This window comes from Actinoalloteichus caeruleus DSM 43889 (genome assembly GCF_000429185.2).
GTDB classification, from domain to species: domain Bacteria; phylum Actinomycetota; class Actinomycetes; order Mycobacteriales; family Pseudonocardiaceae; genus Actinoalloteichus_B; species Actinoalloteichus_B caeruleus.
In genome coordinates this window covers 921901-979571 of sequence record NZ_AUBJ02000001.1, presented here as the reverse complement: position 1 = coordinate 979571, position 57671 = coordinate 921901, and the positions used below count along the sequence as shown (strand labels likewise).

Genomic DNA, 57671 nt, shown 5'->3' with positions numbered 1-57671 from the left:
AGCCACACCCGCATCGACACCGGCCCCCGGTTGCCCCACTGGTGGTAGGGGACGAGCCGCACCCGGTGCGGCCGCACCGACCGGGGGGCCGGGCTGCCGCCGTAGGGCCAGGACTCCGCCGCCGGGGAGGTGCGATGGCCCGCCACCGACAGCTCCACCACCCCGCCCCGCGCGTGCTCGACCGGATCGACCGAGGTGTCCACGCTGATCTCGGCCAGGGGCGGTTCGTCGCCCGGGGACTCGGCGCAGTACACCAGCGGCCCGCGTTCGACGGCGACGCAGTCACGCACCGCGTCGATCCGCCGGTCCGGCCAGGACCAGCGGGGGGTCATCGGCAGTTCCAGGCGCAGCTCGTCGCCCGGCCGCCACCTCCGGTCCACCGTCGCCAGCCCGGGGCCGCCCGCACCACGCCCTCGGGGTGGAACACCGAGGCGCCGTCGGCCCACACCGGGACCCGCAGGGAGACCCGACAGGTCTCCCTCGGGGCGTCCACGACCCGGACCAGCACCGTTCCCGACTCCGGGTAGTCGGTCCGCACGCTCAGCCGCAGCCGGGACCCGTCGACCAGGCGGGTGTCGATCTCGGCGGAGGCGAACTGGTGCAGCTGCACTCCCCGGCGGTCCCGGGTCGCGAGGTATCCGGGGAGGGCGCCCAGCGTGCGGGCGATGTTCGGCGGGCAGCAGGAGGTGCTGAACCAGGGGGCGCGCAGGGCGCTGCCGCCCCACCAGCTGACCTCGTCGGCTCCGGCCGGCACACCCGGGGTGCGCACCTGGAGGGGGTTGACGTAGAAGAAGGACCGGCCGTCGGAGGCCAGGGAGGTCGCCACCACGTTGTACAGGGTCCGTTCGGCCAGTTCGGCGTAGCGGGGGTGGCCGGTGGCCAGCAGCAACCGCCAGCACAGCATCACCGAGGCGATGCCCGCGCAGGTCTCGGCGTAGGCCCGGTCGGGCGGCAGTTCGAAGTCCTCACCGAAGGCCTCGTCCCGGTGGCGGGAGCCCATGCCGCCGGTGAGGTAGGTGCGGCGGGCCACGGTCCGTTCCCACTGCGCCTCCACGGCCGCCAGCAGCGCGGTGTCACCGGTCTCCACGGCCACGTCGACCGCTCCGCATGCCAGGTAGAGCTGGCGGACGGCGTGGCCCCGGAAGGCGGGTGCGGTGCGGACGGGCTGGTCGTCCTGGAAGTAGGCGCGGCCGTGTTCGCTGTCGCCCAGCGCTGGGCGGCCTCGGCGTTCGACGAACCGGCGGGCCATCTCCAGGTACCGTTCCTCCCCGGTGAGGCGGCACAGTTCCACCAGGGCCATCTCGATCTCGGGGTGCCCGCACACCTGGTCGCCCTCCAGGAAGCGGGCGCACACGTGGTCGGCGGCGCGTCGGCCCACCTCCACCAGGAGGTCGTCGCCGTGGCGGCGGGCCCGGGCCACGCTCGCCTGGATCAGGTGGCCGGCGCAGTAGAGCTCGTGGCCCCACTCCAGGTTCTGGTATCGGCGACCCGACCAGCGGGTGTTGAGGTAGCCGTCGTCGTGCTGGGCCCGGGCCAGCAGGGGCGTGATCCGCTCGACCAGGGCGTCGTCGCCGTGCCAGGAGGCGGCTTCGAGGAGTTTGTGGACCTCGGAGTCGGCGAAGTCGGGGCCGCGGTGGCCTCCGTCGCGGAAGTTGTCGATCCAGCCGAGGGTGGTCATGCGTTCGGCGCAGTGCGGGAGCGTCACCTGGGCGCTGAGCGCCCTGCGGTGGGCCCAGAACCCGGAGGTGAGCTGGACCTCGTTCAGTCCGAGTGGGGTGAGCACTCCGGAGGAGGGCAGCACGGGACTGGTCATGGTCTCTCCCCGGCTCGAGTGGTCGGCAGGACTCCACCCTGGCCGGTGGCCGGTGTCGTGCCGAGTGGCTGGGCCTCGCTTGGCCTGATCCAGCCGAGGGGGTGCGGTGCCGGCTCTCCTCGGTCGGGCACCCGGTCCTGGGTGGGGGCCGAGGGGGCGCCGGCACCGCGTCGGGCCCTAGCCGAGGGTCGCCCGGATCTCGTCGAGGCCCGGGAACCGGTCGGCGATGGAGTTCGGCACGAAGTCACCGACCCAGCCCTGCTCGTCGTGGAAGAAGCGGATGGACACGTAGTCGGGGGTCGTGCCCATGTCGAACCAGTGCGTGGTGTTGGCGGGCACGCTGAGCAGGTCGCCGGCCTCGCACAGCACGGCGTGGACGCGGTGGCCGACGTGGAGGTAGAAGACCCCCGACCCGCGGGCGAAGAAGCGGTCCTCGTCGTCGTCGTGGGTGTGTTCGGACCGGAACCGGGCGCGGGCCTCCTCGGCGCGGCGTCGCCAGTCGGGGGTGTCGGTGGGGGTCATGTGCATGGCGTCGACGTGCACGTAGCCCTCGGTGGAGATGACCTCCTCGATCTGGTCGCGGTAGGCGGCCAGGACCTGCGCGGAGGTGGGTTCCTCGGGGAGGCCCGGCACCACCTCCCAGCGGTCGAAGCGGACTCCCAGTTCGGCCAGGACCCGGCGGATCTCGGTTGGGTCCTCGGTGCGCAGCAGCACCGCGTCGGGTCCCTGTTCGGGCCACACGGTCAGCAGTGTCATCGTCGTGCCCTCCTCGTCAGCGGGTCCGGTTGGTCACCGAGGTCGAGGTCGGCGGCCAGGACGAACCGCAACAGCCACTCCAGGCACTCCGCGCGGTGGCGGGCCTGGACGAGGTCCGTTCCCCACACGTACAGGCCGTGGCGGGCGACCAGCAAGGCGGGGGTGGCGGGGTCGAAGCGGTCCTCGAAGGCGTCGCCGAGCACGCGCATGTCCTGGCTGTTGGGGACGACCGGGACGGTGACCAGGTCGTCGTGTGCCTGGCGGCCGAATCCCTTGAGCATCTCCAGGTCGCGCAGTGCCACCCCGGCGGGCCAGCGTTCGGCGGCCAGGACGGCGGCCAGGACGTGGATGTGGACCACGGCGCCGGCGCCGGCGACCCGGGCGATGCGGGCGTGGAGGCCGGCTTCGGCGGAGGGGCGGGGGACCGGTTCGGGTTGGTCGGGGGTGGCGTGGCCGTATTCGTCGACGATGACGACGTCGCGGGGGGTCAGTTCGCCCTTGTCCAGGCCGCTGGCGGTGACGGCCAGCCGCAGCGGGTGGCGTCCCAGGGTGACCGAGAGGTTGCCGGAGGTGCCGCGCATCCAGCCGAGGTCGGCGTAGCGGGCGGCCTCGGCGGCCAGGGCGGTGCCCGCGGCGTCCCGGTCCTCGGTGGCCATGGGGGTGGGTGCGGGGTCAGTCATCGGCTCGCTCGATCGTCACGTCGTCGAAGGTGGTGACGACCGGGTGGGCGCCGAAGTCGGCGTCGGCGAAGGGTTCGCCGGGGCGGGCCAGTCCCACGGTGTGCCAGCCGTCCGCGGCGGCGCCGTCGAGTTCGGCGGGCACGTCGGAGAGGAACACCAGGTGCGCGGGGTCGGGGGAGCCGAGCGCGGCGCGGATGGCGGCGTAGGAGGTGGGGACGCGTTTGGGGCCGGCGTTGACGGTGTCGAAGTGGTGGTCGAACAGTTCCCGCAGGTCTCCTTCGGTGGTGTGGGAGAAGGAGGCGATCTGGCCGGCGACCGAGCCGGAGGAGAACACGGCCAGGTCCAGTCCGGCGGTCTTCCAGGCCCGGAGTTGGGGGACGACGTCGGGGAAGTAGGTGGAGATGAGTTCCCGGTGGGTGTAGCCGTGTTCCCAGATCAGGCCCTGGAGTGCCTTGAGCGGGCTGGCCTTGCGGTCGGCGTCCATCCAGGAGTGCAGGACGGAGACGACGTCCTCGGTGGAGGCGTCGGCGGCCAGTCCGGCGTCCTCCTTGATCTCGGCGACGGCGGCGGTGACCCGGTCGTCGTCGGGGTGCTCGTCGATCCAGGGGCCCAGGCGGGGGCGGGCGTAGTCGTAGAGGACCACGTGGACCTGGCTGGTGGCGGTCAGGGTTCCCTCGATGTCCACCACCACCCACCGGGCGGTCAGGGTGTCGGTCACGGGGTTGCCTCCTCGTCGGGGGCCGGCGCGGGGTCCGGCCGGGTGTCGTCGTGGTAGTCGGCCAGGTGGGCCGGGTCGAAGGGGCCCCGGTCGGTCACCACGGTGCGCACGAACCGGGGTGGGGTGATGTCGAAGGCCGGGTAGTGGCCGCGGACCCGGGAGCTGGCGGTGCGGCGGCCCAGGGTGTGCAGGACCTCGGTGCCGTCCCGGTGTTCGATGGGGACGTCGGCGGCGGTGGGGGCGGCCGGGTCGGGGCCTGGACCTGCGCGAGGAACGGCACGGCGTAGGCGTGGGCGGCGGTGGCCAGTTGCAGGGTGCCGACCTTGTTGATGACGTGGCCGTCCATGGTGACCCGGTCGGCGGCGGTGACCAGGTGGGTGACCTGGCCGGTGGCGATGACGGAGGCGCCCATCCCGTCGGTGATGAGGGTGGTGTCGACCCCCATCTCCGCGAGGGTCTCGGCGGTCAGGCGGGCGCCCTGGAGGTAGGGGCGGGTCTCGGTGCAGTAGTAGCGGACCCGTTTGCCGTGGCGGCCCAGGGCGGCGACGGTGTCCACCAGGTAGAGGTCGGCCCAGCAGTGGGTGAGGACCGAGGCTCCGTCGGGCAGCAGGGCGGCGGTGTGTTCGCCGAGGGCGCGGCTGCGGTCCCGGTAGCGGCGGTCGCCGGCCCTGGCTCCGGTGAGGGCGGCCTCGACCAGGGCCGATCCGGTGGGTGTTCCCGCCCGGTCGACCTCGGTCACCACGGCGCGGACCGCGGTGGCGAGGTGGTTGTTGGTGGCCCGGGCGGCGATGATGCGCGCCCCCGCGGCGGTCAGGTCGGCCCGGGCGGCGGCGGGGTCCCGGTGGTGGTGGGCGGCGCGGGCGGCCAGGACCATCGCCCCCAGGGCGGCGAAGTAGGGGCCGGAGGACTGGGTGACCATGTCCTCGATGGCGCGGGCGACCTCCTCGACGGTGCCGCAGCGGACCCAGCGGAGGTCGAAGGGGAAGCACCGGCGGTCCAGGATCAGCACGGTGTCGCCGTCGAGGCGGACGCTGTCTGCGAGGACGGGCAGGACCTCGGGGTCGGGGACGGTGCCCGGCGGGCGGGGTGGGGTGCCCGTGGGTTCGGGCAGGCCGGGGGGTTCCGGCGGCGGTGTGGCTGTCATCACCCGTTCCTCAGCTGTATCCGGTGACCGGCGGGTAGTGGCCGGTCAGCAGGTGCCGGCCGATCTCGGCGGCCTTGTACTTGACCGGGTCGTGCAAGGTGATGGTCCTGGCGTTGCGCCAGAACCGGTCGAGGCCGTACCGGTTGGCGGTGGCCCGCGCCCCGGTGAGCTCGAACACCTCGGTGGTGACGGCGTTGACGACCTCGGTGCTGACGACCTTGGCCTGGGAGATCCGCAGCGCGGCCCGGCCGCGCGTGGCGGCGTCCAGGGCCTGCCCGGCGGCGGCGGCCGCGTCGAAGGCCTCGGCGGCGGTGTCGACCAGGCAGGCGGCGGCCTCGACGCGGGCGGTGAGGCCGCCGTAGCCGGCGAGGACGTGCGGGTCGTCCACGGCGCGTTCCACCCCGGAGGCCGACCAGGCCCGGGTGCGTTCGGTGGTGTACCCGGCGGCCGTGGTCAGGGCGCCGTGGGCGATGCCGACGTGGAGCTGGCTGAGCAGCAGCTGGAATCCCAGGGGGCCAGGGACTGGCGGTGCGCGGCGCCGCCGTCCTCCTCCGGTTGGGCGCCGAGGACGTCGTCGGGGTGGACGAGGACGTCGCGGAACTCGACGCCGCCGCTGGCGGAGAGGCGTTGCCCGAGGTTGTCCCAGTCGCCGAGGTAGTGGATGCCAGGGTCGGCGGCGTCGGTCACGAAGGTCAGCTTGCGTCCGCTGGTGTCCTCGGTGCCGCTGACCACGAGCCGGTCGGCGACGCTGGCCCCGGTGGCGAAGGACTTGCGCCCGGTGACCCGCCACCCGCGCCCGGTGGGGGTGAGGGCCAGGGCCGCGTCGCGGGGGTTGCTGACCCCCGCCCAGAACAGCCGGTCCTCGGCGGTGTTCCGTTCCAGTCGTGCGGTGAGGTCGGGCCGGTCGAACAGCCGGGTGCGCCACAGTTGGAACCAGTGGTAGCCGAGCAGGTGACCCACCGAGGCGTCGGCGGCGGCGATCCGCCGCAGCACCTGGTGGGCCAACGGCCACTGGTGGCCGGCGCCGCCCGCCTCGGCCGGGACCAGCAGCGCCAGCAGGCCGGCGTCCCGCAGCAACGCGACCTCCCGGAGCGGGTGTTCGTTGGCCTGTTCCCGCTCCACGGCGTCGCCGGCCAAGGTGCGCGCGACCTCGTCGGCGACCGCCAGCCAGTGGGTGGCCGCGGGCTCCGCGCCCGGGTGGTCCTCGCCCGTCATGCCCGGTCCTCCTCGACGTCGAGGCTGACCAGCGCGTCCAGGGCCACCGCGACGGAGGCCCGGACGGCCTCGGTCACCACGGCCCGGTGCGGCGAGTAGCGGGTGGGGTCGGCGTTGTCCTGGGAGGCGTTGCCGTCGATGACCAGGGCGCCGCCGGCGGTGAACCCGCGCAGGGCGGCGAAGACCAGCAGGGTGGACAGCTCCATCTCGATGGCGATGACCCGGGCCGCCTGGTACTGGCGGACGGGGAGTTCGAGCACTCCCGGGGAGAACGCGGCCCGTGTCCAGACCAGCCCCCGGTGATGGCGCAGGCGGTGTTCGCGGGCCGCCGCGGTCAGGGCCAGCACCGCCTCGGGGGTGGCGAACGAGGGGTACTCGGCGGGCACCAGTTGCGGGGTGACGCCGTCGTCGCGGACCGCGGCCTCGGCCACCACCAGGTCACCGTCGCCGACGGTGTCGGTGAGCGATCCGGCGGTGCCCAGCCGCAGGTAGGTGCGCACCCCGGCGGCGGCGAGCTCGGTGAACAGGCACAGCGCGCCGGGGCCGCCGACGCCGTGGGAGGAGACGACGAGGTCGGTGCCGCGCCACCGGCCCCGGTAGCTGCGGTACTCCCGGTTCTCCCCGAGGAGTTGGGCGTCGTCGAGCTGGGCGGCGACGGCGTCGGCGCGGGCGGGGTCGCCGACGACCAGGGCCCGGGTGGGCAGGCCCTCGCGGGGGATCTTCGTGATGGGGAGGATGACCGTCATCGGTCCACCGCACCTTCCACGGGGTCGCGCCGGCGCAGCCGCCGGCTGGAGACGAACAGGGCGATCAGGGTGACGACGTAGGGGGCCGCGTCGGTGGCCTGTTGCGGCAGCCCCAGGCCCTGCAACCGGAAACCGAGGGCCTCGGCGAGCCCGAACAGCAGCGCGGCGAGGAACACCCCGACCGGTGCCGCCGCCCCCAGCATCACCGCGACCACCGCGATCCACCCCCGGCCGGCGGTCATATTCTCGGCGAAGAGCGTGACGTTGCCCAGGGCCAGTTGCGCTCCGCCCAGGCCGCACAGGCCACCGCCGGCCACGACCACCAGGTACCGCTGGCGGGTCACCCGCACGCCGAGGCTGGCCGCGGCCGCCGGGTTCTCCCCCAGGCCGCGCAGCCGCAGCCCCCACCGGCACCGGTAGAGCAGGACGGCGGTCACGGCCACCGCCAGCCAGGAGACGTAGACCAGGGGGGAGTGTCCGGAGAGGACGGGGCCGAGCAGGGGGATCTCCTCGACCAGGGGCAGCCGCACCCGGTCGAGGCCGCGCAGCTCGGGGTCGCTGAAGCTGCCCTGGGCGCCGAAGACGGTCCGCAGCAGGAACGCGGTGAGGCCGACGGCCAGCAGGTTCATCGCCACCGAGATCACGATGGCGTCGCCGCCCAACGACACCGATCCCACCGCCAACACCAGGGAGAACGCGGCCGAGGCGGCCACGGCCAGCGCCACGCCCAGCCAGGGGTTGCCGGTGAACCAGCTGCCCGCCACCCCGGCGAAGCAGCCCACGAGCATCGTCCCCTCCAGGGAGATGTTGAAGATCCCGGCCCGCTGGCACAACGCCCCGGCCAGGGCGGCGAACAGGATCGGGGTCAGCGCGCGCAGCGCCGCCGAGAACAACGCGGGGTCGATGGTCACCGGGGCCCTCCCTTGCCGCGCAGCAGGCCCGTGGAGGTGGCCAGCACGATGATGACCAGGGCCTGCACGATGGCGGTGAGTTCGCGCGGCGCCTGGGTGATCCGTTCCATCTCGAACGCGCCGCTGGTCAGCGCGGCGAAGAAGAACGCCGCGACGGCGGTGCCGACGGGGTGGGCGGCGGCCAGCAACGCGGCCATCAGCCCGATCCACGTGTACTGGGGGCTGATCAGCGCCCCGTCGATGAAGCGGAACGGGAACCCCAACACCAGGATGGCGCCCACCAGGCCGGCGATGCCCCCGGAGGCGGCCAGGACCCGCACGGTCAGGCGCGGCCGGTCGATGCCGGCGTAGGAGGCGAACCGGGCGCCGAGCCCGGTCATCCGCACCTCGTACCCGGCGGGGGTGCGGCGGTCCACCACGGTGTAGGCGGCGACCACGGCCAGGACGGCGACCAGGCCGACCGAGATCTGCCCGGCGCCGAGGGTGGGCAGGGCCACCCCGGCGGGCAGCCGTTCGCTCTGCGGGAGGCTGGAGCCGGGGTCGGCGAGGGGGAACCGGACCAGGTAGGAGGCGAAGGAGATCGCCGGGTAGGACAGCAGCAGGGAACTCACCAGCAGGGGCACCCCGAGGTGGCTGTCGCACAGCGCGGCCAGCGCCGCGTAGGACGCCCCGGCCAGCGTTCCCACCAGCAGGGCCGCGACCACGGTCAGGGGTGCTGGCAGCGGGCTGAACAGGCCGGTGACCAGGGCGCCGACGGCTCCGAGTACCAGCTGGCCCTCGCCGCCGAGGTTGACCATGCCGGCGCGCAGGGGGATCGCGAGCGCGGTGGCCATGCCCAGCACCGGCAGGACGTAGCTGAGGGTGTCGGGGAGGTTGTCCGGTCCGAACGCCCCGGTGGCCAGGGCGGCGTAGGCGGTCAGCGGGTTGGTTCCCGTGCCGGCCAGGACGAGGGTGCCCACGACGACGCCGGTCAGGACGGCCAGGGCGACCACCCCGCCTCGGGTGCGGAGCAGGCGGGACGGGCGGGCGGTGCCGGCCGGTGGTGTGGCCTCGGCGGTGCGGCTGGTCATCCGGCCTCCCCGGCCATGGCGAGTCCGATGCGGTGTTCGGTGGCCTCGTCCCTGTCCCACTCGGCCACGACGCGCCCGTCGTAGCAGACCAGGACCCGGTCGGAGAGACCGCGGATCTCGCTGAGTTCGGCCGAGACCAGCAGCACCGCGTGGCCGGCGTCCCGGTAGGCCACCAGTTCGGCGTGGATGGCCTGCACGGCCCCGATGTCCACGCCCCGGGTCGGTTGCTCGGCGACCAGCAGCGGGGCCTGGTGCGCCAGTTCGCGGCCCAGGACGGCCTTCTGCTGGTTGCCCCCGGACAGCGCGGCGATCGGGGTGCGCGTGTCGGGGGTGCGCACCCGGAACCGGTCGATGATCCGGCGGGCGTGGCGGGTCAGGGCGGTGGGGGAGAGGAACCCGAACCGGCCGAGGAGCGGGCCGCGGTGGAACCCCGCCGCCAGGTTGTCGGCGAGTGAGGCCTGCCCGGCGGCCCCCACCTCGCCCCGGTCCTCGGGCAGGTAGGCCAGGCCCCGGCGGCGCCGGTCGGCCACCGGGGCATGGGTGATCTCCTCGCCCCGCAACCGCACGACGCCCGACCGTGCGCGGCGCAGACCCACCACGGCGGCCACCAGCTCGGCCTGCCCGTTGCCGGCGACACCGGCGATACCCACGATCTCCCCGGCGCGCACGGTGAACGTCGCGGCGTCCACCGCTGGTTTGGTGCCCCGGCCGGCCACGGTGAGCTCCCGCACCTCCAGCACGGGTTCGCCGGGGGTCCCCGGGGGGTGCACCACGTCCAGGTCGAGGTCGCGGCCGGTCATGGCGGCGGCCAGGTCACCGGCGGTGGTCTCCTCGGTGCGCAGGACCGTGGTGCGTCGGCCGTCGCGCAGCACCGTCACCCGGTGGCTGACCGCGAGCACCTCGCCGAGTTTGTGGGTGACCAGCAGCACCGCGCGGCCTTCGGCGGCCAGGCCTCGCAGGACGGTGAAGAGCCGGTCGGCCTCGCCGGGGGTGAGCACCGCCGTCGGTTCGTCGAGGATGAGCACGCGGGCGCCCCGGTGGAGCAGTTTGAGGATCTCCACCCGTTGCCGCACCCCGACGGGCAGGTCGCGCACCAGGGCGTCGGGGTCGAGGTCCAGGCCGTAGCGGCGCACCAGGTCGGCCACCGCCCGGCGGGCGGCGGCGCGGTCGACCACGCCGAACCGGTGGAGGGGTTCCGCGCCGTAGACGACGTTCTCGGCCACGGTCAGGCCGGGGAAGAGCATGAAGTGCTGGTGGACCATGCCGATGCCCGCCGCGATCGCGTCGGCGGGGCTGGCCAGCCGGGTGGGGGCGCCGAACAGGTCGAGGGTGCCGGTGTCGGGGCGGCGCGCCCCGTAGAGCACGGAGGCCAGGGTGGACTTGCCGGCTCCGTTCTCCCCCATCAGCGCGTGGATCTCGCCGGCGGCGAGGTCCAGGTCGACGCCGTCGTTGGCCAGTACGCCGGGGTAGCGGACCGTGATGCCCCGCAGTCGCACGACCGGGCGCGGCGTGGTGTGGTTCGTCCCGTTGTCGGTGTTGGTCACCGGTGTTCGGCCTTTCCCGCCGTCGTGGCCGCTCAGGCGGCGGGGTCGGTGACGACGGTGTCGCCGGCGACGATCTCGTCGTGCAGCTGGCGGACCTGCTCGACGACCTCGGGGTGCTCGGCGATGACGCAGCCGGACTCGTCGACGTCGTCGAGGAGCCCGTTCAGGGACACGCCCTCCTCGGCCAGGCCGTAGGAGCGGTTCCCGCCGGTGTCGCCGGCCAGGATGGCCTCGATGCCGTCGGCGATGACCACGTCGGTGCGTTTGACGACGTTGTCGACCACCTGGCCGGGGCTGGCCGGGCACTGGTTGGAGTCGACGCCGAAGGCGTGGATGCCGTGGTCGGCGGCGGCCTCGAAGACGCCGAGGTTCCCGGCGGCCGAGGCGGCGCCCATGACGTGGTCCACTCCGGAGCCAGCGAGGGTCGCGGCGAGTTCCTTGGCGCGGGCCGGGTCGTTGAAGGGGTTCTGGCCGCCGATGAACAACTGGGTGAACTCGACGTCGGGGTTGGTGCGGGCGGCGCCGTCGGCGAAGGGGAGGGAGAACCGGTGGAACTGGGGGGAGTCCAGGACGACGACGGCGCCGACCCTGTCGGTCTGGGTGAGCAGGCCCGCCTGCGCCCCGGCGAGGTAGGCGGCCTCGTGTTCGCGGAAGGTGGCGCAGGTGACGTTGGGGAAGGGGTCCTCGGTGCAGGAGTCCACGAAGAGGAACTGCTGGTCGGGGTTCCGTTCGGCTTCCTGGGCGAGGACGTCGGCGAAGTTGAAGCCGACGGCGACGACGACGTCGGGTTGGTCGCGGACGGCGGCGGCGACGTTGTGCTGGAGGGAGGCGGGGTCGGTGCTCTCGAAGGTGCGGTGGCTGCCACGGTGCTGGTCGGCGGCCTCCTCGACGCCCCGCACCGACAGGGTGAGGAAGTCGTTGACCCCGACCGGGTTGGGGGTGACCAGGACGAAGGACGGGCCGTCCTCGGAGGAGCCCGCCGAGTCGGTGGACGCCGCGTTGCAGCCCACCGCGGTGAGCGAGGTGACGACGGCGAGCGTGGCGAGGCGCAGCGGACGAGACATCACGGTCCTTCGTGCCGTGACGGCGCCACCCCAGCGGGTTCCGACACCGTCGGTGAGCAGGTACATCACTCGAATGGGGGAAGGCTAGTCGGCTGTGCCAGGATCTGGGAAGAACTCGGCGGCGAAGGCCACGACCTTCCCAGGGAATGGGACGACGGGGGTGCGGTCGGGGTCGGCGACGCTCACCTCCCGGGCGTCGGCGCCGGGTCCACCAGGATGTCCGCGCCCTCGGCCAGGTCGTAGATGGCGATCTGGTCCCGCTCGGCGCCCGCCGCCACCGCGGCGTCCCGGTCGAGGTGGCGTTCGGAGACCTCGATGACCAGCCGCCCGGTCTCCGGGTTGACCCACCCGCCCAGGTAGGCATCCGTCCGCTCCGCGAAGAAGGACCGGTTCTCCAGCAGGTAGTCCTCCACCCGCCGCCGCAGTTCCCCGGTCCGCCCCAGCACCCACCCGGGCAGCTCCACCACGGGAGCGTCCCCGAAGGACACCATGTACCCCTCGGTCGGCACGGCACCGTCGAGCCCGATGCTGAACCCGGTGTCCTCCGCCGCCGCGGCCAGTGCCCGCCCGCGCCCCTGCCTGTTCTCCTCGGCGCAGACCGCCACCAGGAACTCGTCGGTGGGCTCCGGGCGGCTCGGGCAACCGCCCCCCGCCTCCGCCGACGGCTCCGACGCTGAGGGGACCGGGCCGGGACTCGGGGCCGCGGCCGGCTCCCGCGCACCCCGGCCTCCCCACACCAGGGCGCCGATCGTGACGGCGACGAGCACCACCGCGACGGCGGTGGCCACGCCCCACCGCCCGCGCCGCCGGCTCGGCGCGTCCTCGTGCGGGGCCCCCGCGCCGCATCGCGTGCCCCACCCTCGTCCCGCCCAGCTCCCATCGACCACGTCTCCCGATCGCGGTGGACCCGGACGTCCACACCCTGCCCGCGATCTCACCCGATCGAACCCGTTGGAGCTCACGCTGATCGTCCCCTCGTCCCAGCCAGCGAGACAGCCGGCGGAGGAGTGCCACCCGAACGGGGGGGGACCCCGCTCGGCTCGACGACCCCGGCGTGGCCACTAGAGGAGCCGGGACGGTCCCGGCACCGCCCTCGGATTCGTCCACCCCGAGCCCACCGAGCACAGTGGAGCCGGCCGGCGACGCGCCGCTCGGGGCCGGGCCCACCACCACGGGAGGAGGCGAAGGCCCCACGGCGGGGCGAACACACCCCGGGGGGCGCGGCCGCTTCGCGCACCCCCAGCGCCCGCACCGGCCAGGTCACAGCAGCACGGGCAACTCCGCCAGGCCTCCGGCGACCACGTCCCGTTCCACCCGCAACCGCGCGGGGTCCACCGCCAGGCGCATCCCCGGGAACCGGGCGAGCAGCCGGGTGAAGAGCACCCGCAGCTCCACCCGGGCCAGCGGCGCCCCCGCGCAGTAGCGGGAACCGTGCCCGAACGACAGGTGCGGCGCGTCGCGGCGACCCACATCGAACCGGTCGGGTGCCGCGTACACCGAGACGTCGTGGTTGGCCGCTCCGGTATCGAGCAGCAACAGGTCCCCGGCCCGCACCACCACCTCGCCCACCCGCAGGTCCGCCCGGGCGTACCGGGACACGCCGTCCCCGCCCTTGTCCATGCCGCGCAGCATCTCCTCGACCGCGCCGGGCATCCGGTCCGGCCGGGCCCGCAGCTCCTCCCGCTGGCCGGCGTCGGTGAGCAGCAGCACGGCCCCGATCCCGATCGCCATCACCGCGGCCTCGCCCCCGAAGAGCAGCAGCACGCAGGCCCGTGCCGCGTCCTCGTCGGTCACCCCGTCCCGGGCGAGCAGGCGGGAGACGACGTCCTCCCCCGGCGTCCGCCGTTTCACCGCCACCAGCCGCCGGCAGTACTCGAACAGCTCCGCCATCCCCCGCCGGGACCGCTCGGCGTCCCGCAGGTCGGCCATCGCCCGGGCGTGACCGCGGAATCGGTCCCGGTCGGCGTCGGGCACGCCGATCAGCGCGCAGATGACGGCCGTGGGCAGCCACGCCGCCACGAGCCGCGCGAAGTCCACCGGGCCCGGGCCCGCCGCGGCGAGCCGGTCCAGGCACTCCTCGACCAGGGCCTCGACGCGCGGGGTGAACGGTCGGAGCCGGGCGGGGGAGAGGTGGGGTTGGATCAGCGTCCGCAACCGCGCGTGGTCGGAGTCCTCGCTGGCGAACTCGCCCATCGGACCGCCCTGCAACGCCGCGTCCCCGGAGCGGGCCGCGCGGGCCGGATCGGGGTGGGACCGGCCCACCCGGGGATCGTCGAGCAGCGCGCGCACCTCGGTGTAGCCGGTCACCAACCACGCGTCGTCGCCGACGGCGGTGCGGATGCGGTGGATGGGCCCGGTGGCCTGCAACTCGCGCAGCCCGGGAGCCACGTGCAGGGGACAGCGTTGCTCGAACGACAGCTGGACAGGGGCGGCCACGGCGCCCTCCTTCGGCAGTGACGACGGACGGAAGGGACGAGAACCGGTGAGGCACCGGGACGAGACGGGCACACACCGTCGCCAACGCGGGACGATCCGGGCACACCCCGTGATCAGGATAGCGGTGCGTGACCGTGTCGGTGCGCTGGGTTCATCACCCGGTCCCTGGGGGAGGGGCGCACGGACCGTCAGGGGCGCCCCGCCCTGGCACCCGAGCGGTGTCCCGTGGTCGGATCGGGTTCCCGCCGACTCCCCGGAAAGGAGCAGCGGCCCCGGCCGCCCACCGCGATGAGCACTCCCGCCTACCCTCCCGCCGACGAGATCGCGCCACCCCGCCGTGAACCCCGAGCCCTCCCGCGGCTCGCCGAGGGCCTCGTGGGCGACGGCACCGTCCTGGTCGCCGTCGACGACGACCCCACCGGCGCCCAAACCGTCCACGACGTGCCCCTCGTCACGGCCTGGTCGGACCGCGAACTGCGCTGGGGGCTACGGCACGCCCGAACCCGCGGCCTGCTCTTCGTGCTCACCAACTCCCGTTCCCTGGACCCCGACGCGGCCCACCGGGTGGCCACCGAGGTCGCCACCACCCTCGCCAGGGCGGCGACCAGCGTCGGCGTGACCGTCCGACTGCTCAGCCGCGGCGACTCCACGCTGCGGGGCCACTACCCGGTCGAGACCGACGCGCTCGCCGCCGCCTGGCAGCGGGCCACCGGCGAAGCCACCGACGCCGTCGTCCTGTGCCCCGCCTACCACGAGGCCGGCCGGGTCACCGTCGGAGGCCAGCACCTGGTCCGCGTGGAGGGGGTGTGGACCCCGGCCGAGCGCACCGAGTTCTCCCGCGACGCCACCTTCGGCTTCACCGCCGGGGACCTGCCCGGGTGGGTGGCCGAGCGCAGCGGCGGCCGGATCAGCCCGGCGGAGGTCACCGTCGTCGACCTCGCCACCATCCGCCAGGGGGGAGTGGCCGGGGTGGTCGCGCTCCTGGACCGCCGGCTGTCCGACCGGAACCCCTCGTCCCCACCGGCCGTGGTCGCCCTCGACGCCGCCGCCGCCGAGGACATGGAGGTCACCGCGCTGGCCCTGGCCGAACTGGAACGGGCCGGGCACCGGTTCCTGTACCGCACCGGCCCGGCCTACGTCCGGGTGCGGGCCGGACTGCCCTCAGCGGCCCCCCTCCAGCCCGCCCCCGTCCCACGCGAGAGCGGGGTGCTCGTGGTCGTGGGCTCGCACACCGCGCTCACCACCGCCCAGACCGCCGCGCTGCGCGCGGCCCGTCCGCTGGTGGACGTCACGCTCCCGGTGGACACCCTGCTCACCGCCCCGGACGACGTGGTGGACGAGGCCGCCCGCCGGGTCGTGGGCGCGTTGCGGCGCGGTGACGACGTCCTCCTGGAAACCTCCCGAGCCCTGCGCCGCGGCGTCGACGCCGCCGACAGCCTGCGCATCGCCCGGGTCGTCTCCCGGGCCCTGGTCTCCGTCGTCCGCGCGGTGCGGCGGGAGTGCCCGCCCTCCTGCGTGGTCGCCAAGGGCGGCATCACCTCCCACGAGGTCGCCGTGCACGGCCTCGGGGTCCGACGCGCCCGCGTCCTGGGCTCCCTGCTGCCGGGGGCGGTCTCGCTGTGGCAACCACTCGACCTCGACGGGCGGCCCGCCGGCCCGCGCTACACCGTGTTCCCCGGCAACGTGGGGGACGAGGGTTCCCTGGTGGAGGTCCTCCACCGCGTGGCTCCACCCCCAGCCCGCGGGTAGTGGCCCCGGGCGGGACCGCCATCGACCGGCGTCCCGCCCCCGGGCGCCGCCCGCCTCGTCCGCCCGGCGGTGTCCCTCGGGTGCCGCGGTGCCGGGCCGCCGACCCGGGGTGGGCGGAGCTCCCGGCGGCCGCTCAGGCCGATTCGGGGGTGTGCTCGGCCAGCCAGGCCGCCAGGACCGCCGCCTGGCTGTGGTCGAGGTCCCGGCTGGCCGTCAGCAGCGTCACCGGAGCGGACCTGGCCAGGTCCTGGAGGTGCCCCGCGGCGTCCCGCCGCCCGGGTTCCCGCAGTTCCCGCAGGTAGCGGCGGCGGAACTCCGGGAACCGGTCGGGATCGTGGCCGTACCAGTGCCGCAACTCCGTGGAGGGAGCGACCGCCCGCAACCACTCGTCGAGGTGGGCGTCCTCGCGGCGCATTCCCCTCGGCCACACCCGGTCGACCAGCACCCGCACGCCGTCACGGAACCGGGGCTCCTCGTACACCCGCCGATAACCGATGTGTGACATTCCTCCGCTCCCGTCACCGTCGCCGGGCTCGGTCCGGGTACCACCGGACCGCGCGGGCCCGCCCCACGCGGGGCCCTCACCCGCCAGGATTGCCCGGGCCCGGCCCGGGAAACCCGTCGACGCCGCCGGGCCGCGCGGAGGCGGGCGGGGTCCTCGGCCGGGAAGGCGGAGCGAGGCCGGTCGGGGACGGACGGCCAGGCCCGCCCCGCCGCCGGTGCTGGTCGGCGCGCGCGGACGCGTGACGTCCTGGTCGTGCTCGTCGTCGGATGATCGGCCGCCTCGGCCTGCCCTGCGGGTCCGCCAGGGGACCCGGTGCTGGCGGTCAGTCCGCGTCGGCGGGGAAGACCTCCCCGGTCCACCGGGACAACCAGGCCGGCCCGGACGTCGGATCGGCGGTCACGCCCTGGTCCTGGGCCGCGCCCACCACCAGGCCCGGCTGCGGCTCCGGGTCCGGCTCGGACTCCACGACGTCGGCGACCACGCAGGTGATGTTGTCCGGTCCGCCGCCCCGGTTCGCCAGGTCGATCAGCTGCCGGATGGCCTCCTGGCGGTCCTCGACCGTGCTGAGCACCTCGTGCACCGTCTCGGCGCTCACCACGGCCGTCAGCCCGTCGGAGCACAGCAGGTAGCGGTCGCCCACCTGCGCGTCGTGGGAGGACAGGTCCGGGTCGGCCGAGCCGTGGCTCTGCAACGCCCGCATCACCACCGAGCGGCGCGGGTGGTCGGCGGCTTCCTCGGGGGTCAGCCGCCCCTCGTCCAGCAGGCTCTGGATCATGGTGTGGTCACGGGTGATCTGGTAGAGCACCCCGCCCCGCAGCAGGTAGCCCCGGGAGTCCCCCACGTGCGCCAGCGCGAGGCGGGAGCCGTCCCACATCAGCGCGGTCAGCGTGGTCCCCATCCCCGCCAGGTCCTCGTCCCGCTGGGCGAGCTCGGTCAGCCGCTCGGCGGCGGAGCTCACCCCACCGGCCAGCAGGTCCAGGGCACGGCCCCGATCCGGATCGGAGGCGGCGAGGGAACCGTCGAGCTCGACGAGGGTGGCCACCACCACCGAGCTCGCGACCTCGCCGTGCGCGTGCCCACCCATCCCGTCGGCCACCGCCAGCAGGCGAGGACTCGCGTACGCCGAGTCCTGGTTCACCGCCCGCCGTTGGCCAACATCGGAGCCCGCGGCGTACCGCAACAGCAGGGGCTTCGTGTGCATCATGGAGGCAGTAAATCACTGGTTGATCGTGTTCACAAGCGAGTAGGTTGTGGACGGTGAACGTAGTGTGAACTAGGGTGGGGGAAATGAGCCAGGACGCCACCGTGAACGCGGCGGAGATCGCTCGTCTCGTTGACGTCGGCCGGGCCGCGGTCAGCAACTGGCGGCGCCGACACGAGGACTTCCCCCAACCGATCGCCGGCACCACCTCCAGCCCCCTGTTCTCCCTGCGGGAGGTCGAGGACTGGCTCCGCCGCAACGGCAAACCCTACGAGGTGTCGCTGGCCGACCGGGTCTGGCAACGCCTCCGCCTGGGAGACGACCTGTCCCTCGGCGACCGGGTCGCCGCGACCGGCCGGTTCCTGCTCTCCCTGACCCCCCGGGCGGAGATCGACCGACCCGAACTCGACGACCCCGACACCGCCAGACTGCTCATCCGACTCGCCGAACAACGCGGACCCGCCGCCGCGTTCGAGTTCGTCTGCGCCCGCTACGCCGAAACCCACTCCCGCCGGCTCGCCCTCACCTCCCCCGACCTGGCGACCCTGATGGTCACCCTCACCGACGCCGGCAGGGGCACGGTACTCGACCCCGCCTGCGGACTGGGCACACTCCTGATGACCGCCCCCTCGGCCCGCCGCCTCGGCCAGGACATCGACCCGACCCGGGCCTCGATCACCGAGTCCCGACTGCGGCTGCACACCGTCGACGCCCGGATCGCCCCCGCCGACACCCTGCTCGACGACCACCTCGCCACCGAACTCGCCGACGCCGTCGTCTGCGACCCCCCCTTCAACGAACGGTCCTGGGGACACGCCCACCTCACCGCCGACCCCCGGTGGCAGTACGGGATCCCCCCCCGAAGCGAGTCCGAACTGGCCTGGGTCCAACACTGCCTGGCCCGGCTGCGACCCGCCGGGCACGCCGCCGTGCTCATGCCCCCCGCCGCCGCGGGCCGCCGGGCCGGCAGGAGGATCAGGGCGAACCTGCTGCGCGCCGGAGCCCTGCGCGCCGTCGTCACCCTCGCCGCGCCCGCCGTCGACCTCTGGCTGCTGCGCCGCCCCCACCCCGGGGACACCCCGCCCTCCCACCTGATGCTGATGGCCGCCGAAGGGGACGATCCCACCGACGTGCTCACCGCCTGGCGCCGCTTCGACACCGGCCGCCACGACGACCTCCCCCCGGGTGCCGCCGCCCTCCCCGTGGTCGACCTGCTCGACGAGACCGTCGACGTCGGACCCACCAGCCACCGCCTCGGCCGCCACCACCAGAACCTCGGCGCCCGCTTCCACTCCGCCCTCGACCAGCTGCGAGCACTGACCCTGGCCGCCCCCACCCTCACGCCCACCCCGACCCCCGACCACCCCCCACCCACCCCAACCACCCTGGGCGAACTCGCCAGGGCGGGCCTGGTCACCATCCGCACCGCCCCCACCCGGCTGACCACCGGAACAGGACGAGAACCCGTGCTGACCGCCACCGACCTCGCCGAGGGCGGCCCCCCCTCCGACCGCGCCGAATGGCAACCCGGCTGCGTCCGCGTCGACACTGGGGACGTGGTCGCCGGACTCGGCGCCGTCCGCGTCGTCGACACCCCCGCGATCCTCGCCCCCCCGCTCACCCGCTACCGCGTCGACCCCGACCAGATCGACCCGCACTTCCTCGCCGGGGTCCTGCTGGCCGCCACCGCCCGGCACCTGCCCGGGGCCAGCCGCGTCGACCCGCGCCGCGCCCAGGTCCCCCGCCTGCCCATCGAGGAGCAACGCGCCTACGGACGCGTGGTCCTGCGGCTGCTCCAACTCCAGGACCAGGCACGGCAGGCCGCGGAACTGGGGCGCACCCTGGTCCGGCTGGGCGTCGACGGCCTCCTCGAGGGCTCCCTGCGGCCCGGGGAGCCCGGGGAGGCAGACGGGGCGGGACCACCGGGCGAGGGCAGCTGAGACCTCCGACACCGCGCCCTCCCCGCCGTCGCGCCCGCCGGCGGGACGGCGCACCGGCCCGCGACCCCTCCCGGCCGCCCACGCACCCGTCCCACCCGCCCCCACGGTGCCCAGCCGGGCAGGATGGGAGGCACGCCGACACCGCCCCCGGCGGAGAACCCCGCACCCACGACCCACCCGGGAGGCCACCGTGATCCCACCGCGGGAACCCGCCCCCGCCCGCCCACACCGCGCCCCCGGCGCCGCCGGCCGACCCCACCCGCACCATGAACCCGCCGACCACCCGCCCCGACCACCACACCCCCACCGGACCCGAGGACACCGCCACCGTCTTCCTCGGTGAGATCCTGCACTTCCTCGACGACCCCGGCGACGAGGAGGCTCCCGGCAGCGCGGAACACCACCCCGAGGGCGCCCTGGTCGTCACCCCGACGGGCACGTCGACTGGGTCGGCCCGGCCACGGCGCTGCCCTCACGCCACCGCCACGCCCCCCACGTCGACCACCGGGGCGGCCTGATCCTGCCCGGCTTCGTCGACCCCCACGTCCACTCCAGCCAGATCGACGCCATCGCCGGCCCCGGCCAGGACTTCCAGGACTGGCTCACCACCACCGTGTACCCGAGGGAACGCGAGTTCGACGACCGCGACCACGCCCGGCGGGCAGCGGACTTCCTCCTCGACACCCTGCTGGCCGCCGGCACCACCACCGCCGGGGTCTTCCCGACCGCCCACCCCGCCTCCGTCGACGGCTTCCTCTCCGCCGCGCTCGACCGCGACCTCCGCATGATCAGCGGCAAGGTCCTCATGGACCGCGCACCCCACGCCCCCGACGGACTCCGCGACCCCGACCTCGCCACCGCCGAACACCAGACCCGGGACCTCCTCGAACGCTGGCACCGGCGAGGACGCCTGGGCTACGCGCTGTCCCCCCGCTTCGCCCCGACCTCGACCGAGGCGCTGCTCACGATGGTCGCCCGCCTCCACCGGGAGATTCCCGACCTGTGGATCCAAAGCCACGCCGCCGAGAACCAGGAGGAGGTGGCGCTGGTGAACCACCTGTTCGGCACCGATTCCCCTGTCGCGCTGTTCGACGCCCACGGACTGCTCGGCCCCCGCAGCATCCTCGGCCACTGCGTCCACATCGACCCGACCGACCGGCGGCGGCTCGCCCGCACCGGCACCGCCGTGGCGCACTGCCCCACCTCCAACCTCTTCCTGGGCAGCGGCCTGTTCGACCTGTCCTCGGCGCTGGCCGCCGGCATCCCGGTGGGCATCGGCACCGACGTCGGCGCCGGCACCAGCTACTCACCGCTGGTCACCCTCAACGCGGCCCACGCCGTCGCCGCCCTGCGCGGCCACCCGCTGTCCGCCCTCCGCGCCTTCTACCTGGCGACCCTCGGCGGCGCGCGGGCACTGCGCCTGGACGGGGCCATCGGAAACCTCCACCCCGGGCGGGAAGCCGACTTCGTCGTCCTGGACTGGGCGGCGACCCCGGTGCTGCGACGCCGAACCCGGCGGGCGACGACCCTGACCGAGCGGCTCCTCGCCCTCATGACCCTGGGCGACGACCGCGCCGTCACCGCCACCTACGTGCTGGGCCGCCCCCACCACCCGCGGACCACGGGCCCCGGCCACCCCCGGTGACCAGTCACGCCCGGGAAACCGCCGCGCCCGCGCCGCCCGGCCCGCCGACGTACCGTCGAAGCATGCCCCGCTCCAACGAGGCCGTGGCGGACATGCTCACCGAGTTCGCGGAACTCCTGGCGATCTCGGGGGCCGACCCGTTCAAGATCCGGGCCTACGAACGCGCCGCCCGATCGGTGCGGGGGCACACCGCCGACCTCACCGGCCTCGACCGACGCGGCCTGCGCGCCATCCCCGGCGTCGGCGACCAACTCGCCACCAAGATCAAGCAGTACCTCGACACGGGCACCGTCACCGAACTCGACACGCTCCGCGCCGAGGTACCCGCGGGCCTGCGGGCCCTCCTGGCCGTCCCGGGCTCGGCCCGCGCCGCGCCCACCAGGTCTTCCAGGAACGGGGCATCACCTCCACCGCCGCACTGCGCGACGCCCTCCGGCACGGACACCTGCGCGACCTGCGGGGGTGGGGGCCGCGCACCGAGGAGAACCTCACCGCCGCCCTCCGCGAGACCCAGCGAGCCGGGCACCGCATCCCCCTCGCCCTCGCCCTGGATCTCGCCGACCAGGCACTCGGCCAGCTCACCACCCTGCCCGGAGCGCAGCGGGCCGAGGTCGCCGGCTCCGTCCGCCGCCGACGCGACACCGTCGGCGACCTCGACCTGCTGGTCGCCACCACCGACCCCGACGCCGTCATGCGCGCGGTCACCACCCTGCCCGCCGTCGACCGCGTCCTGGGCAGCGGAGGCACCAAGACCTCCGTGCGCACCCGAGACGGCGTCCAGATCGACGTCCGCGCCGTCCCACCCCGAGCCTGGGGAGCCGCACTGCTGTACTTCACCGGATCCCAGGCCCACAACATCCGCATCCGCGAGATCGCCGTGCACGCCGGCCTGACCCTGTCCGAGTACGGCCTGCTCCGGGCCCGCACCCGACGCCCGGTCCGAGCCGACAGCGAGGAGGAGCTCTACGCACGGCTCGGCCTCGACTGGATACCGCCACCCCTGCGCGAGGACACCGGGGAGATCCAGGCCGCCCAACGGCACCAACTACCCCGCCTGCTGCGACGCCGCGACCTGCGCGGTGACCTCCACACCCACACCGACCTCACCGACGGCGTCGCCTCCCTGGAGGAGATGGTGCGCGCCGCCCGGGCCGCCGGCCACGAGTACTGCGCCATCACCGACCACGCCCCCCTGCTGCGCATGCAGCGCATGACCACGGAGAAGGCACTCGAGCAGCGCCGGCGGATCCGCCGGCTCGACCGCGACGCCGGCATCCACCTGCTCCACGGCACCGAACTGAACATCCAACCCGACGGCGGCCTGGACTGGGACGACGACATCCTGCGCGGTTTCGACATCCGCGTGGCCTCGGTGCACTCCCACTTCCGGCAGAGCAGGCACGACACCACCGCCCGACTGCTGGCCGCCGTCCGGCACCCACTGGTGAACGTGCTCGGCCACCCCACCACCCGGCTGATCGGACACCGCCCGGCACTCGACGCCGACTGGGACGCCGTCTTCGCCGAAGCGGCCCGCCACGACACCGCCCTGGAGATCAACTCCTTCCCCGACCGCATGGACCTCGACGGCGACCTCGCACGCCGGGCCCGGGACTTCGGCGTCCGCTTCTCCGTCGCCAGCGACGCCCACGCCGCGACCCACCTCGACCAGGTGCGGCTGGGCGTGGGCACCGCGCAACGCGGCTGGGTCGGCCCCGACGAGGTCATCAACACCTACCCCTGGCAGCGGCTGCGCCAGTTCCTCACCCCCCACCCGCGCCGCGCCCCCTGACGACCACCCGACCCCACCGGGCCGGGACCTTCCGCACTGCCCCCGACACCCCACCCCCGCCTACCGTGGACCACGACACCGGACAATCCGCCCCGCCCCCGTGCGGCCCTCACAGGCGGGCGGTTCCCCGACCACCCGTGAGGAGGCAGCGATGCCCTTCACCGACCGAACCGACGCCGGCCAGCGCCTGGCGCACCGCCTGACGCCCCTCGCCGACCAGGACGTGGTGGTCCTGGGACTGCCCCGGGGCGGGGTACCGGTGGCCCACCAGGTCGCCGCCCACCTCCACCGGCCCCTGGACGTCGTCGTCGTCCGCAAACTGGGAGTACCCGGTCAACCCGAACTGGGCATGGGCGCCGTCGGAGAGGACGGCGTCCGCGTGATCAACGACCACATCCGCCGGCGCGCGGGCGTGGACGCCACCCACCTCGCCGAGGTCGAACGCCGGGAACGCGCCCAGGTCGACAGCCGCGCCGCCCGGTTCCGCGGCGACCGCCCCCGCACCCCCCTCACCGGTCGCACCGCCATCCTCGTCGACGACGGCATCGCGACCGGTTCCACCGCCCGCGCCGCCGCCCAGGTCGTCCGAGCCCACGGCGCCCGACGGGTCATCCTCGCCGTCCCCGTCGCCCCACCCGAGGCCGTGGACGCCCTCCGGGACGAGGTCGACGACCTCATCTGCCTGGAAACCCCCTCGATGTTCCTGGCCGTCGGCCAGGCCTACGCGCACTTCGACCAGACCAGCGACGCCGAAGTCGTGGACCTGCTCTCCCGCGACCACACCGGGCCGTCCTCCGTGCCCGGCCCCCGCCGAGCAGCACCACCGCCGACCAGGACGTCACCGTGCCCGCCGGAACCGTCACCCTCCCCGGGCACCTCCACCTGCCCGCCCAACCCCTGGGCCTGGTGATCTTCGCCCACGGCAGCGGCAGCAGCCGCCGCAGCCCCCGAAACCAGCGGGTCGCCGACGCCCTCACCGCCGGGCACCTGGGCACCCTCCTGTTCGACCTGCTCACCGCCGAGGAAGAACGGGACCGGGCGCGGGTCTTCGACATCCCCCTACTCGCCAGCCGCCTCCGCGCCGCCACCACCTGGGCGCGGGAGCACCCCCGGGCCGCCGGCCTGCCCATCGGCTACTTCGGGGCCAGCACCGGTGCCGCCGCCGCGTTGTGGGCCGCGTCCGACCGGGACGCCGACATCGCCGCCGTCGTCTCCCGAGGCGGCCGCCCCGACCTCGCCGGCCCCCACCTCCCCGCCGTCCGGGCACCGACCCTGCTCATCGTCGGCGGAGCCGACGAGATCGTCCTCGAACTCAACCGGCAGGCCCACACCCGACTCGGAGGCCCCGCCGACCTGGCCGTGGTGCCCGCCGCCACCCACCTGTTCGAGGAACCCGGCGCGCTCGACCAGGTCGCCGACCTCGCCACCCGCTGGTTCACCACCCACCTGGCCGCCCTCACCCACCCCGCCTGAGACCCCACCCACCGCCGGCGGCCTCCCCGATGACCCCCGCCCACCACCCCCACCCCGGACACGACCGGGACAGCGCCGCGCGCCGCGCCCCACCGGTCACCCTGTTCCTGGCCGGCGACGTCATGACCGGACGCGGCGTCGACCAGCTGCTCCCCGGCGCCGGCGCCCCCGAGATCCGCGAGGACTGGCTCCGCGACGCCCGCGACTACCTGCGGCTGGCCGAGGCCGCGCACGGCCCCCTGCCCGCCCCCGCCCCCCACGACTGGCCCTGGGGCGACCTGCTCGCCCTGCTCACCGAACTCCGGCCCGCCGCCCGGCTGATCAACCTCGAAACCAGCGTCACCAGGGCCGACACGTTCGACCCCGCCAAGGCCCTGCACTACCGGATGTCCCCGGACAACCTCCCCGTGCTGACCGCGCTGGCCCCCGACGTGTGCACGCTGGCCAACAACCACGTCCTCGACCTCGGCCACCCCGGACTGCTCGACACCCTGCGCGCCCTCACCGACGCCGGCCTGCCCACCGTCGGGGCGGGCACCGACGCCGACCACGCAGCCCGCCCCCACCCGATCCCCCTGCCCGGCGGGAACTCGCTGGCCGTGCTGGGCTGCGCAACCCCGGACAGCGGCGTCCCCGCCACCTGGGCCGCCAACCCGGCACGCCCCGGCGTGCACCTGATCCCCGACCTCTCACCCACCGCCGCCCACACCCTCGCCGCCCGCCTCGCCCCGCCCGCCGCGCCGGCGCGACCACCGCCGTCTCGGTGCACTGGGGCGGCAACTGGGGGTACACCGTGCCCCCGTCGCAGGTGGACTTCGCCCACCACCTCATCGACGGGGGAGTGGACCTCGTCCACGGCCACTCCTCCCACCACCCGCGCGCCTGGGAGGTCTACCGAGGGCACCTCGTCCTCTACGGCTGCGGTGACCTCATCAACGACTACGAAGGCATCACCGGGCACGACCCCTACCGCCCCGACCTGCGCGCCGCCTACCTACCCGACCTCGACCCCGACAGCGGACGCCTGCTCCGCCTCCGCGTCGCCGTGCTCAGATCCGAACGACTGCGGCTGCGCCTCGCCTCCCACGCGGACCGCGACCACGTGCGACGCGCCCTCGACGACACCGGCCCCCCGGGCCGGGAACGGCTGGTCCACGACGGCGGGCTCCTCTCCGGCCCCGCCTGACAACGGCAACCCACGTTGCCGTCCCTGCCATAATCGGGTCATGAGCGGACCCGGGGACCCCGACAGCGACCCGACCTCACCCCCCGACGAACTGGAGACGGTCCTCGCCGAGGTGGGACCCCGGCTGCGGAGGGTGCGCCAACAACGCGGCGCGACGCTGTCCTCCCTGTCAGCCGCCACCGGCATCTCGGTGAGCACCCTGTCCCGCCTGGAGTCGGGACGGCGACGACCCAGCCTGGAACTCCTGCTCCCCATCGCCCGCGCCCACCAGGTACCCATCGACGAACTGGTGGGCAGCCCACCGGTCGGCGACCCCCGCATCCGGACCCGACCCCGCCAGATCCGGGGGATGACCGTCATCCCGCTGACCCGCCAACCCGGCGGACTCCAGGCCTACAAGTTCGTCATCCCCGAGACGCAGACCGAACCCGACCCCAAAACCCACGAGGGCTACGAATGGTGCTACGTCCTCAGCGGCCGGCTGCGCCTGGTGCTGGCCGAACACGACGTCGTCCTGCGCGCCGGTGAGGCCGCCGAGTTCGACACCCGACTGCCCCACTGGTTCGGCAGCACCGGCTCGGGGCCCGTCGAACTGCTGAGCCTGTTCGGCCGCCAAGGCGAGCGGGTCCACGTCCGTGCCCGCCCCCGCGCCGCCGACCCCGACTGACGCCGGCCACGCCACCGGACCCAGCCCCCTCAGGCCTCCCGCCACCCGACGTGCACGGTGGCCGCGGACAGCAGGAACAGGTCCGGCCGCCGCGCCACCCCCTCCGGATCCTCGGGATCCAACAACCGGTCCAACGCCCCCCGGTCCGGCGCGCCCAGCGCCCCGCCCGCCATCTCCCTCGCCCGGCCCAGCCGGTCCACCACGTACTCGCGGACCTCCGGGGGCGCCGGAGCGGGCACGTCCAACAGGAACGACCGACTCCGGGTACCCACCAGCCCGGCCCCGGCCAGCTCCGCCGGCCAGTCGGTCACCGGACCCGGACCGCCCGGCTCGTGATGGCCCGCCAGCGCCTCGGCCACGGCCTCCGACACCAGGGCGTCCAACCGCGAGGGGAACCCGGCCGACCCCGGCCCGGACCTCGCGGGCAGGAACCGCATCGGCAGCCCTCCCTCGACGACCGCGAGCAACCCCCCGGGCTGCAGACGCCCCGCCAGCGACCGCACCGCGCGCGGCTGGTCAGCCACGTGGTGCAGGACGCGACTCGCCCAGATCACGTCCGCCACCGGAAGACGGTCCAGGTCCGTGTTCAGATCGGCGTGGTGGACGTCGAGCCGCTCCGACAGCCCCGCCCGCCGCGCCCGCGCCTCGGCGTGGCGCAGGAGAGCCGGCGCACCGTCCACGGCGGTCACCCTGGCGGTGGGGAAGGTCAACGCCAGGGTCTCGGTGTGCACTCCCGGCCCTGACCCGACGTCGAGGACCCACTCCACCAGGTTGGGGCCCACGAGCTCGGCGATCCACCGGGTGGCGGCGGTGACCCACGGGACGGCCAGCTCCGCCTCACGTTCGAGCTCTCGGGAACGCTGCTCCCAGTCCTGCGGGCCCGGCGTCGAGGTGCCGTCGCACTCGGGCGTGGGCCGGGACGGGTGGTGGTGGCTCATGAGGCACATCCTGCCGGTCCCACACCCGCCACGACGCCCGACGTGACTTTCGTCCGTTCCTCCGCCCCACCGTGCGACACCGAGCCCCCGCCCACCCCCCGAGAGGGAGGGGCCCACCTCACGGGGCGCGTGGGGCGGGAACCAGCCGGGGCCCCCGGACCCCGACGGGAACGGGCCCCCCGCCCGGGCGGGGGAGCGGCCGCCCCATCCGCACCCCTGACTCCGGCCACCACCCGGACAGCCGAGGACCACCGGGCCCACGGGACCACCCCGCACCCCTGGCGGGCGGAGCACGAACCGGGGGGTGCGGAGGACCGGCAGGCCAGCCCACCCGCCCTCCTCGCCGAAAACCCCGGAAGGTTCCCGACGACGGCCAACAGCGGCCCCAACAGCCTCGAGAAGAACGAGCACCCAGGTCCTCCACGCCACCCGACGCACCGACGGGTCCCCTGCTACCGGGTCCCGGTCACCCCGGCGCCCGACCGGATGCACAAATCACCGCGCGACACCGACCACGCCACCGGCACCGGCACCCGAAGACCACCCAGCGCCGCCACCTCACGGGAAGCCCCAACGCCCACCGCCAGGCCGGCCTCCCGGCCCCGGGCAGCGGCCAGGACCGAAACAACCGGAAGACCTCGGCGCCCTCGTCCGCCCACACCACGCGCGGCGCGCCACGCAACACCAGGTGCGGAGCAGGGACGCCCACCCGCCGCACGGCCAGCTCCGAGGACGAGGCGACCTGGGCGCGCACCCCGCACCACCGGTGCGCGACCTCAGCAGCACCCACCTCGGCGGAAGGATCCACGAACCGCCGCCGCGACCGCCAGGCACGGACCTGACCCCCAGCGGAACCACGACACCCTCCCGGCGCCACGCCCGCCGAGTCCAGCGCACCCCCAGCGACACCCACGCCGGACACTCCACCAAAACCTGGACGTTCCCGTCGCCGACGAGCGGTACCGTCGCCCACCGTCTCCTGACACACGGGAGCGAGGAGGAACACGAACGATGAGCAAGGAACATCACTACGCGGTCACGGTGCGCTGGACCCCCCAGCCAGGACAGGACACCTCGTCCTACCGCACCTACACCCGTGACCACGACCTGGTGGTGGAGGGCAAGCCCGTCCTCCAGGGAAGCGCGGATCCCTCCTTCCGCGGTGACCAGTCCCGGTGGAACCCCGAGGAGTTCCTCGTCGGCGCGCTGTCCGAATGCCACCTCCTGACCTACCTGGCGCTGTGCGCGACCCAGGGGGTGGTGGTCACCTCCTACGAGGACGCCGCCACCGGCCTGATGCGCATGGAACGGGTCTCCAGCGGCAGGTTCGTCGAGGTCGTCCTCAACCCCGTGGTCACCGTCACCGACGCCAGCATGGTCGAGCGGGCGGAGGAACTGCACGCCGCGGCGCACCGCGACTGCTTCATCGCGAACTCGGTCAACTTCCCCGTGCGTCACCAGCCGACCATCCGCGTCGCCAGCTGAGCACCGGCCACACCACACGGACCGCACCAGCGGAACGGAGGGGCCGGGTCCACCGCGACCCGGCCCCGCACCGTCAGCCCCCTGGCCGCGACACCTCACCCACGCCAGGCCCAGCGCCCCAGCCGGCCACCCCCAGCGGCCGTTGCCACAGCGCCGTGTCCCACCACCTGCCGTGCTTGAAACCCACTCCCACCAGCCGCCCCACCTCGGTGAACCCATGCCGCCGGTGCAACTCCGTGGAGGACGCGTCACCGGAGTCCGCGATCACCGCGATCATCCGCCGCGCACCCGCACGGGCGCACTCGCCGAGCAACCGGCTCAACAACGCGCCCCCGATACCCAGACCCGTACGGTCCGGACGCACGTAGATCGAATCCTCCACCGTGTGCCGATAGGCCGGCTTGTCACGCCAACTCCCGGCATAGGCGTACCCGCGACACCCCCCTCGACCTCGGCGACGAGGAACGGCAGCCCCCGGCCGGTGACATCGGCCAGGCGCTGCCCCCACCACTCCACCGTGGGCGGCACCTCCTCGAAGGTGCTCACCGTGCCTGTCACGTAATGGGCGAAGATCGCCGCCACCTCGGCCAGGTCACCAACACGCGCGGGACGGATCAGCACGGCACCAACCCGCCCCGGACTTTCCTCTACCGCGGACACGAAAACACTGTAGTGCTGGAACCGCGTGTCCTCGCCCACCGCGTACAACGCCTCCGCCGGGACGAGGCATGACCCCGCACGACCTGGCCACCGCCGCCTTCGGTGAGCGCCAGCATGCTCCCCGCCGTCGAACGCGGCGAGAAGGCACCCACCGTGGTCGTCCTGACCCGGACCGCCGGGCGGACTCTCGTCGCCCCACCACCCCCTGATCACCGCGGCCGAACAGGACCCGGTGGTACCCGCACCCCGCCAGCGACCACGCCCACCTCCACGAGGCCGGGGGATGGCACCGGGAATCCTCACCCCCGAACCCCCGGAACCCACTTCGACCGGATCCACGGCACCCCTGCCCCCGGAGGCGACACGGGAGAACTCCCCGCCTCCCACGGCTTCGAGCTCATCGAGTCAGGAACCCGCACACTCACCACCGACGGACGAGCCCTGACACCGGAGACCGGCAACTCCGCCTACTTCCCCCTACTTCCCCTCGGGCGACGCGCACGGCTACGCCAACCAGGGGAGCAGTCGACCGCGTGCACCTGGCGGCCTGGACCGCACACGCGACCACACCACCCCAGGACCGCACCGCGAAGCCACCTGGACCGCACCGCCCCACGACGCGCCCGCACGGCCACCGCGCTCCTCCCACCACCTCCGACCGGGCGACACGACCCCGGCGACCACACCCGCACCACCGGCCCGCCACACGACTCCCCCCGCCCACACCACGCCAACCCACTAGAAGGTTGGTGCCACGTTTCGCCCGGTGGCACCCCGCCACACGCCACCAACCCTCCAACCACGACCGCTCGGACCGCCCACGCCCCGCCACCACGCCAACCGCCGGACACCCCAAGCCCGAGCGCCACTCCCATCCACCGCCCGGCCCACCACCCCACCACCAACCGGACCTGGCGTCGATCACAGACCGTTGATAACCTGTCACGGGCGGTCCCTGGACCCGGCCGCCCGTCGTCGCCGAAACCGGCAACCACCACGGAACGCGGCGCGCACCCGGTGACGCCCACCACGGCCACCACCGCGCACCCACCCGGAAGCCCGGCACACGTCGCACGCCGACCATCCCGCACAGCCCCGCGCACCGGCCGGCCCCGACCACCACGCGACCCGACGCGCACCACACGTCCACCCCGAACCACCCGTCGCCACACGCCCAGCAGCGCCCCCTGACCACCCGGGGAGCAGCCGCAGGACACGCGGCGACACCCGTCCCACCCACCGGCCGGCCCGCCCGAGGACCGGCCCACCCGACCGCGACCACCCACCCGCACAGCGGACACCGCACCCGACGAGGCCACCCGCGCCCCGCCGGGCGGACACCGCCACCCTCACACGACGTCGCGGTCGGGACGACCACAACGGAGTGACCCCATGCGGCCCCCGCACCACCCCCACACCACACGACACCGCCCCCTGACCACCACCCTCGCCCTCGCCGTCGCCCTCGCACTCCTCATCCCAGCCGCCCTCGCGGGCCACCCACCACCCACCCCGGACCCAACCCTGGTCAGAGTGGACACCGGGCTCCTCAAGGGACACCACGACACCGACCACCGCGACTTCCTCGGAATCCCCTACGCCGCCCCACCCGTCGGCGACCTCCGCTGGCAGCCACCCCACCCACCACCACCCTGGACCGGCACCCGGGACGCCACCACCCCGGCCCCCGCTGCGCCCAAGGCCCCGGCCTCGGCGGCACCCCCGCCAGCACCGCCGAGGACTGCCTCCACCTCAACGTCACCACCCCACCACCCACCGCACACCACCACCCGGCACCGGTCCTGGTGTGGATCCACGGCGGCGGCTTCACCACCGGCGCGGGCAGCGACCACGACCCCCGCGCACTCGCGGCCAACGGCCTCGTCGTGGTCACCCTCAACTACCGCCTCGGCGCCCTCGGATTCTTCGGCCACCCCGAACTCCCCGGCAGCGGCACCTTCGGCCTCGCCGACCAACAGGCCGCCCTGGCCTGGGTCCGCCGCAACATCGCCGCCTTCGGCGGCGACCCCACCACCATCACCCTCGCCGGGGAGTCCGCCGGCGGCATGAGCGTCTGCACCCACCTCACCTCACCCACCGCGCGCTCCCTCTTCCACCGGGCCATCCTCCAGAGCGGCTCCTGCTCCGCCATCTTCCCCCGCAACGCACTCGGCCCCGGAGATCCCGGACACCTGCCCTGGCGCTCCCTCACCCGCACCGAGGAAGCCGGCCAGCGCACCACCGCCGCCCTGGGATGCCAGCACGACGACGACCCCCTCCGCTGCCTCCGCTCCCTGGACGTCACCGCACTCACACCCCACCACGACGACTTCACCCAACCCGCGTACGGGACCCCGCTCATCCCCCTCCCACCCCCCACCGCCCTCGACCAGGCCGCCGTCCACCGGGTCCCCGTCCTCATCGGCACCACCCGGGACGAGATGACCGGAGTCGCCTCGGCACTGCACGGCCGCTTCGACAACGACGACTACCTCCACCTGCTCCACGACACCTTCGGCCCCCACGCCGACACCGTCGCCGCCCACTACCCCGCACCAGCACACCCCAGCCCCGCCTCCGCCTGGGCCGCCCTCAACACCGCCCGCGCCGTCGCCTGCCCCGTCCTCACCGAAGCGCGCGCCTGGGCCAACCACGTCCCCACCCACACCTACGAGTTCGCCGACCCGGGCGCCCCCAACCCCGGCCACCCCCGCCGCCCCGACGTCCCCCTGGGCGCCAGCCACGCCTCCGAACTCGGCTACCTGTTCGACTGGGGCGGGGTCACCGAACAGCTCACCCCCGCACAACGGCGACTGGCCCACGACATGGTCACCTACTGGACCCAGTTCGCCCGACACGGCGACCCCAACAGCCCCGGCGCACCCACCTGGCCGGCCCTCCACCCCTCGTCCCCCCACCCCGCCACCCTGGCCCTGGCACCCGGCCCCACCGGGATCCGCCTGACCGACCCCCACACCACCCACCACTGCCACCTGTGGCGGGAGGACACCCCCACAACCCTCGACTGACCCCGCCCGGCACCGTCACGCCCGTGCCGCCACCCCCACCCACCATCCCCGGCCGGAACCGGGGACACCCGCCCGGCACCCACCAGCGGGGGAGGGGAGGGCACCCCCACCCCCTCCCCACCCCCGCGTGGCCCTCCCCGCACCCGCCCCCTCCCCGTGGAAGAGTCCCCAGCACAACCCCCGCCCCCACACCACCACCGAGGACACCCATCCCACGGAGGCACGATGCCCACCCCCGACGTCTCCGTCGTCGGATCCGGCCCCAACGGCCTGGCCGCCGCCGTCACCCTCGCCCGCGCCGGCCTCGACGTCGAGGTCCACGAAGCCGCCGACACCCCCGGCGGGGGACTGCGCACCACCACCCTCTTCGACAGCGACACCATCCACGACCTGTGCTCCGCCGTGCACCCCATGGCCGCCGCCTCCCGCTTCTTCCGCGAATTCGACCTCAGCACACGCGGCGTCCACCTCCGCACCCCCGACACCAGCTACGCGCACCCCCTCGACAACGCCCCCACCGCCGTGGCCTACCGGGACCTCGACCGCACCTGCGACCGCCTCGGCCCCGACGGAGCCCACTGGCGATCCCTGATGACCCCACTCGTCCGACACAGCGGCGACCTCTGCGACCTGCTCCTCGCCGACCAACGACACCTGCCCGCCGCACCACGCGCCGCCCTGCCGCTACCCACCCGCGTCCTCACCCACGGCACCCGACTGGGTCGCCACGCCTTCCGCGACCCAGCGGCGCCCGCCCTCCTGGCCGGCGTCGCCGCCCACACCGTCGGCCGGCTCCCCAGCCTCACCGGCGCCGCGGTCGCCCTCCTCCTCGGCCACCTCGCGCACACCACCGGCTGGCCCCTGGTCGAGGGCGGCTCCGCCCGCATCACCGACGCGCTCCTGGACGACCTCCGAGCCCACGGCGGCACCCTCCACACCGGAAGCCGCGTGACCGACCTCCGGCAGCTCGCCGCGTCGCGCGCCGTCCTGCTCGACCTCGCCCCAGCCGGCGTCCTCGACATCGCCGGCCCCTCCCTGCCCGCCGGCTACCGCAGGAGCCTCGAGCGCTTCCGGTACGGTGCCGCCGCCGCCAAGGTCGACTTCCTCGTCTCCGACCCGGTTCCCTGGTCCGACCCCGACACCCGAGGAGCGGGCACCGTCCACCTCGGCGGCGACCAGCACGAGGTGTGGGACATCGAAACCATGACCGCGCGCGGACGCCACGTCGCCCGCCCCTTCACCCTCCTGTCCGAACCCTTGACGATCGACCCGACACGCGGCCGCCCCGACCGACGTCCGGTCTGGTCCTACTGCCACGTCCCGCACGGTGACACCCGCGACCCCGTCGACCGGGTCCGTCGGCAGATCGAACGCTTCGCCCCCGGCTTCTCCGACACCATCATCGCCGCCCGTGGTGTTCCCGCCGCCGCGCTGGCCGCGTACAACCCCAACTACGTGGGCGGGGACATCGGTGCGGGAGCCATGACGCCGTGGCAGGCCATCTTCCGGCCCGCCCCCCGCTGGGACCCCTACCGCACCCCGTTGTCCGGCGTCTACCTGTGTTCCTCCGCCACTCCGCCCGGCCCGGGTGTGCACGGCATGTGCGGCTACCACGCGGCGTCACGGGTGCTCCGCCACGAGTTCGGGATCGACCAGCCTCCGGCGCTCGGCCCGAACTGATCACCCGCGACGCCGGTCGCGCCGGTCCAGGCCTCCCCGGGGCGGGAGGCGACGGGCCGCCGCGCGGGGTCGCCCGCGCGAGTGGCCGGGAGTCCTCGGGCGGCCGGCGGGCCTCCCCACGGTTCGCGGCGCGGACCGACAGAGCGGGTGGGGGAGGGGCCGCCTCCGCTCACCGGTGCCGTCACCCCAGCACGTCCGGCCTCCGGTGGCCCCGGCGACCGCCCACGAGGGCGACGGCGGCGGGTGGTGACCCGGCCAGCCCGACGGGGAGGGGACCGGCGGGATCGGTTACCACCACGGGCGGGGTGGACCCGCCGGTCATGGTCCACCTCGCAGGGGAGAGGAGCCGGACCACGGGGGCCGCGACGAAACGCGGGCCGGTCCCGGGATCGCGCGCCGCATGCCTGTCCGATGCGGACGGCGGACTTCGCGGCAACGCGGACGAGCACCGCCGTCCCGGCACTTTTCATGGATAATCGCAATTATCCATGAAAAGTGGGGCTGGTTCCGAAGCCCGCGGTGCGGTGGGGGTGACCCCGCGCCGTCCGGCCTCGAAGGCCCACCTCGGGGGACCGCCTCGGTGCGCCCGCCGGGCCTCTGGCGGGCTTCAGGCGACAGCACGTGGCTCGCCAGCCTCGCGCCGCCCGGTCCGGCGCGGACGTGGCTGGCGAGCGGGCGACCGTCGCACCCGGACCGTGGTCACCCGCGCACCAGCCGACGGTGTCGCCCTCGGCCGCGAACGGACGGGCCATGTCCTCGGCAGCCGAGGGCGACGGCGCCTGGCACGGCCTGTCGTGCCGCCCACCCGGCCACCGCCTCGCCGGCGGGACGAATACGACGGCGGGACGAATACGACGGCGTCGCCGCTCGTGGGGGCCGCGTCGGCGAGTGCCACGGCCGGCAGGGTCCAGGCGGAACCCGCGCACGGGAGACGCGGGATATCGGGGCGATCGGAGTCCCTAGCACGGTCCCACCAGCGGTTCCACCAGCGGTTCCACAAAACGCCGATAATGTACATTATGTCAAGTACTGCTGGTCCGGAGCGGTGAGTGATCCACTGGCCACTCCCCGCCCGCCCGCCGACGGTCGTCCGGCCCCTCGGCGACGACTGGACGAAAGCCCCGGTCGTCGGAATCGCTCGGCCCGCGCACCACCCCGTGACCAGGTGCGCGCGGGTCGTCACCGGCAATGGACCCCGTCTCGTCCGGCGCCGGCGGCCAGGGTGCGGCCGCCGGCGGCCGCATCACTTCCGCCAGTACGCGTGGCAGGTCGCATTGGTGTACTCGGTGAGCCGCGCACTCGACACCGCTCCCGGCCCGACCCAGTCCGAGTCCTCCTTGCCGTTCATCGATACCGAAGATCCGTGGGCGGCGGTCTGATGCTGGTACTGCGAGTAACAGACCTTCCGCCCGGCGAGGTTCCGCGTGGAACCGTAGCTCCAGATGCCACCGCCGACTTCCTCCACCGCCCGCGCTCCGACGCCGTCGCTGGTGCCGTCGACGACGATCTCGCCCACGCCGGTGTACTCCACCCAGCCGCCGTCAGCCGTCTGCCCTTGCGCGATGATCTGGATGCCGGGCTCCTCGGCGATCAGGGTCGGGCTCTCGGCGGCGGCGGCGCCCGTCGTGAGGACCGTGCCGGCGACGGCGGCGGCGATACCGGTGGCGGCGGCCATCACGCGCGGGAATCGTCTCATCGTCATCATCTTCTCCTCGTGTTTCGACCAGGGATCTTGGGGCCGTTCCAGGCTAGGCAGGCCTGTTCCTCGGGAGGGCCAGCTGAATGGACGTTGTCGACGCGTCCGGCTGGCCCAGGCAGCTGAACGGAAGGTAGGACCCCGCCTCCTGATCGGGTCGAGCACCGGCCGGCGGGTGGCGGGCGGGTGGCGGCGTTCCGGCGTCCCGACCCGCACACCGCCACCGTGGCGGAACCGCGAGGTGGCCGCGTGGCAGGCCGGAACCGCCGGTTCGTCCACGAGCCAGTGGACCGTCTCCCGTGCCGCTGTCCCCCATCGAACCGCTCGCCCGCCCCCGCCGCGGTCCGGCCGCTCAAGGCCAGCGCGCCACCGTCGCTGTCAGTCCTGGTTGGAGGCGTGCCGCCGGGACGGGTACCTCGCGGGAGGTGCAGGGGCGGACCACCGGGGCGCGCGGACCTCAGCTACGCCCGGTCCCGACCTGCCTCCACCGCGGGGTGCGGTCCGGTTCTCGCGACGGGGCCCGCCGCCTCCCCGCCTGCTCCGCGCTCGGGCCGTACCGGGAGCGTGTCCTGCCCCACGGGTGGGGCAGGGGCTCAGCCGGGGCCGGCGCTGGGGGTGGGGGACGGTGTGCGCCGCCGGTCCAGCGGGGTGACGGAGCGCCCCAACCGCTCCCCCACTCCCCGGCGGGTCGCAATGTGGCCGTCAGGTCGGGGTCCAGCTGCTCGCCGGCGACCAGGATGCCGCCGGACCACGGCGGCGGGGTGATGACCAGCGCGCTCCCGCCGGACCGGCACCTCGTCGATGGCGGGGCAGTGCCCGCCCGCGCTTCGTCCGGACAGCGCGAGGCGGACCAGGTGGCCCGGCACGCTCCGCGAGGTCCGGACCGGGGTGTCGACCAGCGGGGGCGGCGGGCGGGAGTGAGGAGGGGGCGTGCTCCTGGCGTGCTCCCCGCAGGCGCCTCTCCCCCGCCCGCCGCGCGTGTGCGGTGGTGTCAGGCGGGTCGGTATCGGAGGTAGACGACGCCGGAGCCGAAGACATGGGAGTCGGCGAGGTGGAGGGCGGTGCGGTGGTCGTGGGTGGGGAAGTACGGGGTGCCGCCGCCGAGGACGACGGGGTGGATGAAGAGGCGGTACTCGTCGATCAGGCCGAGCCGGAAGAAGCTGGCGGCGAGGGTCGCACCCCCGAGGGAGAGGTGTTTGCCCGGCTGATCCTTCAGCCGGGCGATGGTGCCGGGGAGGTCGTCGCGGACGAGGGTGCTGTTGTGGTCGACGGAGTCGAGGGTGCGGGAGAAGACGACCTTGGGTGTGTCGCGCCAGATCCGGGCGTACTCGACGACCTCCGGTGTGGCGTCGGGTTGGGTGGCGGCGGTGGGCCAGTAGGAGGCCATGTCCTCGTAGAGGCGCCGCCCGTAGAGGTGGGTGTCGGTCTCGGCCTCCTGCGCGTTGTGGAACTGGTGGAGTTCGGGGTCGGGAGCGGACCAGTCGATCTGGCCGTCGGTGGTCTGGATGTAGCCGTCGAGGGAGACGGACAGCGAGTAGATGACTTTCCTCATGGTGATGTCGTCCCTTGGTCGTGGTGTCGGGTGGTCTGGGTCCTGCCGGTGTTGACCAGCCGGGGACGGGGAACTGGTCGGTGCGGGTTTGATCCTGCCCCGGGTGGGGGCGGGCTGGCAGGTCGTGCGGGGGGCCGTCGTGGTGTCACCGGGGGTGGTCGGGGAGGCGGAAGAGGGGGAAGAGGGTGGGATCGAGGAAGGTCACGGCGTGGGTGATGCCGGCGTGGGTGGTGGTGAGGAGCTGGATGGCGAAGGGGGTGAACCGTCCGGTCCGGTGTCGGAGGTAGAGGGCGAAGGCGGGCTGGCCGTTGGCGCGGGTCGGGGTGAGGTGGAGGTCGCCGGGTCCGCCTGGGCAGCGGTGTTGGAGGTGGTGGGCGATGTGGTGTGGCCCCTGGTACCAGACCGGGTGGGGTGGCATCTCCCAGACGGCGTCTTCGGTGAACAGGGTGATGAGGGTGGGGATGTCCTTGGCGGTCATGGCCTCGACGTAGCGGCGGAGGAGATCGCGTTGGTGGGGGGTGGGTGGGTCGGCGGGGTGGTCGGGGTGGCAGTCGAGGTCACGGAGGCGGGTGCGGGCGCGGGTGAGGGCGCTGTTGACGGCGTCGGTGGTGGTTCCGAGGGTGGTGGCGACCTCGGCGGACCGCCAGTGGAGGACGTCGCGGAGGAGGAGGACGGCGCGTTGGCGGGGTGGGAGGTGTTGGAGGGCGGCGGCGAAGGCGAGTCGGACGGTGTCGCGGGTGGCGGTGAGGTCGGCGGGGTCGGGAAGCGGTTCGATCCAGTGCGGGTTCTCGGGGATGGGGAGGTCGGCGTCGGGGTGGGTGGGGGGTTGGCCGAGGCCCAGGGGCAGGGGGCGTCGCGCTCGGGTGGCGAGGGCGGTGAGGCAGACGCGGGTGGCGATGGTGAACAGCCAGGTGCGGAGTGAGCAGCGTCCTTCGAACTGGTCGTGTGCTCGCCAGGCGCGGAGGTAGGTCTCCTGGACGAGGTCCTCGGCGTCGTGGGCGGAGCCGGTCATGCGGTAGCAGTGGGCGAGGAGTTCGCGGTGGTGGGTGGTGGCTCGGGTGATGAGGTCGGTGGGCTGGGTCGGTGGTGCGGTCATGGGTGGTCGGGCTCCCGTGGGTGGTGTCCGGGTGTCGGTGGCACTGTGACCGCTTGCCCTGACAGGTCGTGGGGTGTGTCCGGATTCGAGGGTTCGCGAACGTGAAGGTAGCTGGTAGCGTTCGCGCGGACATGGGCTCTCGCGGTGTGTCGGCGGTTCGGGTGGGTTCCCTCGCCCGGGCGAGGCGGTGGCGCCGCCGCTGGGCGGAGGTGGCGGATGAACCTGTACCTGCGGTTGTTGTTGCTGCGGTGGCGGATGCGTCGGCGGCGGCGGTTGAGCGTTTGGGACGTGGCGAGGACCCCGTTCCGGGTGACGGTGGCCGATCTGGACCTGCTGCGGCACATGAACAACGGGAAGTACCTGTCGATCCTCGATCTGGGCCGGATGGATCTGATGGTGCGGTCGGGGTTCTGGGAGAAGCTGGTGCGGGCCGGGTGGTATCCGGTGGTGGCGGGTCAGACGATCACCTACCGCCGTTCGCTGCGGCTGGGGCAGCGGTTCGACCTCTACACGCGCGTGGTGGGTTTCGACGACCGGTGGGCCTACCTGGAGCAGACGTTCTGCGTGGGGCGGACGGTCTACGCGCAGGCGGTCGTGCGCAGCCGGTTCCTGCGGCGGTCCGGGGGTTCGGTGGACCATGACGAACTCGCCGAGCTGGTGGGTGGGTTCCCCGAGCGGCTGCGGGTGCCGGCGTGGATGCGGGAGTGGGCGGAGCACACCCGGGTCGACACCGAGTTCCCTGTCGTCGACGACGCCTGAGGCCGGCGGCCGGGTGGGCGGCCCGGTTCGCCTCTCCCCTCCCCCGCCGCCGGGCTGGTCGGCGCGGGGGGCGGGGTGTGCTGGCCGTGGCCGGCTGGGGTGGCGTGCGTGGTCAGACCCCGGTGACTTCGGAGGGGTCCTCGGTGGGTTCCTGCCGGCTGGGGCTGGTCGGGGCGGGGGTGGCACCGGCCCGGCCGGTGAGTGGTTCGGGGACGGCGGCCAGCAGGGTGCGGGTGTACTCGTGGCGTGGGTCGAGGAGGACCTGTTCCACGGTTCCTTCCTCGACGATGCGTCCCTGGTACATGACGATCACCCGGTCGGCGATGTTCCAGGCCAGGCCGAGGTCGTGGGTGATGACCAGGGTGGACAGGCCGAGGTCGACGCGGAGTCCCAGGAGCAGGGCGAGGATCTCGCCTCGGACGGAGGCGTCGAGGGAGGCGACGGGTTCGTCGGCGATGAGCAGCCGGGGGCGGAGGGCGAGGGCGCCGGCGATGACGACCCGCTGGCGTTGGCCGCCGGAGAGTTCGTGGGGCAGTGCGGTGAAGAACTCCTCCGGGGGTCGGAGTTCCGCCTGGCTGAGGGCGTCGGCGACGGCGGTGGTCTCGTCGCCGGGGACGCGGTGGATTCGGAGGCCTTCGGCGACGGCCTCGTAGACGCTGTGGCGGGGGTTGAGCGCGCCGGTGGGGTCCTGGAGGACGAGTTGGGCCTGGCGGCGGTAGGCGCGGAGTGCCCGGGCGGAGCGGGGTAGGCGTCGTCCGTCGAACCGGACTTCGCCGGCGGTGGGTTGTTGGAGTCCGAGCAGTGTCCTGGCCAGGGTGGTCTTCCCGGAACCGGACTGGCCGACCAGGGCGACGATCTCGTCGGGGTGGACGGCGAGGGTGGCGTCGGACACGGCGCGGGTGGTGGTTCCGCCTCGGCTGGGGAAGGTGACGGACACTCCCCTGGCTTCCAGGAGTGGGGGGGTGTCGGGGGTGGTGTCGCGGGGGGTGACCAGGCGGGAGGCGGGGTCGCCGACGGTGGGGAAGGCGTCGGCGAGGGCGATGCTGTGGGGGTGGGTGGGGGTGCGGACGACGTCGGTGGAGGGCCCTTCCTCGACGATGCGCCCCTGGTACATGACCGCGAGGCGTTGGCAGCAGGCGGCGAGTACGGACAGGTCGTGGCTGATCATGAGCAGGCCGAGTTGCCGTTCGGTGACCAGTCGGCTGAGGAGGTCGAGGACCTGGGCCTGGACGATGACGTCGAGGGCGGTGGTGGGTTCGTCGGCGATGATGAGGCGGGGTGAGCAGGCCAGGGCCATCGCGATCATGACGCGTTGGCGTTGGCCGCCGGAGAGTTCGTGGGGGTAGGCGGTGGAGCGGGCGACGGGGAGTTCGACCTGGTCGAGGAGTTCGTTGACGCGGGTGCGGACGGCGGCGGGGGTGGTGGTGGCTCGGTGCAGGCGGAGGGGCTCGGCGATCTGCTCGCCGATGGGGCGGACCGGGTTGAGGGCGTGCATGGCGCCCTGGAAGACCACGGAGGCGCTGGCCCAGCGGACGGCGCGGAGTCGTCCCCAGCTCATCTCGCGGACGTTCTCCCCGTCGAGGAGGATGTCGCCGCCGAGGTGGGCGGATCGGGGTAGGAGGCGGAGCACGGACATGGCCAGGGTGCTCTTCCCGCAGCCGGACTCGCCGGCCAGGCCGAGGGTCTGGCCGGCGTCGACGGTGAGGTCGACGCCGCGGACGGCGGGCACGGTGCCTCGCCGGGACTGGTAGTCGACGGTGACTTGGCGCATGTCCAGTAGTGGTGGCCGTGGCGTGGTGTCGGCACCGTCCTGTTCGTGTGTCGTCATCCTCGTCCACCGTTCCCGCGGCTGCTGCCGACCACGTTGTCCCTCCGTCCGGTGTGGCGTGTGGTGTGTTGGGGGTGCCCGGCCGGGGGTGCGGCGGGCGGTGTGGGGGTCATCGTCCTCGCAGTCTGGGGTTGAGGACGGTCTCGAGTCCTCGTCCGCAAAGGGTGAAGGAGAGGACGACGCAGACGATGCCCAGGCCGGGGGGCAGCAGGTACCACCAGGCGCCGTTGGTGACGGCGCCGGAGTCCATCGCGAACTTGAGCATCGAGCCCCAGGAGATCTGGGTGGGGTCGCCGAGTCCGAGGAAGGACAGGGTGGATTCGGCGATGACGGCGCTGGCCACGGCCAGGGTGGTATTGGCGAAGACGAGGGGGAGGACGCCGGGCAGGATGTGCTTGGCGATCAGGTGGCCGTGGCCGGCGCCCAGGGCGGTGGACCGTTCGATGTAGGGGCGGGCCTGGACGGTGAGGGTCTGGGCGCGGACGAGGCGTGCCGTGGTGGGCCAGGCGGTCAGGCCGATGGCCAGGACGATGGTGCCGACTCCCCGGGAGAGCACGGTCGACAGGGCGATGGCCAGGACCAGGGAGGGCAGGACGAGGAAGAAGTCGGTGAAGCGCAGCAGGACGGCGGAGAGCCAGCCGCCGAAGTGGGCGGAGACGATGCCGACGAAGGTGCCGATGAACACCGAGAGCAGGGTGGCGGCCAGGCCGACGAGCAGGGAGACCCGGGCTCCCCACCAGGTCAGCAGGAGCACGGAGCGGCCGTTCTCGTCGGTGCCCAGCCAGAACTCGCCGCTGGGTGGGGCCAGCGCCGGGTTGGACATGGTGTTGATGATGCCCAGTTGGGACTCGTCGGTGAGCACGGGTGCGAGAACGGCCAGTGCGACGATGGTGAGCAGGACGGCCAGGCCGGCGACGGCGCCGCGCTGGGCGCGGAAGGACCGCCAGCCGGTGCGCAGGGCGCGGGCTCGGCGTTGCCAGGTGAGGGCCCGGGTGCTGGTGGGAGTGGTCATGCGGCACGCACCCTGGGGTCGAGGAACCGGTAGACGACGTCGGCGAGGACGTTCATGACGATGACCGTTCCGGCCAGGACGATGAAGGTGCCCTGCATGAGGGGCAGGTCGGGGTACTCGAGGGCGTTGACCATGAGGTAGCCCAGGCCGGGCCAGGAGAAGACGGTTTCGACCATGATGGCTCCGGAGACGACCAGGCCCAGGTGGAGGAAGATGAGGGTCACCGAGGGCAGCAGGGCGTTGGGGACGGCGTGGCGTCGGCGGACGAGGTCCTCGCGGAGTCCCTTGGCGCGGGCGGTGGTGAGGTAGTCGGAGCCCATCTCCTCCAGCAGGGAGGACCTCATGACCATCTGGTACTGGGCGAAGATGACGGCGACCATGGTCAGGCAGGGCAGGACGAGGTGGTGGGCGACGTCGAGGACCTGGGGGAGGAGCCCGGGGGGCGGGTCGATGGAGCGGATGCCTCCGGTGGGGAACAGCCCGGGCAGGGGGCCGACGCCGACGGCGAAGACCATGAGCACGATGAGGCCGAGCCAGAAGGTGGGCACGGACCACAGGGTGAGGGCCACGCCGGTGGCGGTGCGGTCGAAGCGGCTGCCGTGGCGCCAGGCGCTGCGGACGCCGAGCCACAGTCCGAGGAGGATGGCCAGGACGGTGGCGGTGCCGGCGAGCAGGATGGTGGGGCCCAGTCGTTCGAGGATGATGTCGCCGACGGGGCGGCCGTAGCGGAAGGAGTCGCCGAAGTCGCCTTGGAGGAGGCCGCCGAGGTAGTCGAGGAACTGCCGCCAGAGGGGGTCGGACAGGCCGAGGCGTTCGCGGAGTTCGGCGATCTGTTCGGCGGTGACCTCCCGGCCGGCGGTCATGGTCTGCACCGGGTCGCCGGGCAGCATCCGGAACAGGAAGAACCCGAGGAGGACGACCAGCAGGAGGCTGGTCAGGGCTCCGGCGAGTTTGCTGGCGAGGTAGCGGGCCAGCCCGCCTCGGGCTGGCCGCTGCTCCTCCCCCGCCTCCTCGGTGAGTTGGTTCCCGGGTGTCAGCAGGTCACTCACCGGTTCACTCCCGGTCGTCGGCGGAGGCGCGGCGACGGCGGGTGACGAACCAGCCCGCGGCCACGGCGATGATCACGACGGCGGCTCCGCCGGAGAGCAGCAGGCCGGTGCTGGTGCCGGAGGCGGAGGCGTTGGGGTTGGTGGCCGGGGTGGCTCCGTAGTAGCCCCAGTAGCCGAGCTGTTCGCGGATGACGCCGCTGTCGGCGGGTTGGTATCCGAAGTCGGTGAACCGGTCGGACCGGTAGGCCTCCAGGGCGTTCTCGTAGTAGAGCATGATCGTGGCGGACTGCTCGTGGATGACCCGCTGCATCTGGTGGATCAGTTCGGTGCGGGTCTCGCGGTCGAACTCGGCGAGTTGCTGGGCGTGGAGTTCGTCGAACTCCTCGTGGCAGAAGAAGCTTTCGGTGGTGCCGCCGGTGCCGGCGGCGGAGGGCCGCTGGTCGCAGGTTTGGATGGACAGCACGTAGTTGGGGTCGGGGTTGACCGCCCAGCTGCTGAGGGCGATGTCGAACTCGCCGGCCTTCTGGAGTTCGTTCATCCGGTTGCCGGACATGATCTCGAGGTCGACCTCGATGCCGATCTCGGCGAGCCAGTCGCGGACGAACTGGCCGGCCTGGGTGTCGGCGTTGCGGTCGCTGCGGCCGTAGAGGCGGAAGCTGAGGCGGTCGCCGTCCTCGGTGACGCGGATGCCGTCGGGGCCTCGTTCGTAGCCGGCGCTGTCGAGTTGGGCGTTGGCGGCGCCGGGGTCGAAGTTCCAGGCCTGGTCGTCCTCGGGCTGCCAGTGCAGGTCGGCGAAGATGGGGGGCACGTACCCGGTTCCGGGTTCGCCGTAGCCGCCGAGGACGCGGTCGACGAGGACGTCGCGGTCGAGGGCTCGCGCGATGGCCTGGCGGACGGCGATGTCCTGGAGGGCGGGGTGCCCGTTGCCCAGGGGGTCCCCGTCGGCGGTGGCGGCTCCGGCGTTGACGGAGAGCATGTAGAACCGGCGGCCCTGGGCCTGGTTGACCTCGATGTCGTCCTCGCCGCTGAGGGCGTCGAACTGGGCGGGGGTGAGCCGGTTGATGAGGTCGACCTCGCCCTTGCGCAGTGCCTGCACGGCGGCGTCGGAGTTGCGGTAGAAGCGGAACTGGAGTTCGTCGATCTCGGCGGGTCCGCGCCAGTAGTCGGGGTTGGCTTCGAGGCGGACGAACTCCTCGGCGCGGTACTCGGTGATCAGGAAGGGGCCGTTGCCCACGACGGGCATGGTGTCGTTGCCGTAGCCGGCGATCTCGTCGACCTGGGACCAGATGTGCTCGGGGACGATGGGCACGTCCAGGGAGAGCATCGTGGCCTGGGGTTCGGTGGTGGTGATGACCAGGGTGGTCGGGTCGGGTGCCTCGACGGACTCGAAGGTGGAGACGTAGCTGCCGTTGGCGGTGCGCGCGTCGGGGTCGTCCATCATGAGGTTGAAGGTGAACGCGATGTCGTCGGCGGTCACCGGTTCCCCGTCGGACCAGGTGATGTCGTCCCGGATGGTGTAGGTCCAGGTGAGGTCGTCGTCGGAGGTGTCCCAGGATTCGGCGAGGGCCCCGGTGGGGGTCATGTCCTCGGCGCTGGGCATGGTGAGGGACTCGTAGGTCAGGCGCATGAGTTCGGTCGAGGACGCCATGATCGCCTCGAACGGGTTGAGCGTGTCGATGCTCTGGGTGACGCCGAGCCGCAGCACGGTGCGGTCGCCGGTGTCGTCCTGCGCGTCGGCCTGGGGCGCGCCCAGGGGTGCGACGGCCGGGGCGGTGGTCACCGCCAGCATTCCCGCCGCGACCCCGACAGCCCACTTTCTCATACTCATGCCGTACCGTCCCCTATCCGCTGAGTGAAGAGAAGAAACCACTAGAGACAGTGGGAAGTCAACGACTGTCGCCCAGGTGTAGCCAGACGTAACCTGATCGTCTGTACTTCGCCGTGGTGGGCTGCGGGCCGCCCGGTCGGGGCCCAGCCTGGGCGCAGGGCGACCGGCAGGAAGGCGGCGGGCGAGTGGATCCGGCGGAACTGTGCGCGCGACTCATCCGGTTCGACACGAGCAACCGGGGTGGTGGTGACGCCGAGGGTGAGCGGGAGGCGGCGGAGTTCGTCGCGGGGCTGCTGACCGATGTGGGGTACGCGCCGGTGGTGTTGGAGTCGGCGCCGCGGCGGAGCAACGTGGTGGTGCGGGTGCCGGGTGAGGACCGGGACGCGCCGGGGTTGTTGGTGCACGGGCATCTGGACGTGGTGCCGGCTGATCCGGTGTTGTGGTCGGTGGACCCCTTCGCCGGGGAGATCCGGGATGGGTTCGTGTGGGGTCGTGGCGCGGTGGACATGAAGGACATGTGCGCGATGGTGGTGTCGGTGTTGGCGGGGTGGGCGCGGGAGGGTCGGCGGCCGCGGCGGGACGTGGTGGTGGCGTTCGTGGCCGATGAGGAGGACAACGGCGAGTTCGGCGCGGGCTGGTTGGTGAAGAACCACGCCCAGTTGTTCGAGGGGTGCGCGGCGGGGATCAGTGAGAGCGGCGGTGTCAGCCATGAGGTGGAGGGGGTGCGGTTGTACCCGGTGGGGACGGCCGAGCGGGGTACGGCGCACATGCGGGTGACGGCGAGTGGGCGGGCCGGGCACGGGTCGCGGCGCAACGAGGAGAACGCGGTGCGCCGGTTGGTGGCGGCGGTGCACCGGGTGGCGGAGTACGAGTGGCCGGTCCAGCTGACGCCGACGGTGCGGGAGTTCCTGGTGCGCACGTCGTCGGCGTTGGGGGTGCGGTGCGATCTGGGGGATGTGCCGGGCACGGTGGAGCGGTTGGGGGCGGCGGGGGCGTTGGTGGCCTCGACGGTGCGCAACAGCGTGACGCCGACGGTGTTGTCGGCGGGGTACAAGGTGAACGTGATCCCCTCGACGGCGGTGGCCGAGTTGGACGCGCGGGCGTTGCCGGGGTCGGGGGATGACCTGTTGGCGACGGTCGACCGTTTGTTGGGGCCGGGGGTGAGCCGGGAGCAGTTGGTGTACAACCCGGCGGTGGAGTCTCCGGTGGACTCCCCGTGGTTCGAGTCGATGGCGGCGGCGTTGCGGGCGGAGGACCCGGAGGCGGTGGTGGTTCCGTACTGCCTGGGTGGGGGTACGGACGCGAAGGCGTTCGCGAGGTTGGGGATTCACGGGTACGGGTTCTCGCCGCTGCGGGTACCCGAGGCCGGGTACGACTACCGGGCCATGGCGCACGGGGTGGACGAACGGGTGCCGGTGGCGGGCTTGGAGTTCGGGGTGCGTGTTCTGGACCGGTTCCTCCTGGGGTGTTGACCGTCGTCGTACGCAGGTGGGGGGCGGGGAGCACGCCGAACGGTGGAATTCGGTGCGGTGGGGGTGGGTGTCGCGTTCCCGTGCCCGGGGGTGATCACTAGGGTGGCCGGGTGCGCATCCTGATCTCGGCCGACATGGAAGGTGCCACCGGCGTCACGTGGACCGATGACGTGGTTCCTGGCACTGAGCAGTGGCAGCGGTTCCGGGCGATGTTCACCGGGGACGTGAACGCCTGCGTGGAGGGCCTGTTCGCCGGTGGCGCCGTTGACGTGCTGGTCAACGAGGCGCATTCCTCGCAGCGGAACCTGCTGTTGGAGTCGTTGGACGTGCGGGCCCGGTTGCTGACGGGGCGGCACAAGCCGCTGTCGATGATGCAGGGCGTGGACTCCGGGGTGGACGGGGTGGTGTTCCTCGGCTACCACGCGGCCGCCGGGGTGGATGGGGTGTTGGCGCACACCTATCTGGAGAACTCGATCACCGGGGTCTGGTTGGACGGGGTGCTCGCCAGTGAGGGCCGGTTGAACGCGGCGCTGGCCGCCGAGCACGGGGTTCCGGTGCTCGCGGTCACCGGGGACGACCTGACCTGCCAGGACGCCGCCGAGTACGCGCCGGGTGCTGAGGTGGCGGTGGTGAAGGAGTGCGTGAGCCGGTACGCGGCGATCTGCCTGCCGCCGGCGCGGGCGGCGGAGGTCGTGCGGGCCGCGGCGGAGGCCGGGATGGGCCGGGCGGGGCGGGGTGAGCCGGCGCCGGCCGCGCATCGCGTCGAGGTCGAGTTCGACGCGGCGCACCTGGCCGCGGCCGCGGCGGTGGTGCCGACGGTGGAGCAGGTGTCGGTGCGGCGGGTGGGGTTCACCGCCGAGTCGATGACCGAGGCGATGAAGTGCTTCAAGGTGGTGACGGCGATCGCCTCGGGGGCGGTGCAGGGCATCTACGGGTGAGCGCGAGCCCTGGTGGCGTGCCGTCCGGGGCCCGCTCCCCCATGCCGGCGGGGTCGGCGAGGTGGGTCACCGCCGGTGGTGGCGGTGCCCGATCAGCAGGTGGACCCGGCCGCCGGCGGTTCTGCTGGCCCAGTGCCGGAAGGAATCCAGGTCGGTCTCCGGGACGTCCACCTCGAACTCGGCGTGGTCCTGGTAGGTGACGGTGCGCAGATCCCCGCTGGTCTGGCGGATCTCGTGTTCGAGCAGGCCGGCGTCGGCGTAGTCGGCGCGCAGCTGGCATCGCAGGTAGGGGCGGAGTACGGCGGTCCCGGCGAGGTCGAGGGTCTGGGACACCGCCTGTCCGTAGGCGCGGACCAGGCCGCCGGCGCCCAGGCGGATGCCGCCGAAGTAGCGGGTCACCACCGCGACGGTGTTGGTCATGCCGCGTCGCAGGAGTACGTCGAGCATGGGGACGCCGGCGGTTCCGCCGGGTTCTCCGTCGTCGCTGGAGCGTTGGATCTCCCGGTGTGACCCGAGGACGTAGGCGACGCAGTGGTGGTTGGCCTTGGGGTGGGCGGTGCGCTGGTCGGTGACCAGGCCGCGGGCGGTGGTTTCGTCGGTGGCCTCGGCGACCAGGCAACGGAACCGGGAGCGGCGGATCTCGAGTTCGTGCACGTGGGGGTGGGCCACGGTCAGCAGGGGGTCGGGGTTGGGCACGGTGCCGTTTCCTCCCTCTGGCCGCTGGGGCGGTCCGGGTGCCGGGGTGGGTGGTCGTGTCGGGTGGGCGGTGGTGACTCTAACCCGGTCGTGTCCGGTGCGGCCGGTGTCGGGGTTGTCGCGGGCCCCGGTGGGGGCTGCTCGGGTGGGGTGTGATCAGTCGTGGGCGGGGGTGTCCGCGCGCGGTGGGTGAGTGGGTTCCCGCTCGGCGAGGAGCCGGTCGAGGTGGCGTTCGGCGCGTTCGGCGCGGGTGAGGGCCTGGTCGCGGATCGCTTCGAGGGCGGCGAGGCGTTCGGCGGCGAGGTCACGGGCCTGGTTGGCGGCGTCGGTGGCGGCCCGTTGCCGCTCGGCCAGGAGCTGGTTGAGCTGGTCGATCTCCTGGGTGTGGTGTTCGCGGAGCCGCGTGGTCTCCTCCCGGGCGCGGGAGAGTTCGGCGCGCAGTTCGTCGACCTGGCGTTCGGCGTGTCGGGTCAGGGTGTCGGCGCGTTCGGCGCGGACCGCGGCCTGTTCCCGCAGTTCCCGTTCGGCGCTGATGTCCTCGGCGGCGGCGCGGCGGATGGCGTCGATGTCCTGCGCCGCCTGCCGGCGGGCGGCCTCGGTGAGGCGAACGGCCTGGTCGCGGGCTTGTTCGATGCTGTCGGTGGCCTCGCGGCGTGCGGCGGCGATCGCGACCTCGGCTTCGGTGCGGGCGACTTCCGCCTGTTCCTGGGCCAGGCGGGTGTCCCGTTCGGCGGCGCGGAGCGCGGTGTCGCGTTCGGCGAGTGCGGTGGTGCGTTCGGTTTCGGCGGCTTCCGCGGCGGCGATGGCGTCCTCGGTGGCCTGTTCGGCGGCGCGGCGGGCGTCGTCGGCGTCGCGGCGCTGTCGTTGGGCGACGAGGAGCGCCGTCTCGGCCTCGGCGATCCGGCGGGCGCCTTCGGCCTGGATCTGCTGGATCTGTTCCTGGCTGGCGGCGGGGTCGGAGATGGTGGACAGTTCGCTGACGGCGCCGGCGAGGACCTTGGACAGTTGGTGGGACAGGGTGCGGAACTCGTCGAGCAGGTCCGCTGCCCTCCCGGTGGCGGCGGTGACCGGTCCAGCGGGTTTCGTCACGGTGACGTTGGCGGGGGTGGGTTCCTGGCGTCGTTGCCGTTCCCGCCAGGCCCGCCACCGGGTGTGGTCGGGGCGGTCGCAGTACTCGGAGGGCCGTCCGGGGCCGGGGGCCCGGAACACCGGACGTCCGCAGTCGGGGTAGTTGCAGGTGCCGGTGGGCTGGGGCAGGGCGCTGCTGGTCGTCGTGGGGTGCTCGGGTGGCTGGTGTTCCCCCGGGGCTGGCGCGTCGGGTGCGGTGTCGGAGTGCGGAGGCGGGGCGTCGTCGGACACCGCAGTATCTTGGCATTCCCGGTTGGGGGGCGGCGGGAGGTGCGCCGGTCGGTCGCGGTGCCCGCCCGGGACGCGGGTGCCCGGCGGCAGCGGTGCGTCCGGGGCCGGTGCGCCGAGGCGCCTGGCGTCGACGGGCGGGGTGGGGATCAGCCGGGGGTGGGCGGTGTGGGCTCGGGGGCGGCGGTGGCGGCGGCGACCAGGTGAGCGGGGTCGCGGGTCACCGAGAGGGCGACGTGGTCGTAGAGCTGGGTCACGGCGGCGGAGGAGTGGCCGAGCGCGTCACGGCGGTCCTCCAGGGCGGCTCCGCGTTCCCGGGCGATGGTGTTGAAGGCGTGGCGCATGGAGTGCGGGGTGATGCGGTCGGGCATGGGGACCCCTGCTTCGGCGGCCAGGCGTTGCACCAGCCGGTAGATCTGGTGGCGGTTGACGCGCTGGCCTTCGACGGTGGCCAGGAGCGGGGCGGTGACACCGGCGGTGCGGCGAGTGGCCAGGTAGGAGTCGAGCAGGGGCGTCAGCTGGGCGGGGATCGGTCGGGTGCGGATCTTGCCGCCCTTCATGCGGATGGTCAGGGTGCGCAGCCCGTCGCGGTGCCCCAGGTCCCCCAGGTTGGCGTTGCACAGTTCGGAGACGCGGATGCCCAGGTCGATGAGCAGCACCATCGCCAGTGCGGCGCCCTGGGTGCCGAGGGTGCGGTGGGTGTGGCGGCGGCTGACGTTGATCATCTCGGCGGCCTGCCGTTCGGTGACGGTGGAGGTCGGCGAGTGGCGGCGGTCGTACCGGGGGCGGGCGGCGTCCCGGGCGGGGTTGGCGTCGATCGCCCCGGCGCGGACGAGGAAGGTGTACCAGCTGGAGACCGCGGCCAGTTTCCTGGCGCGGGTGGAGGCGGCGAAGGGGCGGCCGGTGCGGGGGTTGAGCGCGGCGGCGAGTTCGGTGGCGTACATCTGCACTTCGGGCAGGCGCGTGGTGAGGGGGTCGAGGCTCCGGGCCGCGCACCAGGACAGGTACTCCCGCAGGTCCCGGCCGTAGGCGGCGCGGGTGTCGTGGGATTCGGTGAAGGAACCGAGCCAGGCGGAGACGAGCGCGGCGACGCTGTGCCCGGTGCGCGCGGTGGCGGTGAGGATCAACGTCGAGTCACCGCCGAGCCCGGAGTTGGTGACGACCTGCGCCGTCCCGCCGGCGATCGTGGTCGTCCTCGGGGTGCCGGGTTCGTGGTGTGCCAGTCGCATGCCGGGACCGTCCCTTCCTCTCCCCTGATCATTCTGGCAGTTCGGCGGAGCGCGGGGGCCGCGTGTGCCGGTCCGGGGCGGGGTGTCGGATGGCCCGTTCCGGACCGTCGCCGGGCGGTGTTCGGGCGGGCCGCTCCCCCTCCATGCCCCACTGCGGGGTGTGCCGGCGGGCGGTGGGTTGGCTGACGGGACGCGGGGCGGTGTCCGGCAGTCGGCGGGTCAGGCCTCGGTCGGGGTGTGGTCGCGCCGGAGTCGATCGACAGCTCGGTGTGCCGCCGGCGCCGGCTCGGGTCAGGAGCGCGGCCCCGATGTCGGGATCACCAGGGGACGGTGCCGCCGTCGTCGAAGAAACCGCCTCGGGGCCCGTCGTCGGGGAGGGTGGCGAGCCGGATGGCGATCGCGGCGCCCTGCTCGGGGGTCCGGGGCGCGTCGAAGCCGGTGAAGTCGGTCGCCACGAAGCCGGGACAGCACGCGTTCACGATGACGGGGGTGTCGGCGAGCCGGCGGGCGTACTGCGCGGTCATGCTGTTGAGCAGGGACTTCGAGGGTGCGTACGCGGCCATGAGTGGTCCGCCGGCACCCAGTGCCAGCGATCCCATGGTGCTCGACACGTTGACGATGCGTGGTGCGTCGGCGCGGCTGAGCAGCGGGAGCATCGCGTTGGTCACCCGAACGACTCCGAGGACGTTCGTGTCGAGGACGGTGCGGAGGACGTCGAGGTCGAGCGTCGTCGGGTCCTGCCTGCCATTGTCGGCGCGACCGGCGATGCCCGCGTTGTTGACGAGCACGTCGAGCCGACCCGCCCTCCGCTCGACGGCCTCGGCCGCCGCGCCGGCGCTCTCGTCACTGGTGACGTCGAGGGAGACCCCGAACGCCGTGATACCGGTGGCACCCAGGCGGTCGACGGCGTCCTCGCGTCGGGTGTCGTCGCGCGCGCCCACCGCGATGGTGAAGCCGATCATCCCGAGGCCCTGTGCGATGGCGAAGCCGATGCCCTTGTTCGCGCCGGTGACCAGCGCGGTCTTCGTGTCGTTCACCTGATCCATGCTTCCCGCGTCGCCCGGTCGGTGTCCAAGATCGAGTCCGTAGGCTCTGATACCCGGCAGGTATCAGTCGGTAGGCTTCGTTCGTGCATGACCTCGAGACTCGCCAGCTCAGGTACTTCGTCGCCCTCGCCGAGGAACTGCACTTCGGACGCGCCGCCCGCCGGCTCGGGATCGCGCAGCCACCGCTCTCCCGCGCGATCAGCCAGCTCGAACGACGGCTCGGCGTCTCCCTGCTGGACCGCAACCGTCGTGGCGTGGCGCTCACCGCAGCCGGCGAAGTCATGCTCCGCGAGGCCAGGGTGGCCCTCGACGCGGTCGCCGCCGTCGCGCGGCGGACGCGGCGAGCCGGGGACCCGGCCCGTCCGCTGGTGCTCACGACCAAGGCCGGGGCATCCCACGAACTGCTGCGACGGCTCCTCGACACGCTGGACGACGAACCTGGTGCGGTACCGATCGAGGTCCTGCCGTGTGAGGTCGGCGAGCAGGCACGGCTGCTGCGCGACGGGCGCGCCGACGTGGCGGTCATGCACCGACCGTTCGACGACCTCGCCGGGTTCGACACCGAGGACCTCTGTGTCGAAGGTCAGGTCGCGCTGCTCCCCGCGGGGCATCCGCTCGCGGCGCTCGAGCAGCTCACGCTGGCCGACGTCCAGGACGTACCGGACCTGCCCATCGCGCGGTGGCCCCGGATCGACGGGTCCTACCCGGACGGGCCCGGACCGGAGGTGCGCAGCCAGTCGCAACTCGCCCAGCTGGTGGCGCTGGGCAGGACGCTGCTGGTCATCCCCGCCTCCAGCCGTGCCTGGCAGTGGCCCGCGCACGTCGCGGTGCCCGTCATCGACGCGCCACGGGTAACGACGGTGATCGCCTGGCCTCCCAGCGGGTACAGTCCGGCCGTCGCATCGCTCGTCGCCACGGCCGCCAGGCTCCGCGACACCCCACCCCCGCCTCCCAGCCGGACGGCGCCCGCGTGTCCCGGCATGATCGTGTCGACGGCCCACCAGGCTGGGGGGGCAGCGAACCCCCGCCGATGGGAGGGAGGCGAAACCCCTCGAACGGGACGGGAGGTGACCGACAGCGCCTCGTGTGGCTGGTCGAGGAGGACTCCTCCCGTCCACGGCACGGGCTCCCGACGTCGCCCGCCCCGGGCGGAGAGCGACCGCGAGTCACCGGGACGCAGCCGGCCCGCCGCTCCGGTCGCAGCAGGTGCGGACCACCCAGGCGCGATTCCCGCCGGAGACCACCGGGAGTCGGTGGAGCGGATGCTGCTCGGGTCGCCCGAGCGGCCGTCTCCCCCGCCGGCGTGCGGCGGCAACGGGATGACACCGTCGACAGCCGCCGAGGACCGCGAGATCATCGGGTGGCGTGCCCGGGGCCCCCGGGTCCACGGGAGAAGGAAGGACCACCGCGTTGCCGAGCCAGAAGGAACGCATGCTCGCCGGGGAGCCCTACCTCGCTGACGACGTCGAGCTCGACGCCGACCGCCGCCGGGCCGCGAACCTGTCCCACCGGTACAACACCGCGCACCCCGGCGAGGACGCCCTGCGCCGGACGATCCTGGAGGAGCTGCTCGGCGCGGTCGGGGACGGGGTGGAGATCCGACCTCCGTTGGGCCTGGACTACGGGTACCAGGTGACGATCGGCGCGGGGACCTTCATCAACTTCGGTGTCGTCCTGCTCGACGTCGCGCGCATCTCGATCGGATCCGACACGCAGATCGGCCCCAACGTGCAGCTGTTGACCCCGACGCACCCGCTGGACCCGGTGCGGCGGCGCGCGCGGTGGGAGTCGGCGGAACCGATCACGATCGGGGACAACGTGTGGCTCGGGGGCGGGGTGATCGTCTGCCCGGGGGTGACGATCGGGGAGAACACGGTGGTCGGCGCGGGCGCGGTGGTGACCAGGGATCTGCCGGCGAACGTGGTGGCGGTGGGCAACCCCGCCCGGGTGATCCGGTCCCTGGAGCCCGGGGCGACCCCGTCGGGCTGATCGTCGATCGCCGGTCGGGTCTCCGCCAGGGTCGTCGGGTTCCTCGGCGCGCCCCGGCGGAGTCGGGCCCCGGGCACATGTCTGCCCGGTCCGCCGCGGGCAGGCGGGGCCGCCGCCGATCGTGGGCGGTGTGCCGGCAGCGTGCCAGCGGGGACGGAGGGCCGGCGGGTCCGGAGTCATGCCCACTGGTCGAGGACGGCCATGGCGGTCGGCATCCGGGGTGGCGCGGTCCATCGGGTCGGGCCCGTCCACGGACGTGGCCGAGCTCCGGCGCACCACGGGCCTCCGGACTGCCCGCACCCGTCGGGCGGCCCCCGGCCGGCGCGTCCATCCCGCTCAGTCCGCGACGTGCACCGACAGGCCCGACCGGCCCGCCGCGAGGTGGGGGCGCAGGACCAAGCGGTCGTCGTAGTCGCCCCCGTTCTGGGTGCGGTAGGCGATCGGGTCGGTGTCGGCGAGGGTCGACACCGCTGCCCGCACCCGCCGCGCCGCCACCCCGTAGTCCTCCTCGGAGAGACGGTCCGCGCCGTGGACCGCCACCGGCGGCAGCGCCGACATCCCCGTGTACCAGAGGGTTCCGTGCAGCAGCGGGAACAACACGTGGTCGAGTTGACCGTTGATGCCCCGGGGTTCGAAGGTGGGTTCCGGTCCGCCGACCGTCACCACCGTCAGTGCCCGCTTGCCCGACAACCGTCCCTGCCCGTAGCGCAGGGTGCGCCCCGAGGAACCGTTCTCCCGGACGCCGTAGGCGTAGCCCTTGACGAACACCCGGTCGAACCAGCCCTTGAGGATGGCGGGCATGCCGTACCACCAGAGCGGGAACTGGAACACGACCGCGTCCGCCCAGTCGAGTTTCTCCTGCTCCGCCAGGATGTCCTCGCTCAACGTGCCGCCCTGGTAGCCCCGCCGGGAGGCCTGGGTGATCACCAACCGGTCCGTCGGGGCCTCCCCGGGGAAGTCCTCCCGGTCCACCACGGCCTTCCACCCCATCGCGTAGAGGTCGGACACGCGGTGGTCGTGCCCGTCCTCGGTGAGCGCCGCGAGGCCCTCGTCCCGCAGGGCGGCGCTGAGCGAGGCGGGTTCGGGGTGAGCGAAGACCCACAACACCTTCATCGGTCATCTCCTGTCTCGACGTGCGTCCATCCGCCAGCGAGAATGGTCGGCGGCCGAGGGTGGGACAAGCGGTCCACCGGCCAGAGTGGGAAGGATTCGGGCCATCGTCACCACTGCCGCCGCGTCGGAACCGATCCGCGTCGCGGTGTTCGTCCGCCACGGCGTGATGCCCCTCGAGTTGGGTGCCGTGCACCAGCTGTTCCGGCAGGCCCGCTCCCCCACCGGAGACCCGTTGTACGAGGTGGTGACCTGCGCGGCCGTTCCGGGGTTCCTGCGCAGCGACGCGGATTTCGAGGTGCGGGTCGAGCACGGCCCCGAGGCGGTGGCCCGTTGCGACACGCTGATCGTTCCCGCCTCCCACGAGGAGGATGAGCGGCTGGAGCCGGCCGCGCTGGCCGCGGCCTACGGTCCGGTGCTGTCGCGGGCCCGTCCTGGGACGCGCATCGCCTCGGTCTGCACCGGGGCGTTCCTGCTCGCCGCCGTCGGACTGCTCGAGGGCAGGGTCGCCACCACCCACTGGAAGTCGGCGGCGCACCTGCGGCGCGTGTACCCGGGGGTGCGGGTGGACGAGAACGTGCTCTACACCGACAACGGCGACGTGCTGACCGCCGCCGGCGAGGCCGCCGGCATCGACCTGTGCCTGCACATGATCCGCTCCGACCACGGGGCGTCGGTCGCCAACGAGGTCGCCAGGGCCACCGTGGTGCCGCCGCACCGGGAAGGAGGCCAGGCGCAGTTCGTGCCCAACCCCGTCACCCGGCCGGCGGCGGGTGGGACCGGGCCGGCGCGGGAGTGGGCGCTGGACCACCTCGCTGATCCCCTGGCCCTGTCCGATCTCGCGGCGCGGGTGTCGATGAGTGTGCGGACGTTCACCCGCAGGTTCCGACTGGAGGTGGGGACCTCACCGTCGCGGTGGCTGACGCGGCAGCGCGTCGAACGCGCCCGTGAACTGTTGGAACGCACCGACCTTCCGGTGGAGGCGGTGGCCAGGGCGGTGGGGCTGGGAACGGCGCCGGCGCTGCGCCACCACCTGCGGGCGGTGGTGGGCGTCTCGCCCGACGCCTACCGCCGCACCTTCCGGGGGAGTTGAGGGGGTGTGGTCCCGGGCGGGGCGCGTTCGGTGCCTGCCGCTCCATGCGGGTGAGGGCCGGTGCCGACAGTTCGTCTCGCACGGCGAGCGCGTGTTCCCACCCCTCCCACGGCCACGTGATCGGGCGCGTCGTCGCGATCGGTGCTCGGGTGAGCACAGGGTGTTTTCCCCGAAACCCCTCGGGACGCACCGGGCGGATGACACGCTGTGAATCGCTCCTGTCACCAGCGCAGGATCGGTCACTTCTCCACGAGGAGGTCACGTGCGCGATTTTCGCCCCACTCGCAGGACTCTGTTCAAAGCCGTGGGTGGTGTCACCGCGGCGGTGGCCCTTGGCGCGGGGGGCACGGTGGCCTCGGCCGCCGCGTCACCCGTGGCGCGTCACGGGCTGACCGTCGTGGAACGCGGCGAGGACGACCCCCGCATGTGGTACTACCGGTTCGCCACCGACGCGATCGGGTGGAACCCGGCGGTCAACGTCCTGTTGCCCGAGGACTACCACACCAGCGGTCGCACCTACCCCGTGCTCTACCTGCTGCACGGTGGCGGCCTGGACCAGGACTTCATCAGCTTCGACCGGGAGGGGATCCGGGAGCTGACCCGGGGCAAGCCGATCATCGTCGTGATGCCCGACGGCGGGCACGCCGGGTGGTACTCCAACCCGGTCAGTTCGCTCACCGGTCCTCGGAACTGGGAGGACTTCCACATCCACCAGCTCCTCCCCTGGATCGACGCGCACTTCCGCACCTACGCCGAGTACGACGGGCGTGGGGTCGCCGGGTTCTCGATGGGCGGGTTCGGGGCCCTGAAGTACGCGGCGAAGTACTTCGGGCACTTCGCGTCGGTGAGCTCCCACTCCGGTCCGGCGAGCCTGCGTCGGGATGCCGGGCTGGTGGTGCACTGGGCCAACCTGTCCTCGGGTGCGTTGGACCTGGCCGGCGGGACCGTGTACGGCGTGCCGTGGGACGAGGCACGGGTCAGCGCGGACAACCCGGTCGAACGCGTGGAGAGCTACCGGGGCAAGCGGGTTTTCCTGGTGGCGGGGAGCAGCCCTGACCCGGTGAACTGGTTCGACACCGTCAACGAGGGTCAGGTGCTCGCCGGGCAACGGGAGTTCCGCGCCGTGTTGGATGGTGCTGGTATCCCGCACGAGGCGCATGAGGCGCCGGGTGGGCACTTCTTCCGCCATGACATGTTCACCCGTGACCTCGAGGGCATCCTGGCGCGGCTGCGCCGGGCCTGACCGCGCGTGTCCCGCCCTGGCCGTCGCGGGCGCCGGTCGGAGGTGGCGCTCCGGCCCCGGGGTGGGATCCGGGGTGGGGCGCGCCGTCGGGTTTCCTCGCCGTGGTCGGTCCCCGGTCACGTGCCTCGTGCCTCCGGGGTGACCTGGCTGGCCCGGGCGGCGGCGTGGAACGCGGCGAGCGCCGCCTCCACCGCCGGTTGCTCCCCGGAGGCGTGCCGGGTCACCGCGATGATGGGACGCACGGGCTCGGGGTGGCGCACCGCGCGGACGACCACGCCGGGGTGGGGCCGTGCAGGGCGAGGGCGGGTACCAGCGCCACGCCGAGCCCCGCGGCGACGAAACCCTGGGCGGTGGCGTAGTCCACACCGTCCACCACCGGGGACGGCGTGAACCCGGCCGCGGCGCAGGCGGTGAGCACGACGTCCCGGCACGGGCCGGGCGGTTCGGCGCCCACCCAGGGTTCGTGGGCGAGTTCGGAGAGGGGCACCGCGTCCCGGGTGGCCAGTCGGTGGCCGGGTGGGAGCACGAGCCGGTAGGGGTCGTCGGCCAGCGGCACCAGGTGGGGTGGGGTGCCGCTCCACCCGGCGGACCGGACGGCCACCCCGAGGTCGGCCTCGCCCCGCAGCACTTCG

General features: G+C 73.7%; 47 protein-coding genes and 6 pseudogenes (2 of these 53 only partly in view). 21 read left to right on the top strand and 32 right to left on the bottom strand.

Annotation, left to right across the window (positions count from 1 at the left end; genetic code table 11):
- From G443_RS03900 to G443_RS03825, 15 genes and pseudogenes are all read right to left on the bottom strand, one after another.
- Positions 1-332: the 5' portion of a hypothetical protein gene (locus G443_RS03900; RefSeq protein ID WP_253860118.1), read on the bottom strand. 25 nt of this gene lie to the left of the window's left edge; 332 of the gene's 357 nt are visible here — the first part of the coding sequence; its start codon is at positions 330-332; its stop codon lies off the left edge, out of view.
- Entirely contained in the window at positions 329-1813 is a 1485-nt protein-coding gene (locus G443_RS03895; protein WP_253860117.1) for a glycoside hydrolase family 127 protein, read from the bottom strand. Before G443_RS03895 ends, G443_RS03900 begins: the two co-directional genes overlap by 4 nt.
- 177 nt (positions 1814-1990) lie before the next feature.
- The gene (locus tag G443_RS03890) at positions 1991-2569 is read right to left on the bottom strand and encodes a 1,2-dihydroxy-3-keto-5-methylthiopentene dioxygenase (protein WP_026418002.1); all 579 of its coding nucleotides are present in this window, start codon (positions 2567-2569) and stop codon (positions 1991-1993) included.
- Complete coding sequence (gene mtnB, locus G443_RS03885; protein ID WP_245588725.1) at positions 2566-3249, bottom strand: methylthioribulose 1-phosphate dehydratase; 684 nt, start codon at positions 3247-3249, stop codon at positions 2566-2568. Before mtnB ends, G443_RS03890 begins: the two co-directional genes overlap by 4 nt.
- Positions 3242-3967: an acireductone synthase gene (gene mtnC, locus G443_RS03880; RefSeq protein WP_026418004.1), complete on the bottom strand. Its 726-nt coding sequence runs from the start codon at positions 3965-3967 to the stop codon at positions 3242-3244. Before mtnC ends, mtnB begins: the two co-directional genes overlap by 8 nt.
- Positions 3964-5111, bottom strand: a pseudogene (locus tag G443_RS24835) (translation initiation factor eIF-2B alpha/beta/delta subunit family protein). Before G443_RS24835 ends, mtnC begins: the two are co-directional and overlap by 4 nt.
- A gap of 10 nt (positions 5112-5121) precedes the next feature.
- On the bottom strand, positions 5122-5568 hold the full coding sequence (locus G443_RS03865) for an acyl-CoA dehydrogenase family protein (protein WP_253860290.1): 447 nt from the start codon (positions 5566-5568) through the stop codon (positions 5122-5124).
- Complete coding sequence (locus tag G443_RS03860; protein WP_253860116.1) at positions 5565-6326, bottom strand: acyl-CoA dehydrogenase family protein; 762 nt, start codon at positions 6324-6326, stop codon at positions 5565-5567. The genes G443_RS03865 and G443_RS03860 overlap by 4 nt, the downstream gene beginning before the upstream one ends.
- A complete protein-coding gene (locus G443_RS03855; protein ID WP_026418007.1) occupies positions 6323-7072 on the bottom strand; it encodes a nucleoside phosphorylase in 750 nt (249 codons plus the stop codon). Before G443_RS03855 ends, G443_RS03860 begins: the two co-directional genes overlap by 4 nt.
- Positions 7069-7983, bottom strand: coding sequence for an ABC transporter permease (locus G443_RS03850; protein WP_026418008.1), 915 nt, complete (start codon positions 7981-7983; stop codon positions 7069-7071). The genes G443_RS03855 and G443_RS03850 overlap by 4 nt, the downstream gene beginning before the upstream one ends.
- A complete protein-coding gene (locus G443_RS03845) occupies positions 7980-9053 on the bottom strand; it encodes an ABC transporter permease (RefSeq protein WP_081715302.1) in 1074 nt (357 codons plus the stop codon). The genes G443_RS03850 and G443_RS03845 overlap by 4 nt, the downstream gene beginning before the upstream one ends.
- Positions 9050-10597 (bottom strand): ABC transporter ATP-binding protein, encoded by a 1548-nt coding sequence (locus G443_RS03840; protein ID WP_081715303.1) that lies wholly within the window; start codon positions 10595-10597, stop codon positions 9050-9052. The genes G443_RS03845 and G443_RS03840 overlap by 4 nt, the downstream gene beginning before the upstream one ends.
- A 32-nt stretch (positions 10598-10629) precedes the next feature.
- Positions 10630-11661, bottom strand: a complete 1032-nt coding sequence (locus G443_RS03835; RefSeq protein ID WP_030107397.1) for a BMP family ABC transporter substrate-binding protein — start codon at positions 11659-11661, stop codon at positions 10630-10632.
- A 182-nt stretch (positions 11662-11843) separates the two neighbouring features.
- Complete coding sequence (locus G443_RS03830) at positions 11844-12449, bottom strand: hypothetical protein (protein WP_026418011.1); 606 nt, start codon at positions 12447-12449, stop codon at positions 11844-11846.
- 472 nt (positions 12450-12921) lie between these two features.
- Entirely contained in the window at positions 12922-14097 is a 1176-nt protein-coding gene (locus tag G443_RS03825; RefSeq protein ID WP_051313674.1) for a cytochrome P450, read from the bottom strand.
- A 288-nt stretch (positions 14098-14385) separates the two neighbouring features.
- On the opposite strand from G443_RS03825, the gene G443_RS03820 reads away from it, so the two are divergent.
- Positions 14386-15846: a four-carbon acid sugar kinase family protein gene (locus tag G443_RS03820; protein ID WP_026418013.1), complete on the top strand. Its 1461-nt coding sequence runs from the start codon at positions 14386-14388 to the stop codon at positions 15844-15846.
- Between the two features lie 133 nt (positions 15847-15979).
- On the opposite strand, the gene G443_RS03815 is transcribed toward G443_RS03820, so the two are convergent.
- Together G443_RS03815 and G443_RS03810 are read right to left on the bottom strand one after the other, a co-directional pair.
- A complete protein-coding gene (locus tag G443_RS03815; RefSeq protein ID WP_026418014.1) occupies positions 15980-16351 on the bottom strand; it encodes a DUF488 domain-containing protein in 372 nt (123 codons plus the stop codon).
- Between the two features lie 322 nt (positions 16352-16673).
- Positions 16674-17555: a PP2C family protein-serine/threonine phosphatase gene (locus G443_RS03810; RefSeq protein WP_026418015.1), complete on the bottom strand. Its 882-nt coding sequence runs from the start codon at positions 17553-17555 to the stop codon at positions 16674-16676.
- 83 nt (positions 17556-17638) lie between these two features.
- On the opposite strand from G443_RS03810, the gene G443_RS03805 reads away from it, so the two are divergent.
- The 10 genes and pseudogenes from G443_RS03805 to G443_RS03765 all read left to right on the top strand — a co-directional run bounded on the left by G443_RS03805 (position 17639) and on the right by G443_RS03765 (position 26255).
- On the top strand, positions 17639-19492 hold the full coding sequence (locus G443_RS03805) for an N-6 DNA methylase (RefSeq protein WP_051313676.1): 1854 nt from the start codon (positions 17639-17641) through the stop codon (positions 19490-19492).
- A 266-nt stretch (positions 19493-19758) separates the two neighbouring features.
- On the top strand, positions 19759-20010 hold the full coding sequence (locus tag G443_RS03800; protein WP_253860313.1) for a hypothetical protein: 252 nt from the start codon (positions 19759-19761) through the stop codon (positions 20008-20010).
- The gene (gene guaD / locus G443_RS03795) at positions 19959-21137 is read left to right on the top strand and encodes a guanine deaminase (protein WP_253860289.1); all 1179 of its coding nucleotides are present in this window, start codon (positions 19959-19961) and stop codon (positions 21135-21137) included. The genes G443_RS03800 and guaD overlap by 52 nt, the downstream gene beginning before the upstream one ends.
- A 62-nt stretch (positions 21138-21199) precedes the next feature.
- Positions 21200-21367 (top strand): annotated as a pseudogene (locus tag G443_RS03790) (hypothetical protein); the annotation flags it as partial.
- Positions 21368-21828: 461 nt separating this feature from the next.
- Positions 21829-22929 (top strand): PHP domain-containing protein, encoded by a 1101-nt coding sequence (locus tag G443_RS03785; RefSeq protein WP_253860115.1) that lies wholly within the window; start codon positions 21829-21831, stop codon positions 22927-22929.
- A gap of 151 nt (positions 22930-23080) precedes the next feature.
- Positions 23081-23839, top strand: a complete 759-nt coding sequence (locus G443_RS03780) for a phosphoribosyltransferase (RefSeq protein WP_253860114.1) — start codon at positions 23081-23083, stop codon at positions 23837-23839.
- The gene (locus G443_RS03775; RefSeq protein ID WP_253860113.1) at positions 23773-24402 is read left to right on the top strand and encodes a dienelactone hydrolase family protein; all 630 of its coding nucleotides are present in this window, start codon (positions 23773-23775) and stop codon (positions 24400-24402) included. The genes G443_RS03780 and G443_RS03775 overlap by 67 nt, the downstream gene beginning before the upstream one ends.
- A gap of 29 nt (positions 24403-24431) precedes the next feature.
- Positions 24432-25034 (top strand): annotated as a pseudogene (locus G443_RS25695) (CapA family protein); the annotation flags it as partial.
- A 131-nt stretch (positions 25035-25165) separates the two neighbouring features.
- Positions 25166-25588 carry a CapA family protein gene (locus G443_RS25690; protein ID WP_253860112.1) on the top strand — a complete coding sequence of 141 codons (423 nt, stop codon included), beginning with the start codon at positions 25166-25168 and terminating at the stop codon, positions 25586-25588.
- Between the two features lie 40 nt (positions 25589-25628).
- Positions 25629-26255 carry a helix-turn-helix domain-containing protein gene (locus G443_RS03765; RefSeq protein ID WP_035291632.1) on the top strand — a complete coding sequence of 209 codons (627 nt, stop codon included), beginning with the start codon at positions 25629-25631 and terminating at the stop codon, positions 26253-26255.
- Between the two features lie 29 nt (positions 26256-26284).
- Here G443_RS03765 and G443_RS03760 read toward each other — a convergent pair whose 3' ends face one another.
- The gene (locus tag G443_RS03760; protein ID WP_081715306.1) at positions 26285-27193 is read right to left on the bottom strand and encodes a class I SAM-dependent methyltransferase; all 909 of its coding nucleotides are present in this window, start codon (positions 27191-27193) and stop codon (positions 26285-26287) included.
- A 1011-nt stretch (positions 27194-28204) separates the two neighbouring features.
- Between G443_RS03760 and G443_RS03755 the strand changes: the two genes are divergently transcribed.
- Positions 28205-28678 (top strand): OsmC family protein, encoded by a 474-nt coding sequence (locus tag G443_RS03755; protein WP_026418021.1) that lies wholly within the window; start codon positions 28205-28207, stop codon positions 28676-28678.
- A gap of 73 nt (positions 28679-28751) precedes the next feature.
- Here the strand turns inward: G443_RS03755 and G443_RS03750 are convergent, their stop codons facing one another.
- Positions 28752-29186, bottom strand: a complete 435-nt coding sequence (locus G443_RS03750) for a GNAT family N-acetyltransferase (RefSeq protein WP_308208827.1) — start codon at positions 29184-29186, stop codon at positions 28752-28754.
- A 1544-nt stretch (positions 29187-30730) separates the two neighbouring features.
- Between G443_RS03750 and G443_RS03745 the strand changes: the two are divergent.
- Positions 30731-32367 (top strand): annotated as a pseudogene (locus G443_RS03745) (carboxylesterase/lipase family protein).
- Positions 32368-32592: 225 nt separating this feature from the next.
- Positions 32593-34047 carry a phytoene desaturase family protein gene (locus G443_RS03740; protein ID WP_026418022.1) on the top strand — a complete coding sequence of 485 codons (1455 nt, stop codon included), beginning with the start codon at positions 32593-32595 and terminating at the stop codon, positions 34045-34047.
- Between the two features lie 1243 nt (positions 34048-35290).
- On the opposite strand, the gene G443_RS03735 is transcribed toward G443_RS03740, so the two are convergent.
- From G443_RS03735 to G443_RS03725, 3 genes are all read right to left on the bottom strand, one after another.
- Positions 35291-35749 carry a lactococcin 972 family bacteriocin gene (locus G443_RS03735; protein WP_245588727.1) on the bottom strand — a complete coding sequence of 153 codons (459 nt, stop codon included), beginning with the start codon at positions 35747-35749 and terminating at the stop codon, positions 35291-35293.
- 985 nt (positions 35750-36734) lie between these two features.
- On the bottom strand, positions 36735-37295 hold the full coding sequence (locus tag G443_RS03730) for a dihydrofolate reductase family protein (protein WP_026418024.1): 561 nt from the start codon (positions 37293-37295) through the stop codon (positions 36735-36737).
- A gap of 145 nt (positions 37296-37440) precedes the next feature.
- Positions 37441-38391, bottom strand: coding sequence for a sigma-70 family RNA polymerase sigma factor (locus G443_RS03725; protein WP_030228334.1), 951 nt, complete (start codon positions 38389-38391; stop codon positions 37441-37443).
- 216 nt (positions 38392-38607) lie between these two features.
- Between G443_RS03725 and G443_RS03720 the strand changes: the two genes are divergently transcribed.
- The gene (locus tag G443_RS03720; RefSeq protein WP_026418026.1) at positions 38608-39150 is read left to right on the top strand and encodes an acyl-CoA thioesterase; all 543 of its coding nucleotides are present in this window, start codon (positions 38608-38610) and stop codon (positions 39148-39150) included.
- Positions 39151-39262: 112 nt separating this feature from the next.
- Here G443_RS03720 and G443_RS03715 read toward each other — a convergent pair whose 3' ends face one another.
- From G443_RS03715 to G443_RS03700, 4 genes are all read right to left on the bottom strand, one after another.
- Positions 39263-40978 (bottom strand): dipeptide ABC transporter ATP-binding protein, encoded by a 1716-nt coding sequence (locus G443_RS03715; protein WP_030228331.1) that lies wholly within the window; start codon positions 40976-40978, stop codon positions 39263-39265.
- A gap of 109 nt (positions 40979-41087) precedes the next feature.
- Positions 41088-41990, bottom strand: coding sequence for an ABC transporter permease (locus G443_RS03710; RefSeq protein ID WP_026418027.1), 903 nt, complete (start codon positions 41988-41990; stop codon positions 41088-41090).
- Positions 41987-43039 carry an ABC transporter permease gene (locus G443_RS03705; RefSeq protein ID WP_026418028.1) on the bottom strand — a complete coding sequence of 351 codons (1053 nt, stop codon included), beginning with the start codon at positions 43037-43039 and terminating at the stop codon, positions 41987-41989. The genes G443_RS03710 and G443_RS03705 overlap by 4 nt, the downstream gene beginning before the upstream one ends.
- A gap of 4 nt (positions 43040-43043) precedes the next feature.
- A complete protein-coding gene (locus G443_RS03700; RefSeq protein WP_245588728.1) occupies positions 43044-44867 on the bottom strand; it encodes an ABC transporter substrate-binding protein in 1824 nt (607 codons plus the stop codon).
- Between the two features lie 185 nt (positions 44868-45052).
- Here G443_RS03700 and G443_RS03695 point away from each other — a divergent pair, with 185 nt between their 5' ends.
- Both G443_RS03695 and G443_RS03690 read left to right on the top strand, forming a co-directional pair.
- A complete protein-coding gene (locus G443_RS03695) occupies positions 45053-46339 on the top strand; it encodes a M20/M25/M40 family metallo-hydrolase (protein WP_026418030.1) in 1287 nt (428 codons plus the stop codon).
- Positions 46340-46449: 110 nt separating this feature from the next.
- The gene (locus tag G443_RS03690) at positions 46450-47277 is read left to right on the top strand and encodes a M55 family metallopeptidase (RefSeq protein WP_026418031.1); all 828 of its coding nucleotides are present in this window, start codon (positions 46450-46452) and stop codon (positions 47275-47277) included.
- Between the two features lie 66 nt (positions 47278-47343).
- Here the strand turns inward: G443_RS03690 and G443_RS03685 are convergent, their stop codons facing one another.
- From G443_RS03685 to G443_RS03670, 4 genes are all read right to left on the bottom strand, one after another.
- Complete coding sequence (locus G443_RS03685; protein ID WP_051313685.1) at positions 47344-47973, bottom strand: YigZ family protein; 630 nt, start codon at positions 47971-47973, stop codon at positions 47344-47346.
- Positions 47974-48129: 156 nt separating this feature from the next.
- The gene (locus G443_RS03680) at positions 48130-49332 is read right to left on the bottom strand and encodes an ATP synthase F0 subunit B (protein ID WP_051313687.1); all 1203 of its coding nucleotides are present in this window, start codon (positions 49330-49332) and stop codon (positions 48130-48132) included.
- Positions 49333-49478: 146 nt separating this feature from the next.
- Entirely contained in the window at positions 49479-50558 is a 1080-nt protein-coding gene (locus G443_RS03675; RefSeq protein WP_035291637.1) for a tyrosine-type recombinase/integrase, read from the bottom strand.
- 317 nt (positions 50559-50875) lie between these two features.
- Positions 50876-51604, bottom strand: a complete 729-nt coding sequence (locus G443_RS03670) for an SDR family oxidoreductase (RefSeq protein WP_026418033.1) — start codon at positions 51602-51604, stop codon at positions 50876-50878.
- Between the two features lie 83 nt (positions 51605-51687).
- Between G443_RS03670 and G443_RS25685 the strand changes: the two are divergent.
- Together G443_RS25685 and G443_RS03660 are read left to right on the top strand one after the other, a co-directional pair.
- Positions 51688-52536 (top strand): annotated as a pseudogene (locus G443_RS25685) (LysR family transcriptional regulator); the annotation flags it as partial.
- 478 nt (positions 52537-53014) lie between these two features.
- Entirely contained in the window at positions 53015-53593 is a 579-nt protein-coding gene (locus G443_RS03660) for a sugar O-acetyltransferase (RefSeq protein WP_026418034.1), read from the top strand.
- Positions 53594-53929: 336 nt separating this feature from the next.
- Here the strand turns inward: G443_RS03660 and G443_RS03655 are convergent, their stop codons facing one another.
- Positions 53930-54706, bottom strand: a complete 777-nt coding sequence (locus tag G443_RS03655) for an NAD(P)H-dependent oxidoreductase (protein WP_026418035.1) — start codon at positions 54704-54706, stop codon at positions 53930-53932.
- 166 nt (positions 54707-54872) lie between these two features.
- Between G443_RS03655 and G443_RS03650 the strand changes: the two genes are divergently transcribed.
- Together G443_RS03650 and G443_RS03645 are read left to right on the top strand one after the other, a co-directional pair.
- Positions 54873-55796: a helix-turn-helix domain-containing protein gene (locus G443_RS03650; protein WP_051313765.1), complete on the top strand. Its 924-nt coding sequence runs from the start codon at positions 54873-54875 to the stop codon at positions 55794-55796.
- A gap of 262 nt (positions 55797-56058) precedes the next feature.
- On the top strand, positions 56059-57039 hold the full coding sequence (locus tag G443_RS03645; RefSeq protein ID WP_026418037.1) for an alpha/beta hydrolase: 981 nt from the start codon (positions 56059-56061) through the stop codon (positions 57037-57039).
- Between the two features lie 116 nt (positions 57040-57155).
- Here the strand turns inward: G443_RS03645 and G443_RS03640 are convergent.
- Positions 57156-57671: pseudogene (locus G443_RS03640) on the bottom strand (LysR family transcriptional regulator); it runs 398 nt beyond the window's last position.

What these genes read in the sequence shown, in the direction of transcription:
- G443_RS03700 (WP_245588728.1), bottom strand. Translation starts at nt 44,867, where the DNA reads ATGAGTATGAGAAAGTGGGCTGTCGGGGTCGCGGCGGGAATGCTGGCG.
- G443_RS03860 (WP_253860116.1), bottom strand. Translation starts at nt 6,326, where the DNA reads ATGACGGGCGAGGACCACCCGGGCGCGGAGCCCGCGGCCACCCACTGG.
- G443_RS03715 (WP_030228331.1), bottom strand. Translation starts at nt 40,978, where the DNA reads ATGACGACACACGAACAGGACGGTGCCGACACCACGCCACGGCCACCA.
- G443_RS03855 (WP_026418007.1), bottom strand. Translation starts at nt 7,072, where the DNA reads ATGACGGTCATCCTCCCCATCACGAAGATCCCCCGCGAGGGCCTGCCC.
- G443_RS03755 (WP_026418021.1), top strand. Translation starts at nt 28,205, where the DNA reads ATGAGCAAGGAACATCACTACGCGGTCACGGTGCGCTGGACCCCCCAG.
- G443_RS03765 (WP_035291632.1), top strand. Translation starts at nt 25,629, where the DNA reads ATGAGCGGACCCGGGGACCCCGACAGCGACCCGACCTCACCCCCCGAC.
- G443_RS03895 (WP_253860117.1), bottom strand. Translation starts at nt 1,813, where the DNA reads ATGACCAGTCCCGTGCTGCCCTCCTCCGGAGTGCTCACCCCACTCGGA.
- G443_RS03820 (WP_026418013.1), top strand. Translation starts at nt 14,386, where the DNA reads ATGAGCACTCCCGCCTACCCTCCCGCCGACGAGATCGCGCCACCCCGC.
- G443_RS03675 (WP_035291637.1), bottom strand. Translation starts at nt 50,558, where the DNA reads ATGCGACTGGCACACCACGAACCCGGCACCCCGAGGACGACCACGATC.
- G443_RS03800 (WP_253860313.1), top strand. Translation starts at nt 19,759, where the DNA reads ATGAACCCGCCGACCACCCGCCCCGACCACCACACCCCCACCGGACCC.
- G443_RS03845 (WP_081715302.1), bottom strand. Translation starts at nt 9,053, where the DNA reads ATGACCAGCCGCACCGCCGAGGCCACACCACCGGCCGGCACCGCCCGC.
- G443_RS03650 (WP_051313765.1), top strand. Translation starts at nt 54,873, where the DNA reads ATGCCCCTCGAGTTGGGTGCCGTGCACCAGCTGTTCCGGCAGGCCCGC.
- G443_RS03720 (WP_026418026.1), top strand. Translation starts at nt 38,608, where the DNA reads ATGAACCTGTACCTGCGGTTGTTGTTGCTGCGGTGGCGGATGCGTCGG.
- G443_RS03730 (WP_026418024.1), bottom strand. Translation starts at nt 37,295, where the DNA reads ATGAGGAAAGTCATCTACTCGCTGTCCGTCTCCCTCGACGGCTACATC.
- G443_RS03815 (WP_026418014.1), bottom strand. Translation starts at nt 16,351, where the DNA reads ATGTCACACATCGGTTATCGGCGGGTGTACGAGGAGCCCCGGTTCCGT.
- G443_RS03890 (WP_026418002.1), bottom strand. Translation starts at nt 2,569, where the DNA reads ATGACACTGCTGACCGTGTGGCCCGAACAGGGACCCGACGCGGTGCTG.
- G443_RS03725 (WP_030228334.1), bottom strand. Translation starts at nt 38,391, where the DNA reads ATGACCGCACCACCGACCCAGCCCACCGACCTCATCACCCGAGCCACC.
- G443_RS03805 (WP_051313676.1), top strand. Translation starts at nt 17,639, where the DNA reads ATGAGCCAGGACGCCACCGTGAACGCGGCGGAGATCGCTCGTCTCGTT.
- G443_RS03735 (WP_245588727.1), bottom strand. Translation starts at nt 35,749, where the DNA reads ATGACGATGAGACGATTCCCGCGCGTGATGGCCGCCGCCACCGGTATC.
- G443_RS03710 (WP_026418027.1), bottom strand. Translation starts at nt 41,990, where the DNA reads ATGACCACTCCCACCAGCACCCGGGCCCTCACCTGGCAACGCCGAGCC.
- G443_RS03780 (WP_253860114.1), top strand. Translation starts at nt 23,081, where the DNA reads ATGCCCTTCACCGACCGAACCGACGCCGGCCAGCGCCTGGCGCACCGC.
- G443_RS03670 (WP_026418033.1), bottom strand. Translation starts at nt 51,604, where the DNA reads ATGGATCAGGTGAACGACACGAAGACCGCGCTGGTCACCGGCGCGAAC.
- G443_RS03835 (WP_030107397.1), bottom strand. Translation starts at nt 11,661, where the DNA reads ATGTCTCGTCCGCTGCGCCTCGCCACGCTCGCCGTCGTCACCTCGCTC.
- G443_RS03740 (WP_026418022.1), top strand. Translation starts at nt 32,593, where the DNA reads ATGCCCACCCCCGACGTCTCCGTCGTCGGATCCGGCCCCAACGGCCTG.
- G443_RS03760 (WP_081715306.1), bottom strand. Translation starts at nt 27,193, where the DNA reads ATGAGCCACCACCACCCGTCCCGGCCCACGCCCGAGTGCGACGGCACC.
- G443_RS03655 (WP_026418035.1), bottom strand. Translation starts at nt 54,706, where the DNA reads ATGAAGGTGTTGTGGGTCTTCGCTCACCCCGAACCCGCCTCGCTCAGC.
- mtnB (WP_245588725.1), bottom strand. Translation starts at nt 3,249, where the DNA reads ATGACTGACCCCGCACCCACCCCCATGGCCACCGAGGACCGGGACGCC.
- G443_RS03810 (WP_026418015.1), bottom strand. Translation starts at nt 17,555, where the DNA reads ATGATGCACACGAAGCCCCTGCTGTTGCGGTACGCCGCGGGCTCCGAT.
- G443_RS03785 (WP_253860115.1), top strand. Translation starts at nt 21,829, where the DNA reads ATGCGCGCGGTCACCACCCTGCCCGCCGTCGACCGCGTCCTGGGCAGC.